This window comes from Haloarcula marismortui ATCC 43049, from assembly GCF_000011085.1.
Taxonomy (GTDB): domain Archaea; phylum Halobacteriota; class Halobacteria; order Halobacteriales; family Haloarculaceae; genus Haloarcula; species Haloarcula marismortui.
Genome location: NC_006396.1, coordinates 1352011 through 1409681, shown reverse-complemented (window position 1 = coordinate 1409681; position 57671 = coordinate 1352011). Strand labels below are relative to the sequence as shown.

The 57671-nt window shown below is 58.8% G+C and carries 51 protein-coding genes, 1 tRNA gene and 6 pseudogenes (2 of these 58 only partly in view); 30 read left to right on the top strand and 28 right to left on the bottom strand.

All coding sequences use genetic code 11. The annotated features are described in order from the left end of the window. The 3 genes and pseudogenes from RR_RS11020 to RR_RS11015 form a co-directional block, all read left to right on the top strand. On the top strand, positions 1–355 hold the 3' portion of the coding sequence (locus RR_RS11020; protein ID WP_011223722.1) for a helix-turn-helix domain-containing protein. It extends 38 nt beyond the left edge of the window; the window shows 355 of its 393 coding nt (coding positions 39–393); the start codon falls outside the window, past its left edge; it ends in the stop codon at positions 353–355. Between the two features lie 2 nt (positions 356–357). Further along, positions 358–405 (top strand): annotated as a pseudogene (locus RR_RS23130) (hypothetical protein); the annotation flags it as partial. A 1-nt stretch (position 406) separates the two neighbouring features. After that, positions 407–1030 (top strand): transposase, encoded by a 624-nt coding sequence (locus RR_RS11015; RefSeq protein WP_011223721.1) that lies wholly within the window; start codon positions 407–409, stop codon positions 1028–1030. 415 nt (positions 1031–1445) lie between these two features. Here the strand turns inward: RR_RS11015 and RR_RS11010 are convergent, their stop codons facing one another. From RR_RS11010 to RR_RS10985, 6 genes and pseudogenes are all read right to left on the bottom strand, one after another. Beyond that, positions 1446–2414 (bottom strand): GDP-L-fucose synthase family protein, encoded by a 969-nt coding sequence (locus tag RR_RS11010; protein ID WP_011223720.1) that lies wholly within the window; start codon positions 2412–2414, stop codon positions 1446–1448. Further along, positions 2411–3472, bottom strand: a complete 1062-nt coding sequence (locus RR_RS11005) for a GDP-mannose 4,6-dehydratase (RefSeq protein WP_011223719.1) — start codon at positions 3470–3472, stop codon at positions 2411–2413. Before RR_RS11005 ends, RR_RS11010 begins: the two co-directional genes overlap by 4 nt. 72 nt (positions 3473–3544) lie before the next feature. Further along, positions 3545–4027 (bottom strand): GDP-mannose mannosyl hydrolase, encoded by a 483-nt coding sequence (locus RR_RS11000; protein ID WP_232508570.1) that lies wholly within the window; start codon positions 4025–4027, stop codon positions 3545–3547. Positions 4028–4229: 202 nt separating this feature from the next. Continuing rightward, on the bottom strand, positions 4230–6035 hold the full coding sequence (locus RR_RS10995) for an ABC transporter ATP-binding protein (protein ID WP_011223717.1): 1806 nt from the start codon (positions 6033–6035) through the stop codon (positions 4230–4232). Positions 6036–6264: 229 nt separating this feature from the next. Further along, positions 6265–6834, bottom strand: a pseudogene (locus RR_RS10990) (cell division control protein Cdc6); the annotation flags it as partial. A gap of 222 nt (positions 6835–7056) precedes the next feature. Further along, on the bottom strand, positions 7057–8268 hold the full coding sequence (locus RR_RS10985) for an orc1/cdc6 family replication initiation protein (protein WP_011223715.1): 1212 nt from the start codon (positions 8266–8268) through the stop codon (positions 7057–7059). Positions 8269–9114: 846 nt separating this feature from the next. On the opposite strand from RR_RS10985, the gene RR_RS10980 reads away from it, so the two are divergent. From RR_RS10980 to RR_RS10965, 4 genes and pseudogenes are all read left to right on the top strand, one after another. Continuing rightward, positions 9115–9405: a UPF0175 family protein gene (locus RR_RS10980; RefSeq protein WP_049938892.1), complete on the top strand. Its 291-nt coding sequence runs from the start codon at positions 9115–9117 to the stop codon at positions 9403–9405. Further along, positions 9406–9561 (top strand): annotated as a pseudogene (locus RR_RS10975) (DUF3368 domain-containing protein); the annotation flags it as partial. Positions 9562–9692: 131 nt separating this feature from the next. After that, on the top strand, positions 9693–10970 hold the full coding sequence (locus RR_RS10970) for an RNA-guided endonuclease InsQ/TnpB family protein (protein WP_011223712.1): 1278 nt from the start codon (positions 9693–9695) through the stop codon (positions 10968–10970). A gap of 33 nt (positions 10971–11003) precedes the next feature. Beyond that, entirely contained in the window at positions 11004–11360 is a 357-nt protein-coding gene (locus tag RR_RS10965) for a DUF3368 domain-containing protein (RefSeq protein ID WP_232508568.1), read from the top strand. 270 nt (positions 11361–11630) lie between these two features. Here RR_RS10965 and RR_RS10960 read toward each other — a convergent pair whose 3' ends face one another. From RR_RS10960 to RR_RS10935, 6 genes and pseudogenes are all read right to left on the bottom strand, one after another. After that, entirely contained in the window at positions 11631–12302 is a 672-nt protein-coding gene (locus RR_RS10960) for an HNH endonuclease (RefSeq protein ID WP_117614924.1), read from the bottom strand. Positions 12303–13290: 988 nt separating this feature from the next. Beyond that, positions 13291–15492 (bottom strand): hypothetical protein, encoded by a 2202-nt coding sequence (locus RR_RS10955; RefSeq protein ID WP_232508567.1) that lies wholly within the window; start codon positions 15490–15492, stop codon positions 13291–13293. A 307-nt stretch (positions 15493–15799) separates the two neighbouring features. Continuing rightward, complete coding sequence (locus tag RR_RS10950; protein WP_137440606.1) at positions 15800–16819, bottom strand: hypothetical protein; 1020 nt, start codon at positions 16817–16819, stop codon at positions 15800–15802. Positions 16820–19532: 2713 nt separating this feature from the next. Continuing rightward, entirely contained in the window at positions 19533–20093 is a 561-nt protein-coding gene (locus RR_RS10945; protein WP_011223708.1) for a helix-turn-helix domain-containing protein, read from the bottom strand. Between the two features lie 90 nt (positions 20094–20183). Beyond that, positions 20184–21011 (bottom strand): IS5-like element ISHma8 family transposase, encoded by an 828-nt coding sequence (locus RR_RS10940; RefSeq protein ID WP_049938889.1) that lies wholly within the window; start codon positions 21009–21011, stop codon positions 20184–20186. Between the two features lie 904 nt (positions 21012–21915). Continuing rightward, positions 21916–23133: pseudogene (locus RR_RS10935) on the bottom strand (RNA-guided endonuclease InsQ/TnpB family protein). A gap of 491 nt (positions 23134–23624) precedes the next feature. On the opposite strand from RR_RS10935, the pseudogene RR_RS23125 reads away from it, so the two are divergent. Then, positions 23625–23702, top strand: a pseudogene (locus RR_RS23125) (RNA-guided endonuclease TnpB family protein); the annotation flags it as partial. A gap of 348 nt (positions 23703–24050) precedes the next feature. On the opposite strand, the gene RR_RS10930 reads toward RR_RS23125, so the two are convergent. Further along, complete coding sequence (locus RR_RS10930) at positions 24051–24488, bottom strand: hypothetical protein (protein ID WP_011223705.1); 438 nt, start codon at positions 24486–24488, stop codon at positions 24051–24053. After that, complete coding sequence (locus RR_RS10925) at positions 24481–25050, bottom strand: DUF7342 family protein (protein WP_011223704.1); 570 nt, start codon at positions 25048–25050, stop codon at positions 24481–24483. Before RR_RS10925 ends, RR_RS10930 begins: the two co-directional genes overlap by 8 nt. Before the next feature lie 271 nt (positions 25051–25321). Between RR_RS10925 and RR_RS10920 the strand changes: the two genes are divergently transcribed. From RR_RS10920 to RR_RS10905, 4 genes and pseudogenes are all read left to right on the top strand, one after another. Next, positions 25322–25573 (top strand): hypothetical protein, encoded by a 252-nt coding sequence (locus tag RR_RS10920; RefSeq protein WP_011223703.1) that lies wholly within the window; start codon positions 25322–25324, stop codon positions 25571–25573. Positions 25574–25644: 71 nt separating this feature from the next. Then, a pseudogene (locus RR_RS23120) lies at positions 25645–27460 on the top strand (SWIM zinc finger domain-containing protein). A 20-nt stretch (positions 27461–27480) separates the two neighbouring features. Continuing rightward, a complete protein-coding gene (locus RR_RS10910) occupies positions 27481–28023 on the top strand; it encodes a hypothetical protein (RefSeq protein ID WP_011223699.1) in 543 nt (180 codons plus the stop codon). 73 nt (positions 28024–28096) lie between these two features. Further along, positions 28097–28585, top strand: coding sequence for a hypothetical protein (locus RR_RS10905; RefSeq protein ID WP_011223698.1), 489 nt, complete (start codon positions 28097–28099; stop codon positions 28583–28585). Between the two features lie 86 nt (positions 28586–28671). On the opposite strand, the gene RR_RS22975 is transcribed toward RR_RS10905, so the two are convergent. From RR_RS22975 to RR_RS10895, 3 genes are all read right to left on the bottom strand, one after another. Next, positions 28672–28800: a hypothetical protein gene (locus RR_RS22975; protein ID WP_011223697.1), complete on the bottom strand. Its 129-nt coding sequence runs from the start codon at positions 28798–28800 to the stop codon at positions 28672–28674. Next, positions 28797–29786 carry a hypothetical protein gene (locus RR_RS10900; RefSeq protein WP_011223696.1) on the bottom strand — a complete coding sequence of 330 codons (990 nt, stop codon included), beginning with the start codon at positions 29784–29786 and terminating at the stop codon, positions 28797–28799. Before RR_RS10900 ends, RR_RS22975 begins: the two co-directional genes overlap by 4 nt. A 227-nt stretch (positions 29787–30013) precedes the next feature. Beyond that, on the bottom strand, positions 30014–30574 hold the full coding sequence (locus RR_RS10895) for an IS1096 element passenger TnpR family protein (RefSeq protein ID WP_011223695.1): 561 nt from the start codon (positions 30572–30574) through the stop codon (positions 30014–30016). A 362-nt stretch (positions 30575–30936) separates the two neighbouring features. On the opposite strand from RR_RS10895, the gene RR_RS10890 reads away from it, so the two are divergent. Continuing rightward, positions 30937–32043 carry an IS630-like element ISHma2 family transposase gene (locus RR_RS10890; RefSeq protein ID WP_011223694.1) on the top strand — a complete coding sequence of 369 codons (1107 nt, stop codon included), beginning with the start codon at positions 30937–30939 and terminating at the stop codon, positions 32041–32043. On the opposite strand, the gene RR_RS10885 is transcribed toward RR_RS10890, so the two are convergent. The 4 genes from RR_RS10885 to RR_RS10870 all read right to left on the bottom strand — a co-directional run bounded on the left by RR_RS10885 (position 32040) and on the right by RR_RS10870 (position 34883). Continuing rightward, positions 32040–32348, bottom strand: a complete 309-nt coding sequence (locus tag RR_RS10885) for a hypothetical protein (RefSeq protein WP_049938888.1) — start codon at positions 32346–32348, stop codon at positions 32040–32042. The genes RR_RS10890 and RR_RS10885 overlap by 4 nt on opposite strands. Continuing rightward, a complete protein-coding gene (locus RR_RS10880) occupies positions 32345–32605 on the bottom strand; it encodes an AbrB/MazE/SpoVT family DNA-binding domain-containing protein (protein WP_011223692.1) in 261 nt (86 codons plus the stop codon). The genes RR_RS10885 and RR_RS10880 overlap by 4 nt, the downstream gene beginning before the upstream one ends. A gap of 363 nt (positions 32606–32968) precedes the next feature. Next, positions 32969–33418 (bottom strand): hypothetical protein, encoded by a 450-nt coding sequence (locus tag RR_RS10875; RefSeq protein ID WP_011223691.1) that lies wholly within the window; start codon positions 33416–33418, stop codon positions 32969–32971. A 49-nt stretch (positions 33419–33467) separates the two neighbouring features. Further along, positions 33468–34883, bottom strand: a complete 1416-nt coding sequence (locus RR_RS10870; protein ID WP_049939158.1) for a DUF4330 family protein — start codon at positions 34881–34883, stop codon at positions 33468–33470. A 228-nt stretch (positions 34884–35111) separates the two neighbouring features. Here RR_RS10870 and RR_RS10865 point away from each other — a divergent pair, with 228 nt between their 5' ends. The 8 genes from RR_RS10865 (at position 35112) to phoU (ending at position 42510) form a co-directional block, all read left to right on the top strand. Next, the gene (locus RR_RS10865; protein WP_011223689.1) at positions 35112–35870 is read left to right on the top strand and encodes a helix-turn-helix domain-containing protein; all 759 of its coding nucleotides are present in this window, start codon (positions 35112–35114) and stop codon (positions 35868–35870) included. 108 nt (positions 35871–35978) lie between these two features. Further along, positions 35979–37682, top strand: coding sequence for a DUF7343 domain-containing protein (locus RR_RS10860; protein ID WP_011223688.1), 1704 nt, complete (start codon positions 35979–35981; stop codon positions 37680–37682). Between the two features lie 469 nt (positions 37683–38151). Beyond that, a complete protein-coding gene (locus tag RR_RS10855; RefSeq protein ID WP_011223687.1) occupies positions 38152–38865 on the top strand; it encodes a DUF7344 domain-containing protein in 714 nt (237 codons plus the stop codon). Between the two features lie 55 nt (positions 38866–38920). Continuing rightward, entirely contained in the window at positions 38921–39469 is a 549-nt protein-coding gene (locus RR_RS10850; RefSeq protein ID WP_011223686.1) for a DUF7344 domain-containing protein, read from the top strand. Between the two features lie 254 nt (positions 39470–39723). Then, the gene (locus RR_RS22970) at positions 39724–39852 is read left to right on the top strand and encodes a hypothetical protein (RefSeq protein WP_004957274.1); all 129 of its coding nucleotides are present in this window, start codon (positions 39724–39726) and stop codon (positions 39850–39852) included. Between the two features lie 153 nt (positions 39853–40005). Continuing rightward, positions 40006–41337, top strand: a complete 1332-nt coding sequence (gene trkA / locus RR_RS10845) for a Trk system potassium transporter TrkA (protein ID WP_049938887.1) — start codon at positions 40006–40008, stop codon at positions 41335–41337. Positions 41338–41392: 55 nt separating this feature from the next. After that, positions 41393–41701, top strand: a complete 309-nt coding sequence (locus tag RR_RS10840) for a hypothetical protein (RefSeq protein ID WP_011223684.1) — start codon at positions 41393–41395, stop codon at positions 41699–41701. A 128-nt stretch (positions 41702–41829) separates the two neighbouring features. Continuing rightward, the gene (phoU, locus tag RR_RS10835) at positions 41830–42510 is read left to right on the top strand and encodes a phosphate signaling complex protein PhoU (RefSeq protein ID WP_049938886.1); all 681 of its coding nucleotides are present in this window, start codon (positions 41830–41832) and stop codon (positions 42508–42510) included. A 310-nt stretch (positions 42511–42820) separates the two neighbouring features. Here the strand turns inward: phoU and radB are convergent, their stop codons facing one another. Both radB and RR_RS10825 read right to left on the bottom strand, forming a co-directional pair. Further along, the gene (gene radB / locus RR_RS10830) at positions 42821–43531 is read right to left on the bottom strand and encodes a DNA repair and recombination protein RadB (RefSeq protein WP_004957268.1); all 711 of its coding nucleotides are present in this window, start codon (positions 43529–43531) and stop codon (positions 42821–42823) included. A gap of 54 nt (positions 43532–43585) precedes the next feature. Beyond that, positions 43586–44416, bottom strand: a complete 831-nt coding sequence (locus RR_RS10825) for a hypothetical protein (RefSeq protein ID WP_011223681.1) — start codon at positions 44414–44416, stop codon at positions 43586–43588. A gap of 163 nt (positions 44417–44579) precedes the next feature. Between RR_RS10825 and RR_RS10820 the strand changes: the two genes are divergently transcribed. Further along, the gene (locus tag RR_RS10820; protein ID WP_004957259.1) at positions 44580–45344 is read left to right on the top strand and encodes a hypothetical protein; all 765 of its coding nucleotides are present in this window, start codon (positions 44580–44582) and stop codon (positions 45342–45344) included. A gap of 2 nt (positions 45345–45346) precedes the next feature. Here RR_RS10820 and larC read toward each other — a convergent pair whose 3' ends face one another. Then, positions 45347–46663 (bottom strand): nickel pincer cofactor biosynthesis protein LarC, encoded by a 1317-nt coding sequence (gene larC, locus RR_RS10815; RefSeq protein WP_011223679.1) that lies wholly within the window; start codon positions 46661–46663, stop codon positions 45347–45349. Between the two features lie 46 nt (positions 46664–46709). Then, positions 46710–47126, bottom strand: coding sequence for a universal stress protein (locus RR_RS10810; RefSeq protein WP_011223678.1), 417 nt, complete (start codon positions 47124–47126; stop codon positions 46710–46712). A 200-nt stretch (positions 47127–47326) separates the two neighbouring features. On the opposite strand from RR_RS10810, the gene RR_RS10805 reads away from it, so the two are divergent. Further along, positions 47327–49552, top strand: coding sequence for a CDC48 family AAA ATPase (locus tag RR_RS10805; protein WP_011223677.1), 2226 nt, complete (start codon positions 47327–47329; stop codon positions 49550–49552). Positions 49553–49738: 186 nt separating this feature from the next. Next, positions 49739–50752 carry an NADP-dependent oxidoreductase gene (locus tag RR_RS10800; protein WP_004957248.1) on the top strand — a complete coding sequence of 338 codons (1014 nt, stop codon included), beginning with the start codon at positions 49739–49741 and terminating at the stop codon, positions 50750–50752. Between the two features lie 18 nt (positions 50753–50770). Here RR_RS10800 and RR_RS10795 read toward each other — a convergent pair whose 3' ends face one another. Then, positions 50771–51913, bottom strand: a complete 1143-nt coding sequence (locus RR_RS10795) for a CBS domain-containing protein (protein WP_011223676.1) — start codon at positions 51911–51913, stop codon at positions 50771–50773. A 108-nt stretch (positions 51914–52021) separates the two neighbouring features. On the opposite strand from RR_RS10795, the gene RR_RS10790 reads away from it, so the two are divergent. Beyond that, positions 52022–52342, top strand: a complete 321-nt coding sequence (locus RR_RS10790; RefSeq protein WP_011223675.1) for a lycopene cyclase domain-containing protein — start codon at positions 52022–52024, stop codon at positions 52340–52342. Between the two features lie 181 nt (positions 52343–52523). Continuing rightward, positions 52524–53015, top strand: coding sequence for an HTH domain-containing protein (locus RR_RS10785; protein WP_004957239.1), 492 nt, complete (start codon positions 52524–52526; stop codon positions 53013–53015). Positions 53016–53028: 13 nt separating this feature from the next. Here RR_RS10785 and RR_RS10780 read toward each other — a convergent pair whose 3' ends face one another. Further along, entirely contained in the window at positions 53029–53382 is a 354-nt protein-coding gene (locus RR_RS10780; protein ID WP_007190763.1) for a hypothetical protein, read from the bottom strand. A gap of 266 nt (positions 53383–53648) precedes the next feature. After that, positions 53649–53723: transfer RNA gene (locus RR_RS10775), tRNA-Val, on the bottom strand. Positions 53724–53901: 178 nt separating this feature from the next. Between RR_RS10775 and trpD the strand changes: the two genes are divergently transcribed. The 4 genes in view from trpD to trpG are tightly spaced (each overlapping or abutting the next) and all read left to right on the top strand, a layout consistent with a single transcriptional unit that may run on beyond the window. After that, entirely contained in the window at positions 53902–54897 is a 996-nt protein-coding gene (trpD, locus tag RR_RS10770; RefSeq protein ID WP_004957230.1) for an anthranilate phosphoribosyltransferase, read from the top strand. Further along, positions 54894–55538: a phosphoribosylanthranilate isomerase gene (locus RR_RS10765; RefSeq protein ID WP_011223673.1), complete on the top strand. Its 645-nt coding sequence runs from the start codon at positions 54894–54896 to the stop codon at positions 55536–55538. The genes trpD and RR_RS10765 overlap by 4 nt, the downstream gene beginning before the upstream one ends. Further along, complete coding sequence (gene trpE, locus RR_RS10760) at positions 55535–57145, top strand: anthranilate synthase component I (protein WP_011223672.1); 1611 nt, start codon at positions 55535–55537, stop codon at positions 57143–57145. The genes RR_RS10765 and trpE overlap by 4 nt, the downstream gene beginning before the upstream one ends. Further along, positions 57142–57671: the 5' portion of an anthranilate synthase component II gene (gene trpG / locus RR_RS10755; protein ID WP_011223671.1), read on the top strand. The gene runs 94 nt beyond the window's last position; only the first 530 of its 624 coding nucleotides appear in the window; its start codon is at positions 57142–57144; its stop codon lies beyond the right edge, outside the window. The genes trpE and trpG overlap by 4 nt, the downstream gene beginning before the upstream one ends.

The following is a 57671-nucleotide window of genomic DNA, read 5'->3' as shown; positions in this document are numbered from 1 at the left end:
CGATCTCAAGGATCAGATCGACGAAGGGAAGCCGCGAGAACGTGTTCTCGCGGCGATCGGGCGCAAGAAGGGCGATCAACTGGATACACTGGCTGACCGCCACGGTGTTGTCGAGAAAACGATTCGCAACTGGCTCGATCGGTTCGAGGAAGAACCGATCGGGCAAGCACCTTACGACGCTCCTCGACCAGGAGGTCCAGCGAAAATTGAGGGGGAAGATCGTGAGCAACTGTTCGAACAGTTGCAACAGTTGCCGACCGAACTCGGATACGACCAGCAAGCGTGGTCAGCGAAACTTTTGCTTCATTACGTCAAAGAGGAATACGGCGTCGAATACCACGAAACCTACGCGTAGACTTGTTGGAAGAGGCCGGGCTGTCCTTGCGGACAGCACGGCCTCAACACTATGAAGCCGACCCTGAAGAGAAAGCCGAGTTTCAGGAGACAGTCGAAAAAACGACCCGAACTAACCGAGAAAACTGTCGTTGTTGTCGATCAGTTCACCAAGCACGTCGGAACTGTTCAGCGACGTGGCTTCTACCCAATTGGCTCAAACCCGACAATAGAGGTTGCAACGTCGTGGGATTCAGTGACGGTGCTGGGCGCTGTCACCGACAACGGTGACAGCTTCTTCTGCTGGACAGAAGAGAACCTCACGCGAAATCATGGAATTCGGCTGTTGGAGGCGTTAAAAGACCGGTTCGGTGAAGAGTTAGTGGTGTTCCTCGACCGAGCGGGCTACTTCTACGCGAGGGATCTCTGGGAGCACGTGAGTGGTGAGCGCGAGACCGAAACTGTCGGAGACAGTTCGGTCTCGTGCGTGCGTGGGGACGATCTCGAAGTCTGGTACTTCCCGTCAAAACTCCCCGAATTGAACGCCGTCGAAGGATGTTGGGACCAGCTGCAAGAGTGGTTCAAGTATCGACTCGTCCCTGATATCTCGTCGCTGAAGGACTACATCTCCCGAGGTGTGAACGCAATCAGCGAACCCAGCGTTTGGCCATATCTTACCGGTAAAGATTCGACCTAAACACTATAAGACGATCTCGTATAGATATCGCTGAGGCGGGTGTTTTCAGGCACAAATTACTTTGAAAACACACTGTCTCACCTCCTAATCCCTATCTGAACACCACGGTATACTATTTGGGTTTGTTTCGCCCGGTTAGTTTCCTCGTTACTACGCTTCTATCCCCCTCTTACTACTTGATCAACATAATATTCAAAATTAATACCTGAGAAAAATAATAGTTACTGAAAGACCAATCTGTACTTCCATCGTTTAGATCCCTGAGTGTCGGCCCTCGGTATTTATCAAATTGGACAGAAGTAGCACCACCTGAAAAAAGGTGGTGATGCCAGATGTCCATTGAACTCGTGGGTTGACTATAGGTTGGCCGTCACTGAGCCTTATAAATATTGAACAACAGTCTGATCCACGCACCTCACTTCTCGAAGCTCTTTTCAAACCACTCGATCGTCCGTTCAAGGCCATCCTCGAACGATGTCGTCGCTTCCCAGTCAAATCGCTCTTTCGCTTGTGAGGTGTCCAGCTTCCGCCGGGGCTGCCCGTCAGGTTTGGAGGTATCCCACTCAATTTCGCCCTCGAATCCGGTCAGATCAGCGATCTTCTCGACGAGATCCTGAATGGATGTCTCTATGCCACTGCCAAGATTTATAGGGTCGGATTCGTCGTAGCGCTCGGTCGCAGTAAGGATCCCGTCGGCGGCATCTTTCACGTAGAGAAACTCTCTGGTCGGCTCACCAGTCCCCCAAGCAGTGATAGCGTTCTCGCCACGCCGATTGGCCTCAACACACTTTCGGATGATCGCGGGGATCACGTGTGAAGTCTCCAGATCGAAGTCGTCGCGGGGCCCGTACAGATTTACTGGCATGAGATAAATGCTGTTGAAGTCGTATTGCTTGCGGTAGGCCCGCGACTGGGTCAACAGCGCCTTCTTGGCGATCCCGTAAGGCGCGTTGGTCTCCTCGGGGTAGCCTTCGAACAGATCTCTTTCGCTGAAGGGGACAGGCGTGTGCTTGGGGTACGAGCAGATCGTCCCGAGGATGGTGAACTTCTCGACCCCGAACTGACGAGCCTGTTCGATTAGCTCGATCCCCATAATGGCGTTCTCGTAAAAATACTTCCCTGGGTTCTTCCGATTAGCACCGATCCCGCCGACCGTCGCTGCCAAGTGGATCACAACGTCTGGATTAGAGTCGACCAGAGCCCGCTTGATTTCTTGTCGATTCCGTAGGTCGTACTCGTCACTTCGCGGGACGAAAATATTGACATCTTCACTTCGTCGTTCGAGTTCATCGATGAGGTGGCTGCCAAGGAAACCAGCTCCGCCAGTAATCATCACCGACTTCCCGTCCCAGTAATCCGCAGTTTTGCGATGCCAGTCAGTCATCGCCAGTCGACCCGTCCGAACCACTTCTCTTTGTTCGCGGCGTACCACTCAATCGTGTGCCGTGCACCCTCGCGCCAAGACACCTCGGGTTCCCAGCCAGTCTCCTCGTGGAGCTTCTCGTAGCCGACCAGTAGTTCTTCAACGTCGCTGTCGCCGGGCCGATACCGGTCGTCCCGCTGGACGATCTCGGGATCCTCCCAGTAGCCTTCTTCACTACCGACTTCCAGCAACAACTCCGTCCAGTCGCGCATCGAGATGTTTTCGCCGTAGCCGTAGACGTACTCCTCGCCGGGACTACCCTCTAGTGCCACGTGCATGTGACCTCGGACGCCGTCGGAAACGTAGCACATGTCGCGCCTGGGTGTGAGGTTCCCCAGTTCGACGATGCCACGCTCCAGCGCCTGCGTAACGATCGTACCGGTGATGTATCGGGGGTTCTGTCGCGGTCCGTAGTTGTTGAACATCCGCGTAGTCACGCCGGGGAGGCCGTAGGCGTCGTGGTAATTCATCGTGAGGAAGTCGGCCGCCAGTTTCGAGGTTGCGTAGACTGACGTCGGGTTCACGGGTGACCGCTCGCTGAGGAGTACTCGACCGTCGGAGTCGTATTCATGCTTGTCTTCCATCTGTCCATCTACGTTGCCGTACTCCTCGGAGGTGCCAGCAGTGTCGAACTTAGCGATGTCCAGATCGAGATCGACGACCGTCTGGAGGAGATTGAGAGTTCCCACGACGTTCGTGTCGATCGTCTCGTAGGGACGATCCCAAGACTCGCCAACGTGTGCTTGTGCAGCGAGGTGAAACACGATCGTGTCCGAGTATTCCGTCAGGTGCTTCATTGCCTGTTCAACAGAGTGCTTGTCACGGAGATCTCCCCGGTGGATCGTAATCTCGTCGCGGAGGTGTCGGATGTTCTGTAACTCTCCGCTGGATGTGGCACGAACGAATACGTGGACATCGGCTCCGAATTCCACGAGCTGTTCCGTGAGATGAGACCCAACGAATCCGTCTGCTCCGGTCACGAATACCGGACGCTCTGCGAACCGCGACTTGAGATTCATTACTATTGGTACCTGTTCATCCGCCGAGTATGTATTATTCGATCTGGGATGAGGTAGACACTCTACCTTGAGTTACGGCCAATTTGTGAGACTCTCCGATGTGTCGAGATACGCACGAATATTTTGATGGAGTGGATCCGGAATCGATTCGAATACCTGTAGATCTTCGTGTTGATCGTCAGTTCGGAGTTGACCGCTATCCACCTTGACTACGTATCCATTCGCGAGGTAATGTTTTGTGTTCACACCAGCGACATCTGATGTCTCGTAGATGTGCTCGAACGCGCCGAGCGATTCAACGATCTTCACCGATAATCCGAGCTCCTGCTTGGCGATCCGATCGACGGCTTCAGTCCGGGTTTCCCCTTTTTCCACCCGTCCTCCTGGCAAGAACCAGTAACCCTTCGCGGGCTCATTTGTCCGTTTCCCGAAGAGGAGTCCTTCGTCATATCGAACCAATAAATCCACGGAAACGATAGGAACGTTAGCGATGATCGTCTCCCAATCTTCCTCGGTAATCCAGTTCTTATCCATCCGTCTATCTATATTTTTCATACACTTAATCGATACTCTCTTAGAATAAAACTCCCGGCTATCATTTGGTTGCCTCATCACTCTCTCGTGGTTAGAATAAGTACTGTAAATATAGTTTTCTCCGTTATAAAATCTACATATTATGTGCGAATGTATGTCTTTAATGAACGAATGAAAATACATAGAATCATAGCTCGATCGGACTTGACGCCGTCCTCATGATTTATGTGTTAGACTGGATCCCATAGAGTTCTGCGTACTTTCCACCTTTTTTAACGAGTTCACCGTGCTGTCCGGTCTCTGTAACTTGACCCTCCTCAACAGTGTAGATTCGGTCCGAATTCTTTACTGTCGACAACTGATGTGCAATGGTAATGATTGCGTAATCGCGGTCCATTCTTTCGATCGCTTGTTGGACCTGTTTTTCTAGATTAGAATCAAGGTCGCTTGTCGCCTCGTCAAGGATCAACACGTCGGCATCCTCTAACAGGGCCCGCGCCAGCGCTACGCGTTGCTGCTGTCCTCCCGACAGTCGAACCCCGTCGTCGCCCAATAACGAGTCGTATCCATCCGGAAGTTCGTCGATGAACTCGTCGACCTTGGCGATCGCACACACTCGGTCGAGCTCCGTCTCCGAAACCTCTCGATTCCCGAGCGTCAGATTGTACCGGAGCGTGTCGTTGAAGATGAACGGGTCCTGTCTAACCATCGAGAGTCGGTCGCGCCATTCCACGATATCCATCTCGTCGATCGGGACCCCGTTCGCTCTGATCTCACCTTTATCGACCGGATACAGCCGGGCAAGAAGCGAGACGATCGTCGATTTGCCCGCGCCCGACTGCCCGACGAATCCGACGAATTCGCCTTTCTCGACGGTGAAGTCGATCCCGCGGAGCACCTCCTCTTCGTCATCGTACGAGAAGTGGACGTCGTCGAACTCGATCTCCCGGATCTCCTCGGGGACCTCCCGGCTCGATCCGGTCGGTTCGTTGTACGTCGCCAGTTCGTCGGTGAACTGGATGGTGCGGACGAGGTGTGGGAGATTGTTCTCAGTCCTGTAGTACAGCGTGTTGACCTGGCTCGCCCTCGGTCCGAGTCGGAACATCGCGAAGAGGAAGACGCCGAGTTCGCCGATCGAGAGGCTTGCGAACGTCAACGCGAGGTAGATGAGTACGAACACCGACACCGCGACGACGAGGTTGTAGAAGTTGTTGATCGCGGCCTCGTTGCGCCGGAGAACGATCCGCGACTCGGTGAACTGCTCTATCGCGTCTGTGAAGTCCTCGAAGAGTTCCTCGGCAAGCCCGAATATCCGCACGTCGCGGATCCCCTGTGTCCCAGCCTGTGCGGCCTCCTGTCGGAGTTCGTTCGCCTCGGCGACTTCCTCTCCAACGTCGTACCCCGAGTCGAGGACTCGTCGAAAGAAAACCGAGAAGCCACCAAGGACAACCCCCGTGATAATCGTTAGTACCGGTGCGATCACCAGTGCGACGGCGAAGTACACGCCGGCGAGAAAGAGCTGTTGAGTGAACTTGATCCCCTGATCGATCACTCGTCCCCCATAATTAGTCTGCGTAACGATCGCGTTCAAGATGTCGTCGGAGCCCTCCTTATCGAAGTACTCCACGCGCGCGTTCAGAGCGTTCTGGAACGCTCGCGTCTGGAGGTCCCGAATGTAGTAGGTCCGCAGCGCCTCCCGGAACCACGCCACCGAGAAACTTGTCGTGTACCGCGCGATCATCACGGCCGACACACCGACCACGACGTAACCCAGCGTGAAGGGAATCCCGAGCGTCTGATACACAGTCACGAACACCGCAAGCAGCCCGTCCACCTCCGCGGCGGGGTCCTGGAGCTGGACGAGTTCGACGATCGGGAGAATGAAGCTCAGCCCGACACCCTCGAGTACCGCGGCAACGACGCCGAGTACGACGACCGCCGCCGTGTACGTCGGATTGTACCGCGCGACGTCGCGGAGGGCGTCGAGTTTCTCGCGTCTGGAGACCGGTTCGGGATCTGATGATGACATAGCGGTGAGTTACACCGATTTCTATCGGCGACCCGAATAATGTCGTCGGTCTCGTTCCGTGCGCCGTGTCCGCCCCGCGTTCACGACTGCCGTTCGCCACACTCGTCCGGATCTCCTTCAGCACCTTCGCGACCACAACCTCGATGAGATGGAGCGTCCGTTTCGTGTGCGTTCCCGCTCGCGTCCCACCGAGAGTCTCTCCGAGAGACAGCGTACATTTCGTGTGCGTTCACTGCGTGTGTTCAGCGATCTCCGTCCGCGTCTCTAAGACGATTGCCGGATCGAGATCCAACTTATACTCGTCGTGCTGCCCACCGCTCAATCCCTTGTTCTGTTCGTGGCGTCGAAGGAACCCCCGCACGTGGAGGTCCGAGAGGTGGTCTTGGATGTGCTTCAGCGTCGACAGCGGGGAGGCCGCATGTGAGTCAGCGACCTGTTCGTACGTTTGTTGGATCTCCTTCGACCGCGCTGGGACCTCACCGCTGGTCTGGAGGTTTGCGATCGCTTCTAAAGTATACTGCGCGTGTTCGGTTTGGTCTCGGATCTTGTTTGTTACTCGACCGCGCTGTACTCGTTCCCGTGCAGTCTCGATGTGTGTGTCCGTCATCGGTATTTCACCGTTCTGTTCGGCTAACTCCGCGCCGACGCGGAGCAGATCGAGCGCCTGTCGAGCGTTCCCCATGTCCTGTGCGGCGAGCGCCGCTGCCTTCGCGATCACTGATGTGTCACACGCTTCGTCGACGAAGGCTTGATTCGCACGATGCTCTAAGATTGTTCGCAGTTCTGCGGCGTTGTCCGGTTGAATATTGACCGCGCCACTCTTACGTTCATTATCACCCCCACCCCACCGTGCCAAGTGTTCTTTCCAATGCAGGGTGGAACCACATCCTCCCCCACCCCACCGTGTCGAGTGTTCATCCCAAGATGGGGTGGAACCATATCCTCCGACACCCAACCGTGTCGAGTGTTCAAACAGGATGATTCGGGGCTACTCGAACAGACTTCGACCGAATCCGCCAGGTTACGTGATCTGTGTCGCCACGCTCGTTGGGAGCGCGATAGAGTCGAAATCTCGGACCACGTCACCGACGATATCCAAACCAACATCGAACTCGTACTGGTAGTAGTGCCCACCTGCCCGCCCCTCATTTTTCATCTGTCGCCCAAGGATGCCGAGCATCGCCAGGTCCGCGAGATGGTCGTGCATGCGGCGACGGACGAGCGGGTCGACATTAGAGCCCTCTGCGATACGTCGATATAGCGGATACACGTCGCGAATCCGTGCCGGGGTCTCCTGCTCGAATGCAAGCTGTAACATCGCCACGAGCGCGAGATGCCCGTGTTTCGTCAGCTCACGCATCCCGTGTTCGACTTGGCTCTGCTCGAGTTTTTCACGAGCCTGATGAACGTGGTCCTCCGTCAGTCGCTCCTCGCCGTTCGTCCGCGCAATCTCACCGGACTTATAAAGAATGTCCAATGCCTGACGGGCGCTGCCCGTGTCCTGCGCCGCGATAGCGGCGCACAACGCAATCACGGCGTCATCCACCGCGTCGTCGTACATCGCACCGGTCACTCGCTCTTCGAGTATGGCACGCAGTTCTGGAGCGTTGTACGGCGAGAAGTGAATCTCTTCCTCACAAAGGGTGTCTTTCACCTTCGGAGAGAGGTTGTCGCGAAAGCCGAAATCGTTGCTGATGCCGATCACGCCCGGTTTCGCCTCCGAGAGGTAGCCGTTCGACCGGGCTTGCGGAATCTCGTACAGGATCTCGTCGTCGCTGCCGATATGGTCGATCTCGTCAAGGACGAGGAGAATCGTCCCGCCGATCTGATCGAGTTCCTCGTACAAGATGTCGAACACGCGCTGTTGTGGATACCCGGTTGTGCTAATCCGGTCGTCTCTGGGTCGCAGTTGATTCACGAGGTTGACCGCAACTTGATAGGATGACGATAGATTCGTACAGTTGAGCCAGCACAACGAGAGGTCAACATCGTCGTACTGGTCCGTATCTCGCTGTAGTTGCTTCAACAGATAGCGGGACACCGCCGTCTTTCCGACACCCGTTTTTCCGTACAAGAAAATATTTCTAGGTTGTGCGCCGTTGACAATCGGCTGAAGCGCGGCCATGTACGTCGAAATTTCGTCTTCGCGAGCGGTAATCGAATCCGGCTGGTAATCCTCACGGAGCATGTCCTCGTTGCGGAAGATCTCCGTATCCCGTGTGAACGTAGCCATCCTCTAGTGCATTTGATTCGGCCCGCATGTATAAAACCACCGCGTCAAGTGTATTGTGTGAAAATACAGCTCGCCGACGTCTGCCGGTTAGCACTTGATGTAGTGGAGTGTCTTTTGATCACTCTTCACCGATAGCAATCAAGAGTAATATTCGGAATAGTGGGGTGGGGCATGGAGACATCCAGCTACCCACGTCGAACACTTGACACGGTGGGGTGTGTTGTGCGACCTATCTTGGATTCTCTCGAAGAACACTCGACACGGTGGGGTGGGGCATGGAGACATCCAGCTACCCACGCCGAACACTTGACAGAGTGGGGTGTGTTACGAGGCCTATCCTCGACTCTCTCGAAGAACACTCGACACAGTGGGGTGTTGAGCACTCACCTCGGTTTGCTCCACCGACCCGCTGGCTCATCGGTTATATCCTCGTCTCTCTCCAAGGAAGAGGGGGAAAGCACACGAAACGTACTCTCTCACTCTGGACTGATTGCCCCATCACCACCGGGTAGAAAGCACACGAAATCCACTCTCGATGTATTCCGACTCCCTCACCGGTCGAAAGCATACGAAACGTACTCTCACTGCATTATCTCGGCCTCCGTGCCTGCCTCCGAGCCGACCAGAATGACACCCGAAACTTGATTCGCCTGAGACCACTCGATGGACTCTCCAACGCCCGTGGACCATAGTAGCGGCGTGACTGAAGTGTGTCCGGAACGAGTTGGGAGACGATACCGTCGAAATCGTCGTCGAAACTCAAGCCGCTTTCTTCGTCTATTACAAGCCGCCCACATCAGTGGACGCGCCAAAGCACTTGTATACGTTGCAAACAATGTAAACAGTATGGGAACAATCTCTGCACGAGTACCCGACGAGTTAGAAGCCGAACTCGACGCGTATCTCGATGAGGAGAACCTCGACCGGAGTACAGCCGTTCGAAAACTCCTCTCGGAGGGACTCGACGAGTGGCGTCGCGAACAGGCCCTCGACCAGCTTGCAGCCGGGTCCATCACGTTCAGCAGGGCGGCTGAAATGGCAGGACTGTCCGTCTGGGACTTTGCTCAACTCGCCAAGGAGCGTGATATCACCTGGGTCGCAGACGATCATCTCGACGCCGATCTCGAGGCACTGTGAATGTGGGTCTTCGACGCGACACCGCTTATTTACCTCGGGAAGGTTAGCCAGCTCTCACTCGTCGAGCAGGTTGCGGAACCATGTGTCCTCCCCGAACGCGTCTATGAAGAAGTCGTTACCACCGGCCTCGAAGCGGGTTATATGCTGAACAGGCGCAATACCACGTCGTTCACGGCGTGGATACGCGCCGTCACCTGCTAATACAATAACCGACGTTCGGCATTGCTGGATATTCAACGCTGACGGAAATCAACACTATTACATAATCTAACTATCATAGGTTATGTATGGCGAAACAGGTCGTCAAACGCACTATAATTGGTTCAATCACGAACCACCAGCAAGTGCAAGACGACCTTGATTCGCTTGGATTCGCCGCCAGTAAACTCTGGAACGTCGCCCGCTGGACAACCGGTCGTATCTGGAACGAAACTGGCCACATCCCCGAGGATGGCGAACTCAAATCGTACCTCAAATCTCACGAACGCTATAGTGACCTGCATTCACAGTCAAGTCAGCGAGTTCTCGAAGAACTCTCTGAAGCGTTCACTGGTTGGTACGGGAAACGCCGGAACGGAGACTCGAAAGCGAATCCACCAGCATATCGCAAACACAACGACGAGCATCCACGCTCAACGCTCACGTTCAAAGGCGCTGGTTTCAAGCTCGATACTACCAACGGTCGACTCAGACTCTCAAAAGGTGAAAACCTGAAAGAGTACTGGTCGGACTTCGTTCTCTGTGACATCCAAATACGACCTGACGTTGACCTCTCTGCGATTGAGAGCGTCCAGCAGGTTCGTGCTGTCTGGAATAAGCAACGAAACGAATGGGAACTCCACGTCGTCTGCAATGTCACAGTTGATATTCCAGAGAACAGCGCGGAGAAAACCGTCGGTATCGACCTTGGAATCTGTAACTTTGCCGCCCTTGCCTTTGAGAATCAGGAGTCTGAGCTATACCCGTTGAACTGCCTCAAACAGGATGATTACTACTACAGCAAGCATATTGCTCGCTGTGATGATTCATCTTCTGAGGAGGCAACACGGTTGCACGCCAAGAAATCCAATCGTCGCACTCACTACTTCCACACGCTCTCAAAGCACATCGTGGAAAGATGTGTTGACGAGAACGTTGGTGTGATTGCAATCGGTGACCTCAGTGGCATCCGCGAGGACGAAGACGGTGAAATGAAGGATTGGGGCAAGCACGGGAACTTGGACTTGCACTCGTGGGCATTCGACCGATTCACAGACATGCTTGAATACAAGGCTGAAGAAGTTGGTATCTCTGTCAAGCGTGTGTCCGAAGAGAACACCTCAAAGTCGTGTTCCTCGTGTGGTTGTGAGCGTGACACGAATCGCGTTGAGCGTGGGTTGTACGTGTGCAATGAGTGTGAACTGGTTGCGAATGCTGACGTGAATGGTGCTGAAAACATTCGACAACAAGTATCTCCGAATCCTCGTAGCGAGGATAGGAGTAACGGCTGGTTGGCACAGCCATCAACGCTCCTGTTTGACAAGGAAACTGGTGTATTTGCACCTCAAGAACAGGTAGTGTCGTAAACCCTAATATCCCAAATCAGCGGTAGCGGTACCGTGGGATTCCCGCGCCTTCAGGCGCTGGAGGATGTCAACTCGGTTGGGGCAACCCCACTCTACTCGCGGCTCCACGGAAATAGCAATCTAAGTGACGCTGACGCCGCTGTTCTCGCCTGCGCTGACGACCACAATGGTGTTGCCGTAATAGATGAGACGTACGGGCGAGACGTTGCGGCCGCCGAGGGGATCACCACACGGGGCACAGCATTTCTCGTCCTGAAATGCACGAAACAGGGCACGATTAGCAGCGACGATGCACGCACCATCATCGATGCGATGGTCGACGAGGGGTGGTACTGTGCGCCTGCTGTCTACACAAAGATTCTACAGAAGCTTGAGACACTCTCCGACTGACGTCGTGGAGGGCACAGGAGTACTCCTTATCGGCTCTGCGCTACGTCGCCTCCTGAGACAAGGGCCGTCTTAATCACAATGGTGACGATAGCACGATCAGTGACAAACAGGTGAATCGAGACGCGTTCCGATTCCACCGAAACAGGGGCGTCCAGACAAGCACTTCGGTGCGAACGACGATAAAAAGTGGCGGAGTCATTTTCGACCCGCTAATAAGTCAAGAACAGACGAAAGGGGAACTCTCATTCCCCCGCAACACCAGAGATCGATTCAGTAGGTCGTGATATCGACGTCGGTGACGGGCGCTCGCCCGACCGGCCGCCAGCGATGGCCGGTCCACTCTTCCTCAAGCTTCCACCAGCCGTGGCCGTCATCGCGGTCGACGAACCGAATCCGCCGGCGGGCGGCGTTGCCCGGGGCATATTCGATGCTCACTGTTTCCGGATCGAGATCCGGGTCAACACCGCGGCGTGCTGTCGTCGTGTCTGTGTCCTTACCGCTCTCGTTTGACACACCGTCCGACTCGTCGCCGGCAGCGTCCCCAGAGTCCGCCGCTGTCGACACGTCCTCGGAACTGCGTGACTCGTCGCCAGCATCCGTCGGTTCGGGTTCGTGGCGACGGTACTTCACGCTCTTTGGCGTGCCCTTCCCGTCACCGAAGAAGTACTCGGCTTGGGCGCTGGTCAGCCGTGGACCCTCGTAGTACTCCTTGTAGTGGGCGTTCCAGGCGTTGCGGTGTTCGATCAGGAGTTGGCGGTGCCACTGCCGATAGGGCGGTTCATCGACCTTGTGGACATGGACATGACAGCTTTGACACAGCGGGATCACGTTCGCGACGCAATCGTCGGTGTCGTCGCCGTTGATGTGGTGCAAGGAGGACTTGTTCTGGCGTCGTTCGCCCTTGGTGGTGTTGCGCCACTCTTCAGGCGAGCGCCCGCACACGAGGCACTCACCGCCCCATGCATCGCGGACTGCCTACCGGAAGTCATCATCGCTCATTGGGACTGCCCCTCTTGATTGGCCCAGCGTCCAGCACTGTAGCGGTGCATCAGCTTCACTGGCTGGCCGTCCAGTTGTAGACGTTGGTTGTATCGAGTCAATACGACTGTCCGTATCCCACCTGTGACTGCCCGCCACAACGACCGTGAGACGGTCGAATCGGCGGCAGCCACGGGTGTCGTGTTGGTTGTTGTCGTCGCCATAGTTCCGAGAGGGGTCGGTGCGGGTGACCCCCTTCACCGAGTCCCTCTCACCCACATTGAGGGGTACAAACAGATCCGGTGGCAAACCACACAGCAGGCGATATATAAGAATACCAATAAAAGATATCCCCATCTCGAGTTAGCTCCTATATAGGCAGGCTGTGGGGACCTGCTATTCTGAGTTCGACTGGCTCACGTGCTATGGATTTCGATGTGCAGCCACATCGTGAATAATAATATCTCGGCTGCCGGCGGGATTCCCATATTTTCGGGACAGGAAGACTCAAGAGCTCGGTACTGAGTCAGGAAGTTGCTGTCGGCTCAACTGGATCAGTAAGATCAACACACAGAACGGCTGCATCCGGCCACCATTCGGCAACGTACCGCGTCGTGGTCGTGTGATGATACTTGTGTTGCTGGAGGAACCGTCGACAACTCACTTCACCGGTATACACTGTGTCATCGATCTTGTAGGCGCGGTCTGTAATCTCACCAGATAAGTTCTCAGCAGGAGTGTCGATCGGTCGTACAAAAATGAGATCCAAATCGCGATGTGTCCCGAGGCGGACGTAGTCAACTGTACTAAAAATGTGGCTGATAAACACCTGAATTCAACCGTAGCTCGTCGTCCTGAGAGATGGTAACCGTTTCAGCGGTCGGTGCTCCGGAGGGGCTTTGCTCGATCATTGGGTTGTGGTCGGTCCCAAATATTCGCTTGAACGTCGTTGCTACGCGTCATTCTCTGGTTTGGCTCCCGTTTTGGCTCCCGATTCAATCTCACTCCGATCGTCAAGCCCGTGAATTAGCGGCTCCCGGAGGACATCTTCAGCAGCAATGTTCCACCCCTCAGGAAACACCGGCTTGGTGTCGAGTCCGGGCAGGTCCGGGGAGACGAGCCCGCGTGGATAGCGGAATGAAACACCGGGATAGCTATACTCCATTCCTAACTCCGTTGAAATTCGCTTCCGTGCGTAGTAATCCTTTCTGTACTCCCCGAAGATGTGGTTTCCAGGGTGATCGTGCGTGCTGAGTTGCTCGATCCAGTCTTTGATAAACGGCCGGCACTCGCGTTCGAGTATCGGATCGTCGTTCTCGTGTTCAACGAGGAACGTTTCGAAGGCCTGCTGATGGCTCTGTTCGTTCCGTGTGGACGCTTGTTCGACATCCCAGTGGGCGGTCATGTCCTGTTGAACGAGTTCTTGTGCCTCTGGATCATAGCAGTAAAGCGCCTCAACGAACTGAATATAGCTCAGATCAACGGGCCGATTACACGGGCGTAGTTTCGTGTTCTCGATGTCCGATTCCTCACTGCAAGTCTGTACCGGCTTCCCGTACTTGTTCTCGACAACGTAGTGGTCGCCATCCTCGTAATATCGTGGGACATTGAACTCGAACGCCTCAAAGGGCTCCGTAGCGTCTCCCCGTGCAAGGATTTCGCCGTCATGGATGAGGAGATACTCGCTGTCACAGGTGAGCCACCATTTGGCTTCAGCGACCCCGTCGGGCAACAGCATTGTCTTCCCGTTGACGACGATTTCCCCTGAGCAGTTATGTACTCGTGTTTTGATGGGGTCTCGCTTCTTCATCGGGACAGCCAGACTGTTGAGTGCCCAGTTTCCAAGAGTATCGAGTGATTCGGTACGCCCGTTTTCATCCGTTTGGGGTACCATCACAGTAATCGTTTTGTAGCCCCAGACCGCCTGGCGGATGAGATTCGTGTAGAAACTCCCGGCCTTAGATCGCGTTCGATACTCAACTTCGACAGCGAAGATTTCGCCGTCGTCACGACGTACCCAGAGGTCCGGACGCGATCCGGTGTCTTGCGTGACGATAACCACATCGTACCCCTCGGTTTCGAAGGCGACAGCGACGTTCTTGATCGCTGTCCAGTGGTCTTCTGTACCGTCATTGGCGGTTGTTGGCTCCTGATCGAACGCTGTGTCTTCGACCGGTGCATCAACGCTGATCGTCACTTCATCTGGGAGAACCTCGTCGGGGTCGATCCCGACTTCGTCGATGTCAGGGCCAGTCAATTGTGGGGCCTTTTGCCATGGGTCAACGCCCGGATCCACGGTGCCAAGTCCGACGTAGTGTTCGAGATCAATCTCACGAGCGAGAAGACTCGTGTACGCACAGCGATTTTCAAGCACATCTGAGGCCCCATACTGTCCCCGCCGCATCTGCTCGAATTCTGCTTTGCCAGTAATAAGCGATTGGCCCGTACTGAAATGGGGTAGTTCGCTGTCACGGGCGGGCATTACTACCTCCTGATCAAGCCACGAGACGTTATACCCGTCATCGATAACGGCGAGACTCGATGAGACTCCGAGGTTTGCAAACGAGTTGGCGGGGTCACACTTTCGGCCGAATCGAAGACAGTCGGCGTACTCACTCTCGGTGCTTATCTTGTATTCTGGATTAAATAGGAAGATCCGAACGGTGACTTGGTACTCGTTACTCTCCGGGAGCTGGCTTGACCGGCGATACAGCGCGTGATAGAGGAACGGTTCACCGGCGAGAGACTCAAAAAGGGCGTTTGCGTCCGCATCGGCGACTTTTTCACGACCTGCTGGCTTCTGATTCTGATTTTCCATCACGAGCCGTGTTCCGAGTGCCGGTGACGAGCCGAAGGATCCCATCGGCAATACACCAGTACGGATCTCAAGTGACTCCGGGAGTTCGGCCTTCAGTTTCTGATATGTTGTGTGTAGCGGTTCTGGGAGTGAGTCGATGTCGCTCGAGAAATCTGTGGTTTTGCGCTGAACCGACGATTGTCGGGACGGTGTATACGCTCTGAAAGCGAACATCATCCCATCAGCGACTGGCCACCCAAACTCCTCGACTTCGTCAAAGGTGAGTTCGGCGTCATCAAAGAGATCAGGAAGCACCGTCGAACCGCACTCTGGACCGGAATTGAATGTCTCACTCATTGATGCGGGTACTTTGACGAACACGACTTCTGTGCGGTCGTACTCGGGCGCTTCATGCTTTGATGGTTGGATGCTAATACTGTGACGATAGGAGGGTGATTGGCCCTCCGAGTCGGACTCTGTCTCCGATTGTGAGTCTGTTTGGGTCGTTGCCATTGTGGTGGGTTCAGTGATTCGAGGCTGGTTGGTCGTTGGCTGGCGTTTCAGCGAGCGGCACCGAACTTTGTGACGGGGCGTGATCAGCCAGTGCCAGCCGCTGGTCTTGCTGAGTCTCAGGTGGTATTATCGAGTGGCTACTTGGGCAGCGTTAGTCGCCCGGCGGCGACGGTGGGACGGCCCAAGCACGGCCACGGAGCTCTCGCTGGCCGTCGACGGCTGTGCGCTGGATCGTGACGCTGTCTTCAGCAGTCAGTGCCTTGTTTAGCGCCGTTTTGTAGGGCTTGAACCCGCTCTCAGCTTGGAGTTGGTGAGTACACACCGCTGTGAACTCGTCGTAGCCAATCGTTGCTGTCGGGGACTCGACTGTCCGCTGGGCCAGCATTCGGCTGACGGTCGCAGTGACCTGCTGGAATCTAGCTCGGTCGTCGCGGGCGTCTTCTTGCGACAGTTCCTTCACCGGCGTTACTCCATCGCCGGACACGTCCGGGAGCGCGTACACAGTACTCTGTGTGAGTGGCGCTGTCGACGGGACGGTGAGGGGGAGTCCGACTGGATGCCAGGTGGTCGGCCGCGGGGTCGTCTGGTGGTCTTTGAGCGGTGTAATGGCTGGATATGCCTGCTCCCCGGCCTGGCGCTGGATGTGGGTCCAGACGCCGTCTTCGAGTGTAACGGTGTCTTCTTCGAGGTCGTAGGTGGCCAGGATGCGATCTTCGTGTCGTAACTCGCAGACGCGAGCACGATCTGTGTCAGCGCCAGTGCCACGGACCCACCAGGCCGGCGCGGTGGTGTCGGCTGCGGTGACGACTACCGCGCCGTCGTGTTTGAGGACCTGCGTCCGGTTATAGAACCGGATGCCGTCGCCAGTCCACTTCATAACGGGAGCTTGCAGCCACTGGTAGATGCAGGTCCCGGTCACTTCGTCAGGGGTGACGATTATGTGGGCCCTGTCGCGTCGTGTGGCGTTATACGCCGCCTGTATCGCCGGCTCAGGTTTGTTCCCCGCGTTGATGACAGTCACATCTGCCGGCTCATCATCAAGATAACAGTGAAACTGGACGGCTGAGTGGCTGTCCGTACGCACATCCCGTACGTGAGTAATGCGTGGTGTTGCCGCTAAGGCGTCGGCCACGTCGGTCGATATCGCCGAATGTGTATTGTGCTTGCTCATTGTTTCGTGGGGTCGACCCCCTACGAACACCATCGATAGGAGATGTAAAAATCGCTGTTAGAGTCAGTGGTCTGTCGAACAATGATAAAAATACATTTGCTATCATTTGTAATAAAACTCAATGCTTGCGGTATTTTCATTCTGCGGTGGGTTCTTGTACTGTTTTTGTACTGTTTTTGTACTGTTTTTGTACTGTTCTTGTACTGTTCTTGGACCAGATCTTCGAGTATTCTTCAGTGGGAAAGGAGGGATTCAGCAGCTAGTCTTTCCCATGGGTTGTGGGTTCAGCGGCCGGTTTCGGTTGTGAAGCTGTGGGTTTCTCGTCGAGTTTTGTCTGTGCTCAAGCGTGTACTGTCCTCAGGATGAACGTCGGTAGATTTTGCGATAGACTCCTCTTCGTGTTCGCCAAGCAATCCACTGCGAGTTATCTGTGGGTGTCTCGACGCGGCTCTGCAGTGTCGCTGCTTTCATCGCGGCGCCCCTGGAGAGTACAGAATGTTTGTAGCAGCGTTTGTAGTGAGTGCTTGAGTGTGTTTAGGTCGTGCCTCGCTCCTTGCTGGCTAACTGGTGACGTTTGGGTGCTTTACCCCAGTTCAATCCCTGAGGTGCCTCAAGACGTGTAGTCGCAACCACTACGCATGATCGTGATCGCGGTGTGTGTCCGACGACCTTGCGATAGTCTTCGCACAGTCTCAGCCGATCGTTAGCTGGGCTCGCAACTGACTGGTGTCTTAGCGCTGTCCGTTTCTGTCCTTGATTGTGGATGGTCTCGCGCTGGCTGTTGTCTGCTGGGACTGAACGTGTCGCATAGACGTATCATGGCGTCGGGACACGGACACGTCGCTTTGGGCTTGGCTCTGTCATGGTTGAGTCCGTCCTCGATACTGCTAGCACGAGTATCTGTGCTGAACTACCTTTGCGAAGCGACGGAGTACGTGAGCTCTGCTGTGTTGTTACTGGTGTGTAGGGAATGCTGGATTGTTGGAGAGCGTGTGATCGTGGCTTGCGAGAGTCATGCTGATTGTGCGTTGAGTTTTCACTGTTTGTGTAGTCAGTCTTCGTTGAGTTTTCGCTGTTTCTGTAGTCAGTCCTTGCTGAGTCTTCGCTGTTTCTGTAGTCAGTCCTTGCTGAGTCTTCGCTGTGTGTGTGGCTGTCCTTTGTGGAGTAGCGTTGGCCGTTCGATGAAACTGTGACCAGGCCCCAATAGAGTAACAAAGCCATCTCGAGAGTGTGCTTGAACAGTGCTGAAAGTACACCGCGTGGTTGGTGACACGACGATGGGTTTGCTGGTGGCTTCGTGAGACACTCATCTGGCGGTGTGGCGTGTAACCGCCGCTTACCGCGGGCGGGAAGACATGAACCGACCGCTGGCTCGAGCCGGATCGTCAAACCAGACCATATTTTGACCGGTACTGGACGGCTCTCTGGCGACTGAAAGCCAGCTGTGTGGCATGGTGGAAGGCACCGACAGAGCTGTGAGGGACCGACCGGCACAATCGCAAGACGGCAGCGACTGCAAGGCATCCACCACCGACTGATATAATACTAATATGCATGTCTCGTTGGTAGGTACACAGGTGACTAGCACAAACACCTCAGGGGGGGACCCGAGAGCAAGGACAACCGGGCCGATCTCAGCGCCAGCCAGGAGGCCCCGACACGGATACATTCCCCCAATTTCAAAACAGCATTCCGCTATAGAGACGGTCCCAGCAGACACCCCAGCGATGACATCAGTATCAACGGTCGCAGACACCAGCCGATATCAGCCCCTAACTAGCCGATCGCAATCAAGCGCCAGTCGACCGACGGTCCACACAGCAGTGCAGGTCTGTCCCGCCAGAGACAGCGCAGTTGCGACGGCGGCAAGCGAACGCAGCCATTCGCACCCGACGACACCCGGGCCGTTCTCAGAGAAGTTGTCACACCACTCAAATGGGGCCACCCACATCCGACCTACCACTCCACTTGACACTACTCTCACTCCCCCTGTGTGAGTCCGCACTCCGCTGCCGCCCGGAATCCAAAACTGCTGTCGACCTCTCTTAGATAGACACGGTTCAGTTTAGCCAGTATCTTCGGCGCAAGTTCATCGCCGCTGTAGTTACCGTGTGAGACATTCACAAAAAGATCCCATCCGACAGCGTCGATGTAGTCGCCAGTCCCAAGGCGAGTGAGCGATGGACTTGACACAGGTGCACGCAATTCCAAACCCATCGTGACATCCGGAGACGAACGAAGCGTACCCTGTGTCCCACTGGGTCGCGGTGGAAACAGATGTTTCGCGACCAGTCCTGTTCTCGCGGTCGGGGTGGCTCAACCGACCCCGAGCGCGAAGGATGGGGGCGGGGCAACTGTCACCGCTTGCGTCTCCAACTCGGATCGAAGGACTGGCAACGCCGATCGAACTTCGGTCGTGAGCAATCTACCATGTGACTCGCGGTCATCTCCTGCGACCATCAGATACACTGCTGTTTGCATCCGGTTCCGTTACTCGTGTTGAGTCAGCTATGCCAATGGCCAAACCCCCGTGACCGAATCGTTGCCTCTCCAAGACACCGGTAGAAACATATTTGTTATTTCACCTTTCAATCGAGAATACTGTTATCAAGAGAAAACTGTTGGGAATTTTTCCCGTGTCGGTTTTTGATGGCTTGGCTCGACCGAGCCGTACCGAGGCCAGGTCTAAGTTAACAACGCTTCAGTGTGGTGGCTACTCAGCTATGACCCAGCCCGCTTTGTGCCGACTCGACTGCCCGTCGTAGGGGTGTCGCCGTGTGCTGTCTACTGGGGTTTTTTCATCCCATTCAATTCCTTCGAGGACTTCCTGTTGGTCTACGCTTTCGCGGGCTGGCGGCCGATACGTGAGTCCCATTTCTTCGAGTTTCCGGGGCAAATATGTAGTCGCGTACTCGACGTCAAACTCGGTTTGCAGGATCGACTTGACTGTCTCTGTCGAGACCGGCTGTTGGCTGGCAATCCGCTTGAGGAACACTTCCTGCTCTGACTCTGAGAGTTTTGGTGGCCGCCCACCCCCGTAATCGGGGAGCAAGGCGTCGAGACCGCCATCGTTCCACCGGTGTAGCCATCGATACCCGGTTGATTCCGAGCGGCCCTCCCGAACAATCGCTTCTGTAACCGAATCCCCCCGATACAGATTCTTGATAAATCCCAGTCGCCGGGCGCGTTTACCGCTATCGGCCGCTTTCAGTTGGTGGTCTAACTCCGCTTCGGAGAGCCAGCGTTTTACCGATACTGCATCGCCCATTGGCATGATACTATTCTCAACCCTTTTCTAAAATCTGTTGTCTCGGGACGGGGTATTATTTGACGGCCGTAGTGAATCGCCAGACGTAGCTTTATTTCACGGTTTCAGAGACTGCTTGATGTTGTGAACCGTACACATCAGGACGAGTTCACGAAATTCACCGTACCAAGTTCGCGCACGCACGGCGTCGCCGAGCGTGCGCTTGATCGTCGAGAAAACGGTCTCACACATTGCTCGCTGACGGTATCGAGGCCCATCGATCCGCGCGTTATGCGCGTGATCGATGGGCCGGAACTCACGATGTTTAATTAGTGGTCTCACGCCTTCTTCTCGGAGTTTCTCGCGTAAATCCATCCAATCGTAGCCTTTGTCGGCAGCGAGGCTGGCGAGGTCGCCCGCGTTGCGGCGGGCGACCTGCCAGCCGAGCTGTGTGTCGTGGCGTTTCTCAGTCGTACAGTGAACATCCAGAATAGCCCGGCTTTCTGTGTCGACGAGAGCAGTTGCTTTGAGCGTTTGAACACGGTAATTCGTCCGGCGACAGTAGTGCTTGCTAGCGTTTTCTCGGTCGAAAAACGTCGCGTCGATAGCGGCATGGCCGCTTGGGCCGTGCAGCTGCGCCGAGAGGCGCAGCAGCACTCGCCAGAGTGCTGTCTTGATTCTGTCAAACCACTTGACCAGTGTCGAGTGGTCGGGGAGATCGGCCTTGACGCGGCCGATCTCCCCGAGTATTTGTGGCATCTCGTTCAGCAAATCAAGTGCTTCTCGGTAAGATTTTTTCAGGTAAACCCGTAGACAGTGTAGCGACACCACCGCATACTCGGCGAAGCCGCCACCCCCTTCGGGGGCGGCGACTTCGCCTCGCTCACCAACAGCATTTTTAGCTAACTGAACGACTTTGCTTGTGAAGCGGGAAATTTTCGACATTGACATCGACGGTTTCCCGCTTCATCTTCCTAGTTCTGACGGTCGAAACCGACGCTGTCCCGCGATTCACCAGAGCCTATTTGACTGTTTTACCCGCCGTTGAGTCGTTTTGTTATCCGCCGTCGAGACGGTTTGGTCCCTTGCAACCGTCTTCGAATCTGGGTTCGCCGGCGGCCGCTATGTTCTGGGTTCCCCTAGGTGAGTGGAGATTTCCGACCGACTCCTGGGTCCCTCCTGCATCAGTATTCACATGCCATCGGCAGAGTAGTACAGTGGGAGTATTAGTATTATATCAGTCGGTGGTGGGTGCCTTGCAGCCGCCGCCGTCTCGCGGTTTCTGGCAGTGTTGCTTCACAGTTATTTGGATGCCACACACCGTGGCTCACAGCTGCCCGACATAGGAACTGGATTGTGGGAGTGTCTGTGAGTTTCCGCTGGAGATCTCTCGTGAGTTCGCGCATACTCGGCTTATCGAATATGAACAGCGATCGGTCGTCAATGGGTATGTGTCTTATAATTCAGACGACGCATTGATCGGCAGATTATCTGATTAGTAGTGTCCTAACTGGCAGAGAGTACACTATTCAACCTATTGAGGATAAACAAAAAGAGCGGGTAACCATCCCGTCTACTCGCAACACTCGATTGTCTACTTCCTGTTTTCGTCCACACAGTCGATGGACCCGATTTGTGACTCCCAATCTTCCGTTGCGTAGCAATCGTCGGGTGCGGTGTCGAATAGTTGGGTCACCGCGTCCAGTGACTTCAACCGTCGGGCAAGTGTTTCGGCAGCGTCCCCGTAAATCGCCTCGGGGTCAAGTGGTTCGAGACGCCGGGCGTCTCGTCATCACGAGAGAGCGCAGCTCTCTCGAACGACCCCGAGGCTTTCGCGTGGACTCCCGTTCTATGCCTCGGTAGAGGCAGGGTGTGCGTACTCCCCGCTCACGTTCAACGTCCCGCGATTCAAGCGCACATCTACGGGTGCGCCTCCATCGTCTGCGTTTTGCCGACGACGGAGATACTGCAAGCCGATGTTCTTGGAAGCGTTGTAGTCGGCATGGTTCTCATACCCGCACTGCTGACACTTGAACGACTCCCCGTTCCGGTTATCGTCATGGGTAAACCCACACGTCAAACACCGCTTCGAGGTGTTGCGCGGGTCAACCTGCACGGCTTCGACGCCGTTTTCTTTGGCTTTGTATTCGACGTACTCGTAGAGGCGTCGAAACGCCCAAACGTGTTGCCACGTCGCCTCGGGAATATTCTCCCGAATGTGGGTCAAGTCCTCGAACACGATGTGCGAACAGTCGTTCTCGATGGCTTCCTCGATGAGTTCGTTCGCCACCGTGTGCAGGTATATCTCGAACCGTCCGTACTCTTTCTGACCGACGCTCTCGATGTTTTCGTGGGCGTGGCGAGAGCCACACTGCTGGAGCAAGGCACGACGCTTCTCATACTCTCGACGCCAGTGGTTGAACTCGCCTGCCGACCAGAATCGCCCCGTCGAAGCAACGGCGAGGTTGTTCACGCCCAAATCCACACCAAGGACTGTTCTGTGCTTGGACTCAGATTCAGACGTTCCCTCGCCGGCTTCGACTTTCCGCATTGAGGCATGGAGATACCAGTCACCGTCTCGATATTGTAAGTGCGCCATCCGAAACTCGAAGTCCTCGTCGGAGACGTATTTGGTCGGCGGTGTCTCCGAGTCGTCGGGAAGAATGTATTCGCACTCGACGCGCCCGTCTACGGTTGAAAGCGAAACGTGGTCGCGGTGGAACGTCGCGCTCCGCTTGTCGTAGACCGCGCTATCGGCAGAAAAGTGCGGTTGTGACGTGTTCTCGCCACGTTCGAGACGCGAGACTCCACTTTTGACGGCCTCAACCGCCCTGCGAATCCCTTTCTGGACAAGATTCGCGGTAAGGTTGGTTTGGTCGCGGAGTTGGTCGTAGAGGGCGCGTTCGGCTTTGGCTTTTGAGGTGACGTGGTAGCCGTCGTTGCCGTGCCAGCACCATTCGCTCGCGGTGTTGGCGCAGTGTTTGAACTGCTCGACCGTCTCTCAAAGGGGGGCGTCAGCTCCTTCGGGAGTGTCGAGTTTGATGACGGCGGTACGACGGTATTCCACTGTGTTTTCACACATATACACGGTGTTACTCATACGTTTGGGAGTCGGCCTGCCATCGTAGCGTGGTTTGTGTCATCGGTTGTCGGCTTCCTCCCCGACCTCAAGGGCCGGGGCATCCGCCTCGTACCGCCTGTGAAAATGAGACTGAATGGAATCTGAATACTGGGGACAGCGTTCGACGACGGGTAGGCGGCCTAACATTGTCGTCGGTCGGTAGCACCAGCAGTCGGGAACGGCTCTTTGGTACAGAGTTAATACCGGAATAGTTCACACAAAGGGCCTTGTTGGAACGATTCATACCGTCACAACACCTGTGACGCGGTCAGTAGCGGTCACGAATTTCTTTTTGTGTATCGGCTTGCTTTAGATGAACAGCACGGAACGAGAGAATACCCTCAGCGTTCGTTCGACCACCCGAGCGAAGATCTCGCTGGACCCGTGCTCGAAGCAATAGAGTGGTCGCCCAACAGTGCTGTGTTCTGACCAGTCACCCTGTAGACGTGCGCCTGAATCGCGGGACGGTGAACGTGAGTGGAGAGTACGACCTTCCCGCCTCATCCGAGGCGTAGAACGGGAGTCCACGCGAAAGCCATCCCCTCAACGAGCGAGCGGGTCCTTAGACCCCGAGCGAAGTAGGGTAGGGTAGTTTACTGAGTCGGCTGAATCAACGCATTACAGCCCCGCTAAACCCGGTGGAATCTCAACGTCTCTCACACGAACAGAATTGAGACCGCCTTTCTCAATGCGTACGGTCCGATGCCACAAGGCACAGGCAGGGTTTGTACAGTAGAGCCCGAATACCGGGGGCATCGATGTGACGATACACCGAGACGCCAGTAACCAGTTTCCTTGACCCGAGTCGTATTCAGCCTGACAACGTTCCGTAGAACCGTACACCTCGTTTCTACCCTGGCTGGTCATTCGTTCCAGAATGCCTCGATTCGTTCGTCAAGACGAGTGAGCACAGTGGCGAGTACGTCCTGCCACTCATCCGGATAGTCTTCGTCCTCGCCTGGCGTCGGCGCATCCGGCGGCGGGTGGAAGTGCTCGCGGGTATTATGATTATTGGGGTGGCGGTCCCAGCGGCACTCCCAGGAGTTCCCCGTCCGGTATTGCTCGGAGTAGTGGATGCTGAAATCATCGGTTTCGAACCATCGGATACGAAGATACGCCCGCGTGACCCCACTTGGGAAGTACCCGAGGTCGTAGTCAGCAACGACGGCGTTCGGTGCATACTCAGGGCGTGCTTGGACATCGCCGAAGCGGGCGCTCCTGGAGAGGTGTGGGGCAATCCGGTCGAGAATTTCAGCATCGATCGGGCCGGTACTGGACGGCCCGTCCTGATTGTCAGGCATCGATATGACCGGGAGAACTACCAGAAGTTGAGTGATCACGACGCGCCGCATCGAGGAGGGTAGCTCTGCGTTCGAGCGTTTTCCACTCGGAGAGCGCTTCCCACGCGTCTTCAGTTGCCATTTCGCGGCTGGCTTCGACAAGAGAAACGGCGTCAGGATCGTCTGCGTCGAACTGTTCTCTGTATTCCTCGATCTGATCGATGGCGTCTGACAGTGCCTCAACGATCTCTTGGTCGGAGTAGTTTTCGCGGATGCGGTCGATACGTCGCCACTGGAAGTACGCATCGTTGCGCTCGTACCGGACGGGGCGGCCGTCGTGACGGTGAACCAATCCCATCCCGTCGAACCACTCCAAGTAGTCGCGGGCAGTCTCAGTGTCGCAGTCAGCGAGATCGGCGATGTCGGAAACTTTCGTAGGGGTTCGAAGCCCGGTGACGATATCGAGGAGTCGCTCGCGGATCGGACCACTCTTGAGCAGCGAATCAGGCGATTCTAAATCATCGAGATCCGGCGGTGACTCGTCGCCAGCGTACACATCGTCGGGAATGTCAGTGATCTCCATTCGTGACGCCTCCGTACGGGAGCTACCACTTAGACTGGTATATATCTATCGCAAACTGAATTATTTCTGCTATGTGTTGATGGACCGTGAGTTCGATAGCCAGCATATTCCAGAGATGCTCAGCCAGCGTGGACTGTCGTATGTCATCCCGAAGCGGATACTCAGCCGTCGGGCTCCCAGTCGAATCTGGATCCGGTTCGTACGGGCGGCAGAGACATGAGTCGCCCTGACTCGGGAAACCCTGAAGGAGGGCTATGGCGAACGAACAGCCATGGCAGACTACATTGTGGAACTCAAAGACTCGGTCTTTCGCGAGACACCACTTGCGGAGGCGGATTTCGATGACGACCGCCGGCTTGCATTCGACTCGAAAGCGGATGCGGAGGAGTGGGTGACCGAACAGAACCGAAACCACGCGAGTATGGGCCAACTCACACTCCACACCGCCCATCCAGCCGACACATCGGCCGTCGACGCCTACGTGGTGTTCCGGCCTGTGAACGGTGTCTGGGTCCCGGATTGATAAGCCCGCAGCGACCTGCGACCGTCCACCCCAGTATTACTACAAATCAAAGCCGTAGAGGCGTAATGAGGATGGCGAGTCCCGACCCGACACTCACGGAGGCAGCGGTTCGCGATCTGGCACGCCCACAGTCCTACGACCGGGGAGAGAACTACTACGACAAGGGCGCCGTCGTCGAGATCGCCCGGCGCGGTGAGACGATCCGAGCAGCGGTCGAAGGCAGCCAGTACAAGCCCTATCAGGTACGAATCGAACTCGACGAAACCGGGGTCGTCGACACGGCGTGTTCCTGCCCGTACGATCACGGTGGAATCTGCAAGCACCGTGTCGCCGTCCTCCTGACATACGTCCGCGATTCCGACGAAATCGACCAGCGGCCGCCCGTTTCCGAACTGGTCGCCGACGCGGACCCCGAAGAGCTCCGTGACGTTCTCGTCGACCTCGTCGAGAGTCATCCGAGGTTGGCTGAGCAGGTTGAGTCCCGGCTCGAAACACTCGAACCAGGAGATGAGGGCGACGACGCTCGCGACCGCACCCGACATCAACCGGGAGTCGATCCGCCAGCAGGTGCAGTACATTCTCCGTCCCACCGAGGGACGTAGCGCCCACGCGTATGACCCGTATGAGGCAGTCGAAACTGATGTCGAGACGTTGCGAGACTTGCTCGATCAGGCACGGACAGCCGTCGAGGCCCGAGACGGCGAGACGGCACTGGATATCCTCGAACCGCTGGCCGACGAACTCATGGAGCAAGAGTGGCTCGCTCTTTCGTACGACGATTCGCAGGCGATCTTCGAGTTTTTCGACGAGGTCGATCGAGTGCTGGCCGAGGCGCTGCTCACGGTCGACCTCTCGGAGGCCGAGCGCGCCGACTGGGAAGGTCGCCTCTGGCAGTGGGAACAGGAGATGGGCGGCTATACGCACCAGCCACCGTACAGCGTCGCCCTCGAAGCGGCACAGCGGGGCTGGGACTTCGAGCCGGTCCAGCGAGCGATGGACGGTGATATCACTCATGCCGACCTCTGGGAAGGCGACCCGCCGTGGTACGCCGAGAATTTCGTCAGAGCCCGACTCAACGTTCTCGAACGCCAGGACCGCATCGAGGAGTACCTGAATCTGGCGGAGGCTTCGGACCTGGTCGACGACTACGTGGCCACGCTCGTCGAGGAGGGTCGAATCGACGAGGCGATCGAGTACGGCCGGCGTAATCTGTACTCGCCGGACGAAGCACTCACGCTGGCCAAAGCCCTGCGGGACCACGACTGACCGGAAGCAGCCCTGGAAATCGCCCAGCACGGAGTAACCTTGGACGACAACAGCGGGCAAGCAGCGCTAGCCGAGTGGCTCCGCGACCGGGCCAGCAGCATGGGCGAATCCGAGATTGCGCTGGAGGCAGCCATCGCCGCGTTCGACGCCTCGTCGACGCTTGCGGCCTACCAGGCCACGGAAGAACTCGCCGGCGAGGAGTGGCCGACCGTTCGCGAGGAGCTACTGGAATCGCTTGCAGACAAGGACACGAGACAGCGGACTGCGCAACGGCACGTCGAAATCTTTCTGTACGCGGAGCGATACGACGAGGCCATCGCCATCGCAGACCGCTTTCCGGACTACAAAGTGGTGGAGCCGGTCGTCGAGACCGTCTGGGAGGAGCACCCCCACTGGACGATCGACGCCTGTAAGCAGCAGGCCGAGCCGATCATCGAGGACGGACAGTCTCAGCGGTATCGCCATGCCGTGGACTGGCTGGAGTATGCGGGGAAGGCAGCACAGGCGTCTGGCAACCTCGACGAGTGGCGTGCCTACGTCGAAGCGATCAAAGACGACCACTACCGGAAATACAAGCTCCGCCCAATGCTCGAAGACCTGTTGGGGGAGTTCCCGGAATGAGCGAAACTGCGTGAGAAGAGATGCCTGGTACTACCAGAGACCGAGTTCTCACCGCGCTGGACGAGCGTGATGGCAGCCTTCCCGACGATGGGCTAACACTGGAGAAGATCAGAGAACGGGCATTCGGATTCCAATTCGAACCGGACGAGATGCTCTCGTTCCGAATTGAGCGACACCCGACGATGTACCTCTCGGACGCGGGTGTACCGGGGCTCGATGCTTCACCCGCTCGATTTCACGTGACGACCGAATACCGACTGGACATAGCCGATGACGCCTGGCACATCGAAGAACTCTCTTCGGCCTTCGAGTACGAGCCGTGGATGGTGGTCGAAGCCGAGTTGCGGGACGGGCCTGTCGGAAGAGCCATCGAGGAGGGCATCGAGAAGGTCAAGACCGCTGACGACCCGGAAGCGACCTTCGAAGAGGTGTTCGGGTCGTGGATCGACCACTGGGAGGAGAAGTTCGACGAACTCGATGGCTGGGACGTTCCTGAAGAAGACAAAGACGCAATCGTCGAGCTGTTGGTCGATGAGCTGGAAGAGCGAGCGGGGATCGACTGAGTGGTCTCCGCTTGGCTCCTGACAGACAACTCGTGCGACACGCTTCTCTGTTTCCGCGGATATAGTACGGCTGATGCAAACGGAGACGTGGATCGAGCGAACGATAATCGACCAACTCACGACCCACAATAGGCGTTACAAACACGATTACGGTGGCGTCGAGAAAACGACTGACGACCTCGTTGCAGCCTGTGCGAAACTCGATCTCGCCACGTCTGGAGATGAGCCTGGACTACCATCGATCGACCAGTTTTTTACAGCGGAAATGAATCTCGAACCAGAGGTCGAGACGACACTCGAGTCACTCGAGGAACGGGGCCTGATCGAGCGTGTTGGAGAGCAAGAGCGGCTCGGACCACCGCTCGAACCGGGTGACTACGGGACGACAGCCCGCTGGGAGCCGACAGTCGAGGGACGAGCCGAAGCGAGCGCAATTCGCGAGGCATACTCCACGGAGGTCGAAGCACTCGCGGAATCGCAGGGTACAGAGTCAGAGGAGTTCAAGCAACAAATCGTGACGCTTGCCAGAACGTACGGCATCCTCCCGGATTATTTCGGATGAGGGTAGGGTCGAGGCTCAGACCCCAGCTTCCTCCAGCTCGTCAAGAAACGCTGGCCGATTCGAGTACCCGTCTCGCAGGAACGACACTATGTTTTCGAACCGCCGGTCACGTCCCAGCGTCTGTATCGTCTGGAGGTGTTCGGCGACCTGTCGGTAGTACTTGCGTCGACTCGCGTCGGTAGCGTCTCTTCGAGTTTCTCCTCGATGTCACTCATACTTCCATGTCGCTGAACGTCCAGTCTTCTCCCAGTCGCCGGTGAAAGCCCTCGGCTTCAATCGTCTCTCGCAGCCGCGACCGAACTGCCTCGTCGAACTCGAACCGGTCGTCCAGTTCCTCGCGGTGGTCCCAGTACCGGGGGATTTGCAGCGATGAATCGCGGTCGACCGTGGCTAGGATCGACGCCAGCAGGTATCTATCTTCGTAATCGATCCGCTCGTCGGTGAGCAACGCGTTAAGCAGGTCGGCCGCAGCGTCCTGGTCGGCGTAGAACGTATGTGGGAGCACACCACGCACCCAGAACAGTTCCTCGGTGGCAACCTCTTGGGCGTGGTCTGCAACCGAGTGTTCGGGATGACCGATCCCCCAGCCGTACGTGAACGATTCTTCGCCGCTGGTTTCTCCCATCGACTCCCAGAACGAGCCGAGATACGCAAGCGCCTCGACGGGGACCGCTGCAACGCCGTCGCGCAGCCGCGTCCGGATGACGTGCCGTCCGACAGCGTTCTCGATGACAGGGCTCACGTTGGGCTCGTCGTCGGTGCTTTCGCGCGGATAGGCGTCGATAAGCTCCCTGAGAAAGGCCCATCCCTCGTGGATGGCAATCTCGTCGAGGGTCTCTGCGGTCGGTTCGTAAAACGCCCAGAAGATCCCGCGATACGTCTTGTAGTCCTCGGCGTCGCGGTACTCCCGGAGTTCGCGTTCGTACCGGGCGATCAACCCGAACGCAGCGTCGACGTCACCCTGTGCAGCCTCCTCAAGACTGGTTTTCAACGTATCGCTCGCGGCGTCCAGTCCCTGTGTCTCGCGCTCCCGGTTCCGTCGCTGCATGTCGGCGTCGAGCCCATCCGAAATCGAATCCAGGAACGCGTCGAACGACGACAGCGGGTCCCGATCGGCTGGCTCGTCGGCCGGGCAGTCGTGCAGGCGAAGGCGGCTCAACGTGTCGAACGTCTCGCCACAGGCGTCGCATTCGTGTGGCATCGTTCGTATTCGCCTAGATATGCGAGGGGAGACGTATTTGTGTTTGGGGCCCTCCCCACGGAATGCGAAAGCGTGGCGATGCGGTCACTCCAGGTGGTTTGTTCCCGGTTCGAGGGGGTCGGGTCGCTCATCCGCAGGATAGGCCACCGTTCACGCGCCACACTCCTCACACCGGTAGCGCTCGGGCCGTCTGGTCTGTTCGGTGGAGCGATGTCGCGTGGCATAGCTTACTGTTCGTCCAGGTCGGGGTACTGGGACGGTGCCGTGCCCTGTTTGTCGACGACGATCGGGTCGCAATCCAGCGACCCCTCGCGAGCCTCCTGGAGTCCGATGTAGTGGTCCCAGTTGTCGGCCATATCGAAGATATAGGAGAGTGCGCCGACCTCGTCAAGATCGAGTTCGTCGACTGTTGTCTCAGCGGTGTTGCCTTCGGGCGGCGGATTCGACTGGAGGTCACGAAACCGCTCTTTGGCCGCTTCGGTCGCGTCGTCGGGCACGGCCTGTTCGATGAAGCGGTCGATCTCCTCGACGTCCATAGGTCGCCAACTTGCCCCGCCGTCGTAGAGCTGTGGGTGGACGTAACTCCGGAGCGCAATCCCGTCCTCGTCGCGCGTGATGAACTCGTAGGCGTGGCTGTCCCATCGCTCGTACGCTTCGAAAATTGCCTCGTGAAACTCTGCCAGCGTGTGCGAGCCGTCGACCTCAATGTCGCGCCAGACTTCCTCGCCGGGCTCGAATCCCAGCGGTGGATTCGGGTGGAGCCAGACCCGGAATACGTAAATCGCCATGGTAACGATTCTAGGGCCGGGATTGTAGGTGTTGTCCACCGCCACCGCTATTATCGCTTCTCGCTCGGTCGAGTATGGGGTTAGAAATATTTCATCCGCGAAACTATCTCGATACAGCGAGAGAATCCCGCCGTTCACGGCGCGGAGAATGTCATCCCGACATACCGTTGCCCGCTGTTAATACAAGAACACGGACGTTGTCTCAGTCCCAGACGAGTTTGACTTCGTTCTGGCGCAGGTGACTATCGTCGGAGATGACCGCCTCGGTGTCGAGCGTTCGGTGTGCAGCATGAATCAGTCCGTCGTAGAGTTCTACTTTAGTGGTTAGGGGAAGTTATGGAGGTAGCATCTGATATGAGAGTATGTCTGGAGAGCGCCGCAAAGAGATCGTCCGTCACCTCAGTGAGGACGATCTCGACCGACTCCTTGCGGAATCTACTGATGAGAAACTCACTGAGCGGTTGATCTTTATCAAACGGATCTACAAGGGAGCAACTCTGGAGGACGCTGCCGACGATGTCGGCAGGTCCTCTGGAACGGGAACACGCTGGGCTCGCCGGTGGAACAAGGGTGGCCTCGGTCTTCTGATGCCGAACTTCGGGGGCGGCAAGCCCCCGAAGCTCGGCGAGGACCAACGCCAACGCCTCTTGGACCTACTTCGTGACGGGCAACCGTGGAAGAAACAAGAAATACAGCACCTCATTAACGAAGAATTCGACGTAGAGTTTCACCCGGTCTACTTAAGCACCTTCCTCGAAAATCTCAGTCTTTCCTACGCAATTCCGCGAACTAAGCGCCCATCACGCCCGGAAAACGCCGAAGAGATTCTCGACGAACGCGTCGGCGACGCGTTCGACGATGAGCCTGACGACATTCCCCACAACAAATGCGAGGGAGATGACGAGGAAGGCTGGGTTGTTGACGAAGAAATCCGTACGGACGGTGGAACCGTCCTTGGATTTCTCGATACATCGCATCCACAACCGTGGGACAACTCCCAGCGACTCTACACCGTAGATGATCCGCATATCACCCGACCGCTGGTGAAGTTAGACGAACCAGCGGTCGGGTTCTATGCCCTCTCTGGTGAGAGTGTCGTTCAGTTTCCCGCCAATCAAGAGAAAGAACGGATCTGCGAGTGTCTTGAGGGGATCCGCGAGCAGAATCCGGGTCAGCGGATTCTGCTCGTCCCAGACAACTTCTCCTCGCACGTGTGCGAGTACACGCGTAGACGAGCCCATCAACTCGGTATCGATCTCGTCTTTCTCCCGGTTGGCTCTCCAGATCTCAACCCAATCGAGCAGGTCTGGAAGAGCCTCAAATGGGAAGCATCACCGTTGATTGTGGAGAGCGCGGCAGAATACCGCGCTCTCCTCACTCAACTCTTTGAGCAACTGACGACTCAACTGAGCTTCGCGGCCTCGTGGATTGAGGAGTATCTTGGCGGGCATCTCCAGAAGTTACGCTAGGTACTATCGTAGAACTCGGCGAGGCTCGCGTAGATCGCCATCGCGTGCTCGTCGAGAGCGACCACGTCGATAGGGCCGTTCGTCACAGTTCGGCGATACACGTCGTTCGGGTTTCCCTGAAGCGCCACACCTGCGACTTCGCCGCCAAGCGCCACCTCGTACAGCGTCTCGCCAACGACGACATCCGGTGCGTACAGCACGTCCAATCCGGCCTCGGCTCGGTCGAAGATATTGCTTGCCTCCTCTGGGAGACTATCAACCAGATATCGCAGATACCCCATCGAACCGACGACATACTTCGTCACGTATCGGGCGTCTCCTTCGTCCGCCGGTCGTGTATCCGCTGAGTCAGTTCCTGTGCGATTTCTTCGCGCGTGTCCTCATCAGTATCATCGGGCACCAACATTCCGCGTCCGCCGCCGTCGACTGCCTTCGTTAGCATGACGCCATCTTCTGTCTCGACCCACTCCACGCTGTCACCCGGCTCGATACCGTACTTCTCACGGAGATCACGTGGAATCGTCGTTTGCCCCTTCTCCGTGACTTTCGTCGTTTCACCCATAACTGAGTATTACACCCCGTATTATTTGAATTCCCCGTCGGCCAGGTCGTAGTGGTTGGCTTGGAGCATCGTTCAGCATCCGAAGTGTCCACTGGACGTCGTAGGTCATCGCGACCCTGTTGACTACTTACCGAATGACTGGGTAAGTCGTTGCGTACACGATTAAAATATTGTTGGGCGGTACGTACTCCGTGCCGCTGGCAATCGCTTTGTGGACCGAAATGAAATCAAAAGGGCCGAAGCACGGATGCTCTGATCGTCTCGATTACGCAGATATGACTTGTGTCACACCACGTTGTGTCACTCCTGTGACCGAGCATCGATGAACCATAGAATCTCGCAAAGAGTGTGACCGTAGAAAGACTAGAACGGCTCGTCTTCGTTAGACCCCGGATCGTCACCTGTGGTGCGTTCTCGTTCCGGAGGCTCCGGTGGCGCCAAAACCGAAACTGCGAATTTGTAGCCACGTGTCTCAGCAAGTGGGTCGAACACTTCCTCACTGAGCCGTTCGAACACACGCTTCACGACCGAGCCCACACGTGAGTGCTGCCATGTGTGCTCGACGTGTGGGATGATCCTATCCAGTAGTGCAATGAATGGACCGATAGTGTACGTCTCCCGAAGGTCGATAACGATGACTTCCGGGTCGGGCTCCTTGGTGAGCCAGCGATAGCAATACGACTCCTGAACAAAACCACTCATTCGAGCACCGAGCGTTCGTACAGTGGTAATGACCCGTGACCCGTCAGTAATCGCGCTGATTTTCTCCCCGACCGCTTCAATAGGGCTTAGCGACCCGGATTCCTCGGACATCCGATTACATACTGGTTTGAGTGGCCCGGTATACCGTTTTTGATGTAATTCAGAGGCCGACACTGACGACTGTGGCCTCAATCGTGATTGTCCCTAAATTGATCACGACTGTCGAACCCTGCTGGAGAGACTCGCTTTTGAACTGGACACCGCTTGTCGACTCGCGGACCCGGAGTTCAGTCGTGATGGTAACATCACGCAAGTACGGATGATCAGCGATGTTTACCGTGCCGTTATCGCCCGTCGTAATGATGACAGATGGCTCAGTATTGACGCGGCTGACGCGAGCGATTGTTTCGCCACCACTAGCTTCGGTCATGCCGGGTTCGATCGTATCGGCCATGTCCGCACGAATGTCGGTCATCCACAGGGTTACCGTCCGATTGGTGAGCGTTCCACGCGGTTCGAGTGCGCCAACACGTTCGATGGTGCCGGAGAGCGCGTAGCTTTCAGTCGAAATAGTGATGTTGTTCCCACGCTGGACGGCGACGCTACCGAACTGCTGACGACCGGCGTTTTCGAGAGTGGCCAACGAGAGCCCCACGAGCACGCGTTTGCGGTCGGGGTTCTGTGTCGCGTACGTGGTAACCGTTCGTACTTCGGCTGCCTCGTACCCGCCGACGGTAGTGATGTCGCCGGCAGCGATACGGCCAGCCGTTTCTGCATCGACGGTTGTCTCAAGGAGCACATCGGTAGTCGTTGGCTGGAGGCCGCTATCCACCTTTTCAATGCGACCATCGAAGGTGTAGTCTTCGGCCGGGAGCGTGACCGTCTGTCCGCGCCGGATCTGTGTGCCGCCGAACCGGCGGTCAGACCGCTGTCTGTGTGTGTCGAGTTCTGCTTCGACGAAGACGGTCTGTTCGGTTGAATTCTCGGTTGTGTATGCAGCTACGTCTTCGATAGTCGCGACAGTGCGTCCGCTGAGTCGGATCTCATCACCGGGGGTGACGTCTCGCGCTTCGGCGGTGGCCATGGTGTCTCTGAGAACCACCGTCGTGTCTTCCTGAGTGAAACTGTTGTCACCACCCACTGCACGAATCTGGCCGTCTACTTCGTATCGACTCGTCGCGATGGTTAGCGGTCGCCCGAGGCGCGCGGGGGCATTCACATATGTGAGACTGTCCCCGTCAGGCGGTCCCTGAAGCGTAGCGCGTAAGATGACACGTGTCTGATTGTCCTGCGGCGTCAGGTGAACGTCTGTGATGGTGAGCTTCGAATCGCCGCCGGGACTGTACGTATCGCCTTCAGTGATCTCTGTGACGATGTACGACGGTTGCGTCCCGAGATCGAGGGTGACGTTGGTAGTATTTGGATCAGGTGGCTCTGGCTCCGGTTGGAGGACAAGTGCGGCGCCTGCCACAACGACCGCAATGACGAGCAGGGCGGCCAGTGCATCGACGACGTTGACGAGGCCGAAGAGGTTTCCATCCTCGTCGAGGAGGGCCGACGAACGACTATCTGCCATGCGGTAGTCATTTCTTCCGAGTGGTTTGGGTGTTTCGTTGTCTGACTGTCCCGCGTCGGCGAGAGTCATCCCTCCGAAGGCCGGTGACCTGCCGATCTTCCGACACCGCAAGGTGAGCAAACGGAGGCGGCTACCCGGCCCACGCCCGGCTATCAGTATAGCATCTCGCCTCGCAGACACTATCTGTATAGTGGCAATACCCTTGTGCGCAATTCGTCTGGTGTTCATATGCGCAACACCGGCGACCAGGGGTCAGCAACCGAGGCGGACCAGCCAGTCAATGGCGCTGGCTACGGGCCGGCAAGTCCATCGGAGACGGATGAAACACCACGGGAGAAGAGCCTCGGCGTCGATCTATGCCTGAGTCATCCAGAACTGATTCTGACGGATGCAACCGAGAGCAGTTCAGACATAACAGTCCATCCGGAGCAGATGGTTAACGACGGCACGTCAAATTTTCTGGTGATTGAGGTCGCGGGTGAGAGCCTTGACCAGTTCGAAACAGAACTGGGGAGGGATAACACGGTGTGTGGGTCCCTCGTATTAGACTGGACGGAGACGAACCGCATCTATCGAATCGAGGTGGCCGACAGTGCCGTTCAGGTCACGCCTTCACTCGTCCAGGCTGGTGGCCGGGCGCTCGGCATGGAAGGGACGGGTGGGCAGTGGCTAGTGCACGCACAGTTTCGGTCACAAGCGGCACTGTCGCAGTTCCGATCCGAGTGTTCTGAACGGAACATCACATTTAGACTTGATCGGCTGTACTGGACCTCTGGAGAGGCAAATGCCGACGTATGCGGACTGACCGCAGACCAGCAGGTCGCACTTGAGACGGCACACAGAGAGGGGTACTTCGACGTGCCTCGTGGCATCTCACAGGCTGAGCTGGCGGACAAACTCGGTATTTCACCATCAGCGATGTCACAACGGATTCGGCGCGGTATGGATCAGGTCGTTGGGTCGGAGCTCGGACTGTCCGAAGAGTAAGTAGTCGGGGCGCGCCACAAATTATCGCTGAATTATCAGGTGTGGTCAGAAGTGACAAAGAGGCTATGTGCCAAAAAGGATATTGTCGCGCTGTGACACCCGTACTGTATGAGACACCGGATCGTGAGCGGGATCTGCGCTTTACTCCTCCTCTTGACAGTCGCGTCTGTCTCCGTAGGTGTCGCTGCCGCAGCGGACGCCGGGCAGTATGCTGAATACACAGTGGCGGGCAACGAAACGGCGCCAGCGATACAGTCGGTGGAGCCAACACAGGCTACCGCAGACGGACCGAATGGGGGTGCGTTCGTCTGGGAACAAATAGATGGCGAGCGGGCCAGCGGGTATCGGATCGCGGTCACAGTTACGTCGCCGCAGGAAAATCTCACAGTCTGTGCGCGTGCGAACGGGTCGACGACCTGTACGTCGGTCGGCCCGAACGGAACTGCAGCTCTCACGACCCCCGGAAGGGCGGGACTCGATGATCTCTCTATCTCTCTGCGCAACACGAGTTCTAACGCCACGCTGGATACGCGGTCGGTGCCTTTGCAGCCGATTCAGCGTGCCGGTGATATTGACGATGACGGGCTCAACAACAGCAACGAGGTGGCCCGAGGGACGAACCTCACTGACACCGACACTGACGGTGACGGGCTGTTGGACGGGTCAGAGGTCCACCAGCACGGGACAGACCCAACGGCCACAGACACTGACGAAGATGGTGTCAGTGACAGGGCTGAGATTCAAGAGGGTACCGACCCGCGACAGGGCGACACGGACGGCGACGGGCTCTCGGACGAACGCGAACTGGCACTCGGAACGAATCCGACCGTCGCCGATACTGACGGCGATGGGCTGTCCGACCAGCGAGAGGCGTCTGGCGAGACCGATCCGACCGACGCAGACACGGACGACGACGGCGTCGTCGACGGTCGGGAGCTGGAGATCGGTACGAACCCGGTACAGGCCGACACCGACGCTGATGAGGTCGCTGACGGCAGGGAGCTGGCCCTGGGCACCGACCCGACGGTCGCTGACACTGACGGTGATGGGATAGCAGATGGGACAGAACTTGAGGCGGGGACCGAACCCACCGAGAGTGACACAGATAGTGACGGTCTCAGCGACGGAAAGGAACTGGCGGCTGGCACGTCCCCGACCACCGTCGATACGGACGGCGACGGTCTCAACGATGGACAGGAAGTTTCGGACCTTGGAACGGACCCGCTCGCGGTCGATTCGGACGGTGACTTCCTGACCGACCCCCAGGAAGTCGCCTGGGGAACGAACCCAAACAGCGTGCTGACGCCAGCCTGGGTGACGAGTTCGCTTCTTGGGTTCTTGATCGGGATCGGGCTGACAGTCGCGGCGATCAGGCGTGACTGGGTCACGGGACTCTCCGCGGCGGCCAGACTGTTCATCTATCGCCGCCTCGAACTGGACCGGGAGATAATCGAGGTCAATCGTGAAATCGAGGCGACAGACAGGGTGGCCGAAGCTGACGGTCCAGACATCGACGTGGGCACCGCAGCTGAAGCCTTCGAACACGCCGACCGGGAACTCACCCCTGACGCGCAACTCGTGAAGCTGATGCTGCAAGTCGAGAATGGCCGTCTGCACCAGACCGACATCGTTGAGGCAACAGACTGGTCGAAAGCGAAGGTTAGCCGTCTCCTTTCGCGGATGGTCGACGAGGACGAAGTCGTCAAGATACGTCTCGGCAGGGAGAACCTCATCTGTCTGGAGCGGGCAACGCCTGCAGCGGCAAACTCGCCCCATGCGGGCGACATTAAGCCGCCAACGCCCGGTGGGTAAGCCGGCTCACAGACCGGGGTAGCTGGGTTGCCAGTGGCATCACTGCACAGTGAGGGGTGAGTCTCCGCCGAACACACCTGTCCGCCGCTGCCACGGTGGTCCGGAATGGGCCTACGACACCGTCCGGCAGATATAAACGTACGCTTCGTTCCCGATTTTAGGCCTTCTAAGCCTGGAAAACAGCAGAACCAGCCTGATTTTAGCACCTAACACATCTCAAATATGTAAAATAGAATCCACTAACTACCGTCGAAACGGTGAAACAATTCAGTATGGTGCGTGAAACAGTAATAGACAGTAACACCTGTGCAGAAATACCGAAATATGGGCTGATAGGGGCTTCAGCGGCCGTTTCAATCGTATCGTTGCCGGGGTAAGTCAGCATTACAGGCCCGCTAAATCGATGAAACAGTCGCAATCGGCGGAACAGTCGACCCGGTATATGTCGGGTGCTGGATAAGGAGAGCACATGTCGATAGCTGAAACGACTTCCGAACCCACGGCAACCGAGGCTGAGGAGTCCGTGACAGACGAGTCACCGTCTGCGGACTCCCCATCGGACGACGAACTCACCCGCGACGACCTCTTCCACGTTCTCCAGTGTCGCCGTCGCCGTCTGGTCCTCAAGTACCTCCACGAGCACCCCGGCGATGAGCCGGCTGATATGAGCGACATCGCAGAACACATCGCGGCGCTGGAACACGACACGACGGTCGACTCGCTCCGCTCGAAAGAGCGCCAGCGCGTCTACATCGCGCTGTACCAGTCCCACCTCCCAAAGATGGACGATGCGGGCGTCATCAACTACAACCAGGACCGGGGACTCGTCGAAGCGACCGCGCTCGCGAACTCCTTCGATAAATATCTCGACGAGGAGCCAACGCTTCTGTCGACGACGGCTGCGGAGTCGACGCCGTCGACCGAGTCAGTCACTGAGCACGCTCGGACAGCTGCCCACACATCGGCCGGTGAGCGGTGGTCCGGTCGGTATCTCGGGACCGCGTGTGCGACACTGATTGCGGTCGGTGGACTCGCACTCAGCGGGACCACAGTGTCAGGCGTCGCAGTCGCGCTCGTCGTGAGTGTGGTGTTTGTAGCACTGGCGGCGAGCCATCGGCTGTCACTGTCAGCACCGCAGTCGGTTGCTGACCGGCTACGTGCCGCTCTCGATGCGGTTCGGTAAGCTACGTACTGGACAGATGTGTGCACACAGCGGTCCATCCGAGGGGGGATGATATATGCGACCGACAGTGGGACTCGACGCTGTCCTTGCGACCGGGAAAACGACGGAGCCGCCAGACCAGACCGGCCTTGATGATGCGACGATGTTCGATATTCTCGGTAACGAGCGCCGCCGCGTATGCTTGCACTGTCTTGCCGAACACGAGACAGCGCTATCCGTCAGTGCACTGGGCCAGCAGGTCGCAAGCATTGTCGCCGATGCAGAAACCGATAGTGACGAGCTCTACGACAGTGTGTACATTTCACTCTGTCAGACACACCTGCCCAAGCTCGACGCTGTCGGACTGGTCGAGTACAAGCAAGATCAAAAGCAGGTCCGTCAGGGCCCCAGATTCGGCGCTATCAGAGATCAGTTCGAAGCGGCCCGCACAACCGAGGAGCAGTCAAGCGACAGCTTCCGACCCGAGACCGTCGTGCGTGTCCTGACGGTGGCGATAGGCGCAGCCGCGGTCGTGAGTCCACCGGCGGCCAGAACGGTACTGCTTCTCGGACTCGTCGCCGTTCACTGCCTCGTCCTCATACTTGCGTCCGCAATTAGTCACTAAGCCTGTCTGTTCGGCCAGAAGTAACACTATACTGATCAGCGATGGGGTAGTAGCCACCTGGTACTGTACTGAGCAGTCCGTCAGACGGCCGCTGCGTGTTAGACAGGGCCGCGACGAAAGACCCGTGTAGCTATTGTGGCACAGTTTTTGACGCTGGTTCCCTGAACTGGCCGGCAGAAGTACGCGTCTACTAGGGAGATAGCGGGCGTAAAGAAGCATATAATCAAACGGTGGGGAGACAGAGAGAGTGTCGTATGACCGACTACGCCAGTATGCGAAAGGCGATCGAAGAGACGAAAGAGTCGTTCGATTCGGTCGAACGGTTCCAACGTCGGTCAGCCCTCTGTCCCTGGTTAGACGTGCCGCTCAGAGATGAGCCGTAAGCGCCTCGAAGGCTACACCTCACCGACGGAGCAGCATCTGTGCCGGGTTTGGTAGCTTGTCTACCCCGGAAGACCGGGCTCGCCGCTCGGATGAAAATACACTTCACGTGTCAGTGGAAAGGTGGTGCATATGTATCAGGCGGAGGCGCAGCCGTGTATATCGTAATCGTCGGTGCGGGCGAGGTCGGTTCGAACATCGCTGAAAGCCTCGCGAAAAGCCACGAAGTCGCCGTCGTAGATATTGACCCTGACCGCGTTGAGGCCTTGATGTACGAGGCTGACGTACTCGGTGTCGAAGGGGACGGTGCGGAACTCGACACGCTCTCGGAGGCCGGTATCGAAAAAGCCGACGTACTCATCGCCAGCACCGACGATGACGAAACGAATATCGTCACCTGTGGGACGGCGATAACGGCCGCTGACCCATTCACCATTTCCCGCGTCAAGAGTGCGAAGTTCCTCCGGACGTGGGAAAAGTCAGGGGCCGCCTTCGGTGTGGACCACATGGTTGCGACAAACCTGCTCACTGCGGAGAATATCGCCCGAGTAATCGGGCTTCCAGGCTCGCGCGACGTGGAAACATTCGTCGACGGACAGGTCCAGATGGGTGAGTTCGAGGTGCGTGAATCGAGCCCGATCGCGGACCAGACCGTCGCGGAGGCCGACCGCTACGAGTCACTAACCTTCGCTGCCGTGCTGCGCGGTGACGAAGTCATTATCCCACGCGGAGAGACCGTTATCAGGGAAGGAGACGACATCATCGTTATCGGTAGTTGTGAAAGCGTTCGTCTGTTTGCGTCTGAAATCACACCGGAGTCAAAGACGACGCAGAACGTCGTTATTGTTGGTGGAAGCGATGTCGGCTATCACACCGCACGACTGCTGCAGGATCGTGGGATCAAACCACGGCTCATCGAGCAAGACCACGACAGGGCGCGTGAGCTTGCGGAGGACCTGCAGGGAACAACCGTGCTAGAGAGTGATGCAACGGATAGCGAGTTCCTCGAACGGGAACACGTCTCAGACGCCGACGCCGTGGTTGCGACGCTCGACAGCGACGAAAAGAACCTCCTGGTGACACTGCTGGCCAAGCGACTCGGTGCGGAGCGAACCGTCGCCGTCGTCAACTCTGGCGAGTACGTCGACCTGTTTGAGGCTGTCGGCGTCGATGTAGCTGTCAATCCCCGTGAGACGACCGCCGAAGAGATCACGCGATTCACCCGGGAGTACGACGCGACAAAGGTCGCCATCATCGAATCCGACCGCGCCGAGGTGCTAGAAATCGAGATAGCCGCCGACAGCGTCCTCGCTGGGCGGCCAATTCAGGAATCAGTACAGGAACTGCCGACCGGCGTAGTCATCGGGGCTATCAGCCGCGACGGCGAACTGGTCATCCCCCGTGGTGATACCGTCATCGAACCTGGCGACCACGTCGTAGTGTTCGTTGACGCCGATTGTCTGGAAGCGGTCAACGACAAATTGTAACCGTTCTGAGTGGGGCTCCCAAGGGACTAAGCCTGTCTCCCGCCGTAATTAGTGTATGGCTCCCGTTGCGGACCGTATCGTGCTCTCGTTTGCCCCCAGCGCCGCCGATGGGGACCCGTGGTCCGGCGTCGATACCGCGTGGATCGTTGACGAACTTCGCGGGGACACCTATCAACAGTACCTCCGACGCGCCCACGGCGGCCCGGTGGCCGTCGGCGAGGAGTGGGCCGAGTTCGTGAGCTGTGGCTGTGCAACGCCGCAAGATGTGGTGTTGCGTGTCGAACGCATTGAGGGCGGGATGGCACTCGGCGACGCAACGACGCTTGCCATTCATCCCCGTAACGACGCCGAGACCGCGCCATAATAATCGTTTCTTGCCGTCGAGTGAGCCTGTCCCTGCATAGCACGTCCGCCGCACCGCGACGCCGGCCGGTATCGGGAGATATTGGGAGAAGGGAAAGGCTGATGCATACCACTAGCACATTCCGGACTATGCCACGCGATTCCTATCAGGAGGGGCTGAACTCGCTCCGCGAGGATGTCCTCTATATGTCAGAGATCGTCCTCGAGCGGCTCCGGCTTGGGCTGGATGCGCTCGAACAGAAAGACGAAGCGATGGCCCAGGAGGTCATTGAGGGCGACCACGAGATCAATCAGCTGTATCTCGACCTCGAACAGGACTGTATCGACCTGCTGGCGCTGCAACAGCCAGTCGCGTCCGATCTCCGCTTTATCGCCGCGTCGTTCAAGATCATTACCGACCTCGAACGGATCGGTGACCTCGCCACGAACCTCGGCGAGTACTCGCTTGAGGCCGACCGCGATGTGTATCCCGAGGTCGACATACAGGACGTTGCCGACGTGACGATAGAGATGGTCGAGAACGCCATGGATGCTTACGGCAGCGAGGATGCCGACCAGTGCTATACCATCGCCGACATCGACGACGAGGTGGACGAACGGTGTGAAGCCGCCTCCGAGATGGTCGTTCGTGACCTCATCGAGCGCGAAATCGACGCCGACTCCAGCGAAGCCGAAATCGAGCAACTGATGGCCGACGTGTCCCGGCTCCTGCTGACGGTTCGTGACATCGAGCGGGTCGGGGACCACGCCGTCAATATCGCCGCGCGGACGCTGTACATGGTCGAGAACGACGACGACCTCATCTACTGAAGTACCTTTTTACTGCAGGGGGTTTCCTCGCGCCTGCGGCGCTGTGGGAACCCCCTTTGCAAAAATCTACGCTAAAAACGACCTCCGAGTCGCGTTCTACGAACGCGCTCGGAGTGAAACCGCGCTCACTCCGCTCGCGCGGTATGCATCCTGAATCATAGCACCACGAAGCAGCGACAACCACACGCCTCCCCAGCCGACTGCGTTGCTCGGCTCGCTTCGCTCGCCTGTGCGACTCGTCCCTCGCGCTTACGACGCGGCCGTCGCCGCGACGGCGCGCGCCCGAGCCCGGTGTCGAGATTCGAGCGACCTACTGCGGCGTTTCGGGCGTGTCGTCGCCCACGAGTCCCGAGTCGGTGATACGGAACTGGGCCGTGTCGCCGGCCGGTTTGGCGCGGTGTTTCTCCAGCGTGGCGCGACGGTTGCCGCCGCGGAACCGGTCCAGACGGACGATTGCGCCGGACCAGTGGTTCAGGGTGTGGCCGCCAAGCGCCGTCGAGCGGTCGCTGTCCGGGTCGGTGAACACCTGATTGGTGTACAGGACGGCAATGTCGTGCTTGCGGGCCAGCGAGAGCAGGTGAGTAATCTGGCGGGCCACGTCCCGTAGTGTCTCGCCGCCGTCCTCGTCGTCCCGGCGGAGCCGGTAGAACCCGGTCGCGCTGTCCAGTACGATGAGTTCGACTTCGGCGGCGAACTCGGCGGCGTCCTGGACAGCCTCGGTCTGTTCGTCGTAGTCCAGTGCCTCCGTAATGATGAGTCGACCGGCGAGGTCGTCCACAGTCTGAGCCGTCCCACGTGCGCGGCCCCTTGCGACCTGCTCCATCCGGTCTGCCGAGAGGCCTTCGGTGTCGATGTACAGCGCCGCGTCGCCGGCGGCGGCGACTTCCATCACCGCCGAGAGGGCGAAGTTTGTCTTGCCGGCCGCTGGCGGGCCGTACACCTGCGTGACCGCACCGCGCTCCAGCCCACCACCCAGAAGGTCGTCAATCGCGTCACACCCAGTCGAGACGTACTCACTCACGGGCAATGGTTGGGCAGGTTCGGGTAAAAACACTGGTACCTGACGGCACTGCTGTCAGTCGTCCGAAAGCCGCTCGGCCAGCGTCCATTCGGCGAGGGACACGTCGTCAATTTCGGCTGTTGCAAACCGCAGGTCTGCCCCCCATTTGCGGGTGATAACGAGCGATTCGGCGTCAAGGTCGTAGGATTCCAGTTCTTCCCAGGCATAGAACCGTCTGGCGACCGGCAATCTGATTTCGAGGCCGTTCTCGGTCGCAACGGCGGTTCGGGTTCCGCCCGTCGAGAGGAGGACGAACCCGGACGGGAACAGCACCTGACTGGTGTACTGGAGCAAGGCGATATCGAACACTGCGCCGATGGCGAAGCCGACAGTTGCGACGCCCGCGATGGCCCCACCGATGTACAACCGCCGCCGCTGTGCGGACTCGGGCCAGCTCGCCCGCCAGCGAGTCAACTCCTCCGCCCCTGCGGTGACTGCCGCGGTGTACCGCGTCTGTGACATAACTGCGACAGCCACTCCGAACAAAAAGGCCAGCAGGCCGAAGAAAAACGCCAGCACGCCACTGACACCGCTCATCCCCAGCGACGCAAAGCCGACGGCGGCGTACACGGCCGCTATCGCCACCGGAGGCCAGCGCGCGCGAGTCGCGCCGAGTGTGACGGCCACTGTTGGTCGACCGGAGAGCACCCACCCCGTTACAGTGGTCACGACAGCGAACGTCCCGACCAGCGCGAGGTATAGCGCCCAGGCTTCGGTGACGCCGACCCGCTCCAGAACCGGTAGCACCGGCGGTGCCAGAAGCAAGCCAAGATAGGCACCGCTGATACCACCGAACAGCGGGTCGGACGCCGTACTCGCTCCGCCAGTGCTGGCCGCCGGACGCATCACTAACAGTTCATTCAGCTGTTATAAAAACCCAGTCAAACGTAATCGGAAGTAGAGAGATCTCTACATAGATGTATCAGCACGCGTCAAGCGATTATCTGCAACAGACACGCGGACCAACGGACTCCCACATCTGTAAGTAATCGGCGACCGAAATCCGGCCGTGATTGTCGTCGCCACAGCGGACTTCGAAGTGTACCACGGTGTCGTCAACGAGCTACGCGACCGTGGCGTGGCGTTCACAACCATCGAACCGGGCGACGAATGGCCCGAGGAGGCGGCGGTCGCGGTCATCGCGGCCGGGGAATCGGTCGAAATCCCCGACGGCGTCGACCTCGTGCAGGCTGACCCGGACACACCGCGTCGAGCCGTCGAAGCTGTTATCTCGACGCTTCGGGGTGGTGACGGCCGCACCGTCATCGGTATCGACCCCGGCGAACGGCCGGGCGTCGCGATTCTCCACGGCGATATGGTCGTCGCGGCGTTTCAGGTGCCCGCAGCGGACATCACCGAAATCGTTCGGGAAGAAGTCGAAGACGCGGTCGACCCGGTCGTTCGCATCGGCGACGGCGCGCGACTCGTCGGTGCGCGTCTCATCGACGAGATCCAGTCTGTGCCGGTGGAGCTGGTCGACGAAACGGGGACAACGCCGTATCTCGGTTCCGGCGCACGCGGAATGGGCGACGTGCTGGCCGCGGTCAACATCGCTCGCCTCGACGGCGAGGAAATCGAGAGCCGGACCATCGAACCCACGGCCGGCGAACTCCAGAAGATCAAAGACCGCTCGCGGGAGGCAAGCGATACGAACCGGGCGATCAGCGAGGAACTCGCCCGGCAGGTCGCGACCGGTGCACTCACCGTCGAGGAGGCGCTGGCCAAACACAACAGCGATAGTCCGACCGAGGAGGGTGAACCCGACAGTGGATAGCGTTACTCCCGGACCATCCGCTCGGCCCGGTGCATCACCTCGCGGACGGGGAGTCCGGTCACGTCCGCGACAGCCGCGGCGTCATCGTATTCCGCGCTCACATCGAACACCGTGCCGTCGGTGTCACTTGCGATCTTGACCGTGACCTCGAACTGCTCGCCGTCAACGGAGAGTACGACTGTCTCGTACTCCCGGTCGGCGACCCAGCGGTGGCCGGCCCCGGATTCGCGCACGCCGAGCGTCCCGGTCGCTTCTGCGAGACGGCGCGCGACCCGTTCAGCGTCTTCCGGTCTGCAGATGACCTTGATGATGTGACCGGGCCGTGACTTCTTCATCGTCGTCGGGACTATCGATACATCGCGGGCACCGATGTCCGGGAGCGAGCGCTGGAGGTCGCCAAGCACCTCGGGCGGAGCGTCGTCGACGTTCGTCTCAAGCACCGTGATTTCGTCGCGGCGGAGTCGCCCCGCGCTGTCGCCGACCATCGCCCGCAAGACGTTGGGGCGGTCGTCAAGATCCCACCCGCCAGCGCCGTACCCCGACGCGTTGATGTCGAGCGGCGGCAGCGACTCAGTTCCCTCGGCGATGTGGGCGAGAATCGCCGCGCCGGTCGGCGTCAGGAGTTCCCTGTCGATGGGGCCACCCTGCAGCGACCAGTCGGCTTGCTCCGCGATTTCGACTACCGCCGGAGTCGGAACCGGGTAGGTACCGTGGCTCATCTCCACGGTGCCGCCCCCCGTCGCCGGCGTCGTCGTCACGACCTGTTCGACGTCGAGATCATCCAGCAGGAGGCAGGTACCGACGATGTCGGCGATGGCGTCGTCAGCCCCGACCTCGTGGAAGTGTGTGTCGTCAAGGTCCGTCCCATGAACCGACGCTTCGGCCTCGCCGAGTATCTCGAAGATCGCCAGCGCGTCCGCCCTGACGGCCGCCGGCAGGTCCATCCCTTCGACGAGTTCGACGACTTCAGCGTACGTTCGGCTCGGGCCGTGGCCCTCGGCGTGGGTGTGCTCGTCGTGGGAGTGAGCATGTGCGTCGTCCCCAGTGTGGCCATGCCCCTCGTCATGGGTGTGAGAATGCGAGTGACCGTCGTGAGCGTGGTCCTGAGACCCATCGCCGTCGCTAGCAGCGTTGGTCAGCAGCACGTCGACACGCGTTGCAGCAATCCCGCGGCGGTCCACCTCGGAGACAGCGTACTCGATATCCAGTGTGTCCTCAACGACCGACAGGGCGTCGCGGTCGGCTCCGGCAGCCAGCAGCGCCCCCAGAAGCATATCACCGGCCGCGCCCATCCGGCCGTCGAAAGCGAGTGTTCGCATACCCGGAGGGTCAGGCCGCGCCAGTAAAAGCCCTCTTGCTACGTCCTCAAGTCCGGCGGACGATGTGGACGTCGTAGTCTTCGCCGTCTGTGACTTCGCCGATAGGGACGACGATGTCCTCGGTGTCGTCGCTGCCGAGGAACACGACGTTGGCGTCAACGTCGCGGGCGGTCTGTCTGATCGTCGTCGACAGTTCGCTGGTGGAGTGAGCGCTTACGTCGTCGTAGCGGAGTTCAGAGTCGTCGGTCGCCTCCTCGATCTTGCGCCGGAGGTCGTCCGCAGCGGTCTCGGCGGCGAAGTCCTCGGTCGGGTCGACGCGGCGGCGGCGCTCGGCGTAGTCGGCGCCAGTCGGAATAAACGCGACAGCGACGACGTCCTCGTCAAGCGCTTTAGCGTAGGTGACGGCGCGGTTGAGTGCCGCATCTGCAAGCGGTGACCCATCGAAGGGAACGAGAAATACCATACCGGCGCTATCGCGTCCAGCCTTATGAAACGCGGCGATGGCGGCAGCCTGTGTCACGGCAACCCAGACCGGTGGCTATTATGCCCTACTGTGCGGTGTGCTATTAGGTATCATATAAACCCGTCGCCCTGCGTCTTGGCCGCCGGTAGCATAAAGCATATCTCCGGGGCTACCCGAGTTCATTGTAAGCAGGCTCTACTATGAACGAAGTTCAATTGGAAGTGGCGAAGGCGTACCCGAACGACTCGGGACGCGGTATCGCCAGACTCGACCCCGATACGTTGTTGCATCTCAAGCTCTCCCCCGGAGACATCATCGAGATAGAGGGGAGCGACACGACCGCGGCCAAGGTGTGGCGGGCCGACCGGCAGGACTGGAACACTGACACTGTTCGCATCGACGGCTTCACGCGCCAGAACGCTGACGTGGGTATTGGTGAGCGCGTCACAATCCGGAAGGCCGAGGCCGAGAAGGCCGACAAGCTCGTCCTCGCGCCGCCCGAGGAAGCGTCGGTCCAGTTCGGCTCCGACGCCGCTGGCATGGTTAAGCGGCAGATATTGAAACGGCCGGTCGTCGAGCGCGACATCGTCCCGGTGATGTCCTCGACGAACCACCCGTTCATGCGCTCGCCCGGACAGGCCATCCCGCTCATCGCCGTCGAGACCGAGCCCGAGGGCGTCTGTCTCATCACCGAAGACACCGAGGTGGAACTCCGCGAGGAACCGATCTCCGGCTTCGAGAAGACCGGCGGCGGCATCACCTACGAGGACATCGGCGGGCTGCAAAACGAGATCCAGCGGGTGCGAGAGATGGTCGAGTTGCCGATGAAACACCCCCAGATCTTCAAGAAGCTCGGCATCGAGCCGCCACAGGGGGTTCTGCTCCACGGCCCGCCCGGCACCGGGAAGACGCTGCTTGCGAAGGCTGTCGCCAACGAGACCTCCGCTAGCTTCTTCTCTATTGCCGGCCCCGAGATCATCTCGAAGTACTACGGCGAGTCCGAACAGCAGTTACGCGAGATATTCGAGGACGCAAGCGAGGAATCGCCCTCGATCATCTTCATCGACGAGCTGGACTCCATCGCGCCCAAGCGCGAGGACGTAACCGGCGAGGTCGAGCGCCGTGTCGTCGCCCAGCTGCTGACGATGATGGACGGCCTCGAATCGCGAGGGCAGGTCATCGTCATCGCCGCGACGAACCGCGTCGACAGCGTCGACCCCGCGCTCCGTCGCCCGGGCCGCTTCGACCGCGAGATCGAGATCGGCGTGCCGGACGAGGTCGGTCGCGAGGAAATCCTCCAGATCCACACCCGCGGCATGCCGCTGTCCGACGACGTAAATCTCGCCAAGTTGGCGACTGACACGCACGGCTTCGTCGGAGCCGACATCGAGAGTCTCACGAAGGAGGCCGCGATGAAGGCGCTCCGGCGCTACCTTCCCGAGATCGATCTGGACGAGGAGGACATCCCGCCGAGCCTCATCGACCGGATGATAATCAAGCGCGACGACTTCAAAGGGGCGCTCAACGAGGTGAGTCCATCGGCGATGCGGGAGGTGCTGGTCGAACTCCCGAAGATGTCCTGGGACAACGTTGGCGGGCTCAGTGGGCCTAAAGAGCAGGTTCAGGAGGCCGTCGAGTGGCCGATGAACTCCCCGGAGAAGTTCGAGCGCATGGGCGTGACACCGCCGTCGGGGGTGTTGCTGTACGGCCCACCCGGCACCGGGAAGACGCTCATGGCGAAAGCCGTCGCCAACGAGACGGACGCAAACTTCATCTCGGTCCGTGGCCCGCAACTGCTCTCGAAGTGGGTCGGCGAGAGCGAGAAGGCCATCCGCCAGACGTTCCGGAAGGCCCGCCAGGTCGCCCCGACCATCATCTTCTTCGACGAACTCGACTCGTTGGCACCGGGTCGGGGCGGCGAGATGGGGTCGAACGTCTCCGAGCGCGTCGTCAATCAGCTCCTGACCGAACTTGACGGGCTTGAAGAGATGGAGGACGTGATGGTCATTGGCGCGACCAACCGGCCGGACATGATCGACCCGGCGCTAATCCGTTCGGGCCGGTTCGACCGGCTCGTGATGATCGGCGAGCCCGACATCGAGGGCCGTGAGCAGATCCTGAAGATCCACACGGACGACACGCCGCTGTCGCCCGACGTGAGCCTGCGCGAACTGGCCGAAGTCAGCGATGGGTTCGTCGGCTCGGACCTCGAATCTATCGCCCGGGAGGCTGCCATCGAGGCACTCCGTGAGGACGACAACGCGGAGGAAGTCGAGATGCGTCACTTCCGGCAGGCGATGGACAGCGTGCGCCCGACGATTACCGACGACATCCGCGAGTACTACGAGCAGATGGAAGAGGAGTTCAGAGGCGGTTCCAGCCCGCAGCGCCAGGCCGGAACCGGCGGCCGGATCGGCTTCCAGTAACTCCGGCGACCTCGATTCCTGTCCCTCGCTGCGATTCGAACGCGTTTTTCTACGTCACCGCTCCTGAGCAGCGATGCGTTTTCGGTGGTTGCACAATATCTGTGTATAATTATTAGATAAACTATACAACCGGTGTTTGTTTCTCCTTTCGAAGCCCCCTTTCGGGTCCCAAGTGTATAGGGGGTGATGTCGAACACTAACCGCGTTTACAGGCTAGCGAAGCGCCCCGAAGGGACCCCCGACCACGATACGTTCGAGCTTTCCGAGGAAGAAATCCCTGAACCGGGGCCCGGCGAGGTGCTCATCAAGACGCTGTACCTCTCTGTCGACCCGTATATGCGCGACCGAATGCGTGACAGCGAATCGTACGAAGAGCCGTGGGACGTAGGCGACGCACTCAAGGGTGCCGTTGTCGGTGAGGTCGTCGAATCCAACGGCGCACGCTTCGACGAAGGCGATGTCGTCACTGGTGAGCTAGAGTGGGCGGAGTACGCCACAGCACCTGGACCGGTACTCACAGAGGTCAACCCCGAACTCGCACCGATTTCGACGGCACTCGGCGTTCTGGGGATGCCGGGCCTGACAGCGTACTTCGGTACCCGGGAAGTCGCACAGCCTGCGGCCGGCGACACGTTCGTCGTCACCGGGGCCGCCGGGGCCGTCGGCTCCGTTGCGGGCCAGCTCGCCAAGCTACAGGGCGCACGCGTCGTTGGCTTCGCCGGCTCCGACGAGAAAGTCTCGTTCCTCGAAGACGATCTGGGCTTCGACGTGGGCATCAACTACAAGACGACCGACGACTACCGGGCCGCACTGGACGAGGCCGCACCGGACGGCGTCGACGCCTACTTCGACAACGTCGGCGGACCGATTACCGACGCGGTGTTCACGCGGCTCAACACCGACGCGCGCGTCGCCGTCTGCGGACAGATCTCGCTGTACAACAGCGAGGAGATACCGATGGGGCCGCGCAAGCTGACACAGGTCATCCAGTCCCGTGCGACCGTCGAAGGTCTCCTCGTCTCCGACTTCGAGCCGCGGTTCGAGGAAGCGACGAAGCAGCTCGGTCAGTGGGTCGCCTCGGGCGACATCTCCTATCGAGAGACCGTCACCGAAGGCATCGAGAACGCGCCCGACGCGTTCCTCGGGCTGTTCGAGGGTGAGAACATCGGCAAGCAGCTCGTGCAGGTCGCCGAACGGTAGAAAAGAGCGATTCCTCGGTTACAGTTCGCCGAGTTTGCGGAGGAGCTGGCCGCGGTACTCCTCGTCGGCCTGGACGCCTTTCAGTTCGAGCACGTTGCGCTCTAGCTTGTCGAGCGCGACGTTGAATGCGGTTTCAGCGCCGTAGCCTTCACCGGAGCCGGCCGCCTGACCCTTGTTGGTCCGCAGGCGGATCTGGCACTGGATGAGCGGCGTGCCACGGAGCTTCTCCTTGTGCTCGTGGAACCGGACGTGGGCGTGCTGGACCTGCATCGCCCCGTACTTGTCGGCGACCGTCTCGATGTCGGATCGGATGTCCGCACGGGAGATGGTGTCCAGCAGTTTGATGTTCGTGATCTGAACGTCCATGTGTTCCTCCTCGGTGTAGGTCAGTGCGCGGAGCACGTCGGTCTTCGTGAGGATGCCGGCGACGTGGGTGTCGTCGTCTTCCGGCGTGACGACGAGCCCGGCAAAGTCGTTTTCGAGCATCCGCGCGACGGCGTCCTCGACGGAGTCGCCGAGCTTCGCCGTCTCTACGGGGCTGCTCATCACGTCGTAGACGGGCATGTCGAGCACGCGCTCGATCTCGCCGGAGCGGTCGCCCCGCGTCGTCTTGTTCATGTCACGGACGACGACGTCGACGATGTCGTGGCGCGTGACCATCCCGGTCAGGCCATCGTCGTCACCGAGCACCGGAAGCCGGGAGATGCCGTGTTTCCGGAGGAGATTGACGACTTGCCCGACGTTGGTGTCTTCGGACACCGTGATGACATCCCGCGTGTAGATGTCCTCGACGCTCAGCGCGTCAAGGTTGTCGAGAACCGCATCGAGGATATCGTCCTCAGTGACGATACCCCAGAGCTCGCCCGCCTCGAACACCGGCGCGAGCTTGACACCACCCTCGACGAGGACGCGCGCGACTTCGCGCACGTCGTCGGTGCGCTCGACCTTCGGTGCCGAGCGCGTCATCGCCCCCGCTTTCGCGTTGTCCTCGACATGGGACTGGACCAGCTGTTTCTGCGTGATCACGCCAGTGTAGTCATCGTCTTCCGTGACGATGATACCCTTGGGATTCTCGCGTTCGAAGATAGACCGGACTTTCCCCAAGCGCTTGTTGGCGTCAACCTCGACAAATTCTCTGGTGGCGATATCAGCAATATCCATAGTTCTTCACAATTCGTAGATTCGACGTGTGGGGTTATCAAGGTTGGTTTAGTCCCCGGAAATCGAGAGACGAACTAAGCTTTAGGCCGTTGGATCTAAGGTGGCTGTATGCTACCTGACATCGGTATCTTCGGCCCCTACACGTATCTGGTCACAGAGGTAGTCTGGGGGACTGTTGCGCTCGCGTTGCTCTGGCGTGCCAACGCCCTCCGGATGGCGGCCAAGACCATCGTCGTGCTTTATCCAATCGCGTACGTCTGGGACTGGTACACACTGACCGTCGGTGTCTTCGCGATCAAACTCCGAACCGGTGTCGACCTCCTCGGGATTCCCATTGAGGAGCATATCTTCATGATTGTCGTTCCCGCGCTCATCCTCGGCATCCACGAGAACCTCCACGGTCTTTCATCTGGGTCGAACAGCGAATAGTTAGAAATCAGATATTGGTTTCAGCTGTTAACTGCTCCCGAGCCAGCGTTACGACTGGAAGGAGAGGTATGCACTGGAGCGGCTGATTTCACACTCTTCAGGCCCTGATGACACTATCTGAACTATGCAGACATCTCTCACAGTATCTATATGTGTCAGCCGGGAGTGTCGTCCGATAGCTATGAGTGATACTACGCCGACACCTCACATCGAGCTGTATGTCCGGTCGATGCTGCCCGACGGCGCACACGAACGGCAGGAAGCTGTCATCGACCATCTCCAGACACTCGACGAGAACGACCACATCGACGGGTTCAACGTCATCGTCTGGGGCAAACAGATCGCGCCGCAGTCGGCCGCCGCACGGACGGAAGAAGGCAAGTACATTCTGAACCGTGTCGCCGAGTTCAAGCAGTGGGCACTGAGCAACAACGTCTCGCTCGAATCGTTCTATCAGGACACGACCGTTGATTCAGAAGTGGCGGAGTCGGCGTACGACGCCATGGCGCTGCCCGTCATGGGGCTGGCTGAGTACGACGGCAGCGAACTCGTCCATGTCGCACCGTGTACGAAAGACGACGTCGTCCATACGATCATGGACCGTCTCGAACGTCTCGAAGCGGGCCAGCCACCCGCCCTCGATCAGGAGCGCGGCGGCGTGAGCGTCGTCTAACGAGTGGGGCCCGCTATGAGGACCAGACCGCGTCGACGTACGGTTCAAACTCATCTGTCGCTGACAGCACTTCGAGCACTTCTTCTGGATCTCCGGCCAGTTCGTACCCCGGCCGTCCTTTCCCCGTCGGTGACTGCGTCTGTTCGGTGCGCAACAGCCCCTTGTCGGCGAGTTGGCCCAGCGCCGAGATGACCTTCTGGCGCTCGACGCCGCCGAACGGCTGTCGGTCGACATCCGCGAGATGTGCTTTCGCCGTCTGGGTCACATGATAGGAGTGGACTGGCGTTTCACCGGCCGTTTCGAGTTCTGCAACTGCAAGGAGCACGAACTGTTCGAACGCGTCCGCCGACTCGACCTGATCTCTCATATAGATGACTCTAACGCGGTTGGGGCAAGAAACTATGGGATGCCCCTGTCGGAGCGTCGAGATATGCGCCCTTGCACACGACTCTGCTTACTCCACAGGTCGCTGCCGACTCGCTCCGCTCGGGAGGTAGCGACAGTAGAAATGGGTTCGGGCGGATTGTGAACCAAAGGAAGACTCGCTTCGCTCGCCTTTCAGGGTTCAAATCCTTGGCAACCCTACAGACGACGACCGCGACTCGCTCCGCTCGTCGGTGACGTCGTCAGAAGTGGGTTCGGGCGGATTTGAACCGCCGGCCTCCTCCATGTCAAGGAGGTGTCATAACCGACCTAGACCACGAACCCTCACTGCGAGGTACACCACATTGTTTCCGGTGGGTATAATTGAAGGTTTCGAATTCCGTATCACCACGTTGTCTGTTGATTGCCCACACATACTCGTCGGCGAGCAGGGGTCCCGATAGGCTTAAGTCAATGTACGGATTTGTACATCACAACACGAAAAAGTCCATTGGTGAATACAATGAAAGAGTATATTGAACGCGTCACTGACGGTGACGACCTGACACAGGCGGAAGCTCGAGCCGTTGCGACGACTGTTTTCGAGGATGCAACTGAGGCACAGATCGGTGCGCTCCTGACGGCACTGCGGGCAAAGGGGGAGACGGAGGCTGAGATCGCCGGCTTTGCCGAGGGGATGCGCGACGCCGCACGGACCATCCGGCCCGACCGCGAGGGGCTTGTCGACACCTGTGGAACCGGTGGCGACGACTACAACACAATCAACGTCTCGACAACGAGTGCCATTGTCGCCGCCGGGGCTGGCGTCCCCATCGCCAAACACGGCAACTACTCTGTCTCTTCATCTTCGGGGAGCGCCGACGTGCTCGAAGAGGTCGGCGTCGACATCGAGGCCGAACCGCCGGACGTTGAGGAGACGATCGAACGAGACGGCATCGGCTTCATGCTCGCGCCCGTATTCCATCCGGCGATGAAGGCCGTCATCGGCCCGCGACAGGAACTCGGAATGCGGACTGTGTTCAATATTCTCGGCCCGTTGACGAACCCTGCCGACGCGGATGCACAGGTGCTGGGCGTCTACGATCCGGACCTCGTGCCCGTGATGGCTGAGGCACTGGCCCGACTGGACGTTGAGCGGGCGCTGGTCGTCCACGGTGACGGCCTCGACGAGATCGCCATCCACGGCGAGACGGTTGTCGCGGAGGTCACCGACGACCGGATCGCGGAGTACACCATCACCCCAGAGGACATGGGTCTGGAAACCCGCGACATCGAGGCTATCTCCGGAGGATCGCCGGAAGAGAACGCGGCCGACCTTCGCGGCATCGTCACCGGTGACGTCACCGGCGCGAAGCGGGACATCATCCTCGCCAACGCCGGCGCAGCCATCTACGTCGCCGGCGTCGCCGACACGCACGAAGCGGGAGTCGAACAGGCCCGACAGGCCATCGAGTCGGGCGCGGCAGCCGACAAACTCGACGACCTGATCGGGGCATGACGCGCGTGAAGATCTGCGGCGTGACGGACACCGAGGACCGCGATGCTGTCGTTACAGCTGGTGCTGACGCGGTCGGTATCATCCACGGTGTCCCGGTCGATACGCCGCGGGAGGTCGACGAGGGAACGGCTGAAACGATCGCTGATGGCGTCCCGCCGTTCGTGACGAGCGTGCTGGTGATGATGCCGACGACGGTGCAAGAGGCCGTCAGACGTATCGACAGGATCGAGCCCGACGCGGTGCAGGTCCACGACGGCCTCTCGCCGGCGGAACTCGGGGCCCTCAACAACCGAATCACTCAGGACATTGTCGCCGTGGTCGAGGCAGACGCGCCGGCCATCGAGGACTACGCCACCCATGCCGACGCCCTGCTCGTCGATTCGGTCGACGCCGACGGCGGTGGCGGCACGGGCGAGACACACGACTGGGAGCGCACGCGCGATCTCGTTGACTCGCTTGACGTGCCTATCGTGCTGGCCGGCGGGCTGACCCCCGAGAACGTGACTGAGGCCGTCGAGACAGTCGAGCCGTTTGCCGTCGACGTGGCGAGCGGCGTGGAGTCCGCTGGCGGCACGAAAGACCACGACGCAGTTGGACGGTTCGTGCGGAACGCAAAGCAAGCGCCGGAGGGCGCAGTATGACTCTCGATATCTCCCGCGAGGAGTTCGTCGAACACGCCAAGGCCGACCGTCCGGTCGTCGTCCGCACCGCTGCGGAACTTGACGTAGACGTGGAGCCCCTGACCGCGTACGCGGCCCTGACTGGTCGCACGAGCGACGTGGCCGCCAACGACTACACGTTCCTGCTCGAAAGTGCCGAAAAGGTCGCCTCCAGCGACCCCGACGGCGCGTTCGCGCCGGAGACGGACGACCGCCACGCCCGCTTTTCCTTCGTCGGCTACGACCCGCGCGCCGTCGTCACCGTGACCGGTGACGAGAGCGAGGTCGAGGCGTTCGACGACCGCTACGCCGACCTCGTAACGACTGACGGTGGCGACGTGGTTGATGACCTCCGGGCGGCGATGCCCGACGTGGCGCTGCGAAACTTCCCGGCGATGGACCGCCAGCACCTCGAAGGCGGCCTCGTGGGCTTTCTCTCGTACGACGCCGTCTACGACCTCTGGCTCGACGAAGTGGGCCTAGACCGCCCGGACTCGCGGTTCCCGGACGCGCAGTTCGTCCTCACCACGTCGACGGTCCGGTTCGACCACGTCGAGGACACTGTTTCGCTCGTGTTCACGCCGGTTGTCAGGCAAGGCGAGGACGCCGGCGAGCGCTACGGCGAACTGGTCGCCGAAGCTGAACGGGTCGAGGCCGTGCTCTCGGACCTGTCACCGCTTTCGACCGGCGGTTTCCGCCGCGAGGACGAAGTCGCTGGCCCCAGAGACGAGTACGAGGACGCCGTCGAACGCGCAAAGGAGTACGTCCTCTCGGGCGACATCTATCAGGGCGTTATCTCCCGAACCCGAGAGCTGTACGGCGACGTCGACCCGCTGGGCTTCTACGAGGCCCTCCGGGCGGTGAACCCCTCGCCGTATATGTACCTGCTGGGCTACGATGACCTGACCATCGTCGGCGCGAGTCCGGAGACGCTCGTCTCCGTCGCCGGCGACCACGTCGTCTCGAATCCTATCGCGGGGACGTGCCCGCGCGGGAACTCTCCGGTTGAGGACCGCCGCCTCGCCGGTGAGATGCTCGCCGACGGGAAGGAGCGGGCCGAACACACGATGCTGGTCGATCTGGCACGAAACGATGTCCGGCGCGTCGCCGAGGCCGGCAGCGTCCGAGTCCCCGAGTTCATGAACGTCCTCAAGTACAGCCACGTCCAGCACATCGAGTCCACGGTGACGGGCCGACTCGCCGAAGACAAAGACGCCTTCGACGCCGCCCGGGCAACGTTCCCGGCGGGGACCCTCTCCGGTGCACCGAAGATCCGCGCCATGGAGATTATCGACGAACTCGAACGCTCGCCCCGTGGCCCCTACGGCGGCGGCGTCGGTTACTTCGACTGGGACGGCGACACCGACTTCGCTATCGTCATCCGCTCGGCGACGGTCGAGGACGAGGGTGACCGGGACCGCATCACCGTGCAGGCCGGGGCCGGCATCGTCGCGGACTCGGACCCGGAAAGCGAGTACGTCGAGACTGAGCAGAAGATGGACGGCGTGTTGACCGCGCTTGAGGAAATCGAAGGGGAACCGGTCGACGTGGCAGAGCGCGCTGCAGGCCACGAGGAGGTGACCCGATGAGCACAGCACAGCCCGCTGGTGCGGACGCCGTCAGGGACGACCTCCGGGTGCTATTCGTCGATAACTTCGACTCGTTCACGTACAACCTCGTCGAGTACGTCTCCGAGCACGCCGAGACTGAAGTCGTCCGGAACACGGCATCGCTCGACGATGTCGAGGCGTTCGACCCCGACGCGATTATCCTTTCGCCGGGCCCGGGCCATCCGAAGAACGAACGCGATGTCGGGGTCACGCTGGATGTCCTCCGTGAGGTCAGTCCTGACGTGCCGACACTCGGTGTCTGTCTCGGCCTCGAATCGGCGGTGTACGCCTACGGCGGCACCATCGGTCGCGCGCCGGAGCCGATTCACGGCAAGGCGTTCCCCATCGACCACGACGGAAAGGGCGTTTTTGCAGGGCTGGAACAGGGGTTCCAGGGCGGACGCTATCACTCACTTATCGCCGACGACGTTCCTGAGGAGTTCGTCGTCAGCGCGACAACAGAGACCGAAGACGGCACGGAACTGGTGATGGGCGTCCGCCATCG

Bases quoted from the DNA above. Each gene is read 5' to 3' on its own strand.
- RR_RS11015 (WP_011223721.1), top strand. From the start codon at position 407: ATGAAGCCGACCCTGAAGAGAAAGCCGAGTTTCAGGAGACAGTCGAAA.
- RR_RS11010 (WP_011223720.1), bottom strand. From the start codon at position 2,414: ATGACTGACTGGCATCGCAAAACTGCGGATTACTGGGACGGGAAGTCG.
- RR_RS11005 (WP_011223719.1), bottom strand. From the start codon at position 3,472: ATGAATCTCAAGTCGCGGTTCGCAGAGCGTCCGGTATTCGTGACCGGA.
- RR_RS11000 (WP_232508570.1), bottom strand. From the start codon at position 4,027: ATGAAAAATATAGATAGACGGATGGATAAGAACTGGATTACCGAGGAA.
- RR_RS10995 (WP_011223717.1), bottom strand. From the start codon at position 6,035: ATGTCATCATCAGATCCCGAACCGGTCTCCAGACGCGAGAAACTCGAC.
- RR_RS10985 (WP_011223715.1), bottom strand. From the start codon at position 8,268: ATGGCTACGTTCACACGGGATACGGAGATCTTCCGCAACGAGGACATG.
- RR_RS10980 (WP_049938892.1), top strand. From the start codon at position 9,115: ATGGGAACAATCTCTGCACGAGTACCCGACGAGTTAGAAGCCGAACTC.
- RR_RS10970 (WP_011223712.1), top strand. From the start codon at position 9,693: ATGGCGAAACAGGTCGTCAAACGCACTATAATTGGTTCAATCACGAAC.
- RR_RS10955 (WP_232508567.1), bottom strand. From the start codon at position 15,492: ATGAGTGAGACATTCAATTCCGGTCCAGAGTGCGGTTCGACGGTGCTT.
- RR_RS10950 (WP_137440606.1), bottom strand. From the start codon at position 16,819: ATGAGCAAGCACAATACACATTCGGCGATATCGACCGACGTGGCCGAC.
- RR_RS10945 (WP_011223708.1), bottom strand. From the start codon at position 20,093: ATGCCAATGGGCGATGCAGTATCGGTAAAACGCTGGCTCTCCGAAGCG.
- RR_RS10940 (WP_049938889.1), bottom strand. From the start codon at position 21,011: ATGTCGAAAATTTCCCGCTTCACAAGCAAAGTCGTTCAGTTAGCTAAA.
- RR_RS10930 (WP_011223705.1), bottom strand. From the start codon at position 24,488: ATGCCTGACAATCAGGACGGGCCGTCCAGTACCGGCCCGATCGATGCT.
- RR_RS10925 (WP_011223704.1), bottom strand. From the start codon at position 25,050: ATGGAGATCACTGACATTCCCGACGATGTGTACGCTGGCGACGAGTCA.
- RR_RS10920 (WP_011223703.1), top strand. From the start codon at position 25,322: ATGGCAGACTACATTGTGGAACTCAAAGACTCGGTCTTTCGCGAGACA.
- RR_RS10910 (WP_011223699.1), top strand. From the start codon at position 27,481: ATGCCTGGTACTACCAGAGACCGAGTTCTCACCGCGCTGGACGAGCGT.
- RR_RS10905 (WP_011223698.1), top strand. From the start codon at position 28,097: ATGCAAACGGAGACGTGGATCGAGCGAACGATAATCGACCAACTCACG.
- RR_RS22975 (WP_011223697.1), bottom strand. From the start codon at position 28,800: ATGAGTGACATCGAGGAGAAACTCGAAGAGACGCTACCGACGCGAGTC.
- RR_RS10900 (WP_011223696.1), bottom strand. From the start codon at position 29,786: ATGCCACACGAATGCGACGCCTGTGGCGAGACGTTCGACACGTTGAGC.
- RR_RS10895 (WP_011223695.1), bottom strand. From the start codon at position 30,574: ATGGCGATTTACGTATTCCGGGTCTGGCTCCACCCGAATCCACCGCTG.
- RR_RS10890 (WP_011223694.1), top strand. From the start codon at position 30,937: ATGTCTGGAGAGCGCCGCAAAGAGATCGTCCGTCACCTCAGTGAGGAC.
- RR_RS10880 (WP_011223692.1), bottom strand. From the start codon at position 32,605: ATGGGTGAAACGACGAAAGTCACGGAGAAGGGGCAAACGACGATTCCA.
- RR_RS10875 (WP_011223691.1), bottom strand. From the start codon at position 33,418: ATGTCCGAGGAATCCGGGTCGCTAAGCCCTATTGAAGCGGTCGGGGAG.
- RR_RS10870 (WP_049939158.1), bottom strand. From the start codon at position 34,883: ATGGCAGATAGTCGTTCGTCGGCCCTCCTCGACGAGGATGGAAACCTC.
- RR_RS10865 (WP_011223689.1), top strand. From the start codon at position 35,112: ATGCGCAACACCGGCGACCAGGGGTCAGCAACCGAGGCGGACCAGCCA.
- RR_RS10860 (WP_011223688.1), top strand. From the start codon at position 35,979: ATGAGACACCGGATCGTGAGCGGGATCTGCGCTTTACTCCTCCTCTTG.
- RR_RS10855 (WP_011223687.1), top strand. From the start codon at position 38,152: ATGTCGATAGCTGAAACGACTTCCGAACCCACGGCAACCGAGGCTGAG.
- RR_RS10850 (WP_011223686.1), top strand. From the start codon at position 38,921: ATGCGACCGACAGTGGGACTCGACGCTGTCCTTGCGACCGGGAAAACG.
- RR_RS22970 (WP_004957274.1), top strand. From the start codon at position 39,724: ATGACCGACTACGCCAGTATGCGAAAGGCGATCGAAGAGACGAAAGAG.
- RR_RS10840 (WP_011223684.1), top strand. From the start codon at position 41,393: ATGGCTCCCGTTGCGGACCGTATCGTGCTCTCGTTTGCCCCCAGCGCC.
- phoU (WP_049938886.1), top strand. From the start codon at position 41,830: ATGCCACGCGATTCCTATCAGGAGGGGCTGAACTCGCTCCGCGAGGAT.
- RR_RS10825 (WP_011223681.1), bottom strand. From the start codon at position 44,416: ATGCGTCCGGCGGCCAGCACTGGCGGAGCGAGTACGGCGTCCGACCCG.
- larC (WP_011223679.1), bottom strand. From the start codon at position 46,663: ATGCGAACACTCGCTTTCGACGGCCGGATGGGCGCGGCCGGTGATATG.
- RR_RS10810 (WP_011223678.1), bottom strand. From the start codon at position 47,126: ATGGTATTTCTCGTTCCCTTCGATGGGTCACCGCTTGCAGATGCGGCA.
- RR_RS10805 (WP_011223677.1), top strand. From the start codon at position 47,327: ATGAACGAAGTTCAATTGGAAGTGGCGAAGGCGTACCCGAACGACTCG.
- RR_RS10800 (WP_004957248.1), top strand. From the start codon at position 49,739: ATGTCGAACACTAACCGCGTTTACAGGCTAGCGAAGCGCCCCGAAGGG.
- RR_RS10795 (WP_011223676.1), bottom strand. From the start codon at position 51,913: ATGGATATTGCTGATATCGCCACCAGAGAATTTGTCGAGGTTGACGCC.
- RR_RS10790 (WP_011223675.1), top strand. From the start codon at position 52,022: ATGCTACCTGACATCGGTATCTTCGGCCCCTACACGTATCTGGTCACA.
- RR_RS10785 (WP_004957239.1), top strand. From the start codon at position 52,524: ATGAGTGATACTACGCCGACACCTCACATCGAGCTGTATGTCCGGTCG.
- RR_RS10780 (WP_007190763.1), bottom strand. From the start codon at position 53,382: ATGAGAGATCAGGTCGAGTCGGCGGACGCGTTCGAACAGTTCGTGCTC.
- trpD (WP_004957230.1), top strand. From the start codon at position 53,902: ATGAAAGAGTATATTGAACGCGTCACTGACGGTGACGACCTGACACAG.
- RR_RS10765 (WP_011223673.1), top strand. From the start codon at position 54,894: ATGACGCGCGTGAAGATCTGCGGCGTGACGGACACCGAGGACCGCGAT.
- trpE (WP_011223672.1), top strand. From the start codon at position 55,535: ATGACTCTCGATATCTCCCGCGAGGAGTTCGTCGAACACGCCAAGGCC.